61 protein-coding genes (2 of these 61 cut by a window edge) are annotated in these 55,241 nt (G+C 63.7%); 57 read left to right on the forward strand and 4 right to left on the reverse strand.

What is annotated here, in order from left to right:
* From nusG to dsbD, 43 genes are all read left to right on the forward strand, one after another.
* Positions 1-213 carry the final stretch of a transcription termination/antitermination protein NusG gene (nusG, locus tag MYA_RS01280; protein WP_006400672.1) on the forward strand. It extends 345 nt beyond the left edge of the window, so the window shows 213 of its 558 coding nt (coding positions 346-558); its start codon lies beyond the left edge, outside the window; it ends in the stop codon at positions 211-213.
* Positions 214-353: 140 nt separating this feature from the next.
* The gene (gene rplK / locus MYA_RS01285) at positions 354-785 is read left to right on the forward strand and encodes a 50S ribosomal protein L11 (protein ID WP_006753591.1); all 432 of its coding nucleotides are present in this window, start codon (positions 354-356) and stop codon (positions 783-785) included.
* Positions 786-1,484, forward strand: coding sequence for a 50S ribosomal protein L1 (gene rplA, locus MYA_RS01290; protein WP_011882997.1), 699 nt, complete (start codon positions 786-788; stop codon positions 1,482-1,484). It begins immediately after the preceding gene.
* 304 nt (positions 1,485-1,788) lie between these two features.
* A complete protein-coding gene (rplJ, locus tag MYA_RS01295; RefSeq protein ID WP_014722280.1) occupies positions 1,789-2,286 on the forward strand; it encodes a 50S ribosomal protein L10 in 498 nt (165 codons plus the stop codon).
* Between the two features lie 63 nt (positions 2,287-2,349).
* The gene (gene rplL / locus MYA_RS01300; RefSeq protein WP_011882999.1) at positions 2,350-2,721 is read left to right on the forward strand and encodes a 50S ribosomal protein L7/L12; all 372 of its coding nucleotides are present in this window, start codon (positions 2,350-2,352) and stop codon (positions 2,719-2,721) included.
* 376 nt (positions 2,722-3,097) lie between these two features.
* Positions 3,098-7,204, forward strand: coding sequence for a DNA-directed RNA polymerase subunit beta (gene rpoB / locus MYA_RS01305; protein ID WP_011883000.1), 4,107 nt, complete (start codon positions 3,098-3,100; stop codon positions 7,202-7,204).
* Between the two features lie 21 nt (positions 7,205-7,225).
* On the forward strand, positions 7,226-11,467 hold the full coding sequence (gene rpoC, locus MYA_RS01310; RefSeq protein ID WP_011883001.1) for a DNA-directed RNA polymerase subunit beta': 4,242 nt from the start codon (positions 7,226-7,228) through the stop codon (positions 11,465-11,467).
* 241 nt (positions 11,468-11,708) lie between these two features.
* On the forward strand, positions 11,709-13,559 hold the full coding sequence (gene recQ, locus MYA_RS01315; RefSeq protein ID WP_011883002.1) for a DNA helicase RecQ: 1,851 nt from the start codon (positions 11,709-11,711) through the stop codon (positions 13,557-13,559).
* A 271-nt stretch (positions 13,560-13,830) separates the two neighbouring features.
* Positions 13,831-14,211, forward strand: coding sequence for a 30S ribosomal protein S12 (gene rpsL / locus MYA_RS01320; protein ID WP_006400662.1), 381 nt, complete (start codon positions 13,831-13,833; stop codon positions 14,209-14,211).
* A gap of 172 nt (positions 14,212-14,383) precedes the next feature.
* Positions 14,384-14,854: a 30S ribosomal protein S7 gene (gene rpsG, locus MYA_RS01325; protein ID WP_006477195.1), complete on the forward strand. Its 471-nt coding sequence runs from the start codon at positions 14,384-14,386 to the stop codon at positions 14,852-14,854.
* Positions 14,855-14,976: 122 nt separating this feature from the next.
* Positions 14,977-17,079, forward strand: coding sequence for an elongation factor G (fusA, locus tag MYA_RS01330; protein ID WP_011883003.1), 2,103 nt, complete (start codon positions 14,977-14,979; stop codon positions 17,077-17,079).
* Between the two features lie 42 nt (positions 17,080-17,121).
* Positions 17,122-18,312: an elongation factor Tu gene (tuf, locus tag MYA_RS01335; protein ID WP_011882996.1), complete on the forward strand. Its 1,191-nt coding sequence runs from the start codon at positions 17,122-17,124 to the stop codon at positions 18,310-18,312.
* A gap of 281 nt (positions 18,313-18,593) precedes the next feature.
* Positions 18,594-18,905 (forward strand): 30S ribosomal protein S10, encoded by a 312-nt coding sequence (gene rpsJ, locus MYA_RS01340; protein WP_004199280.1) that lies wholly within the window; start codon positions 18,594-18,596, stop codon positions 18,903-18,905.
* Positions 18,906-19,083: 178 nt separating this feature from the next.
* Positions 19,084-19,734, forward strand: a complete 651-nt coding sequence (gene rplC / locus MYA_RS01345) for a 50S ribosomal protein L3 (protein ID WP_006752926.1) — start codon at positions 19,084-19,086, stop codon at positions 19,732-19,734.
* On the forward strand, positions 19,734-20,354 hold the full coding sequence (gene rplD / locus MYA_RS01350) for a 50S ribosomal protein L4 (protein WP_006477192.1): 621 nt from the start codon (positions 19,734-19,736) through the stop codon (positions 20,352-20,354). The genes rplC and rplD overlap by 1 nt, the downstream gene beginning before the upstream one ends.
* The gene (gene rplW, locus MYA_RS01355) at positions 20,351-20,665 is read left to right on the forward strand and encodes a 50S ribosomal protein L23 (protein WP_004199275.1); all 315 of its coding nucleotides are present in this window, start codon (positions 20,351-20,353) and stop codon (positions 20,663-20,665) included. Before rplD ends, rplW begins: the two co-directional genes overlap by 4 nt.
* 2 nt (positions 20,666-20,667) lie before the next feature.
* On the forward strand, positions 20,668-21,495 hold the full coding sequence (rplB, locus tag MYA_RS01360) for a 50S ribosomal protein L2 (RefSeq protein ID WP_011883004.1): 828 nt from the start codon (positions 20,668-20,670) through the stop codon (positions 21,493-21,495).
* Positions 21,496-21,505: 10 nt separating this feature from the next.
* Positions 21,506-21,781, forward strand: a complete 276-nt coding sequence (rpsS, locus tag MYA_RS01365; protein ID WP_004199273.1) for a 30S ribosomal protein S19 — start codon at positions 21,506-21,508, stop codon at positions 21,779-21,781.
* 12 nt (positions 21,782-21,793) lie between these two features.
* Positions 21,794-22,123 carry a 50S ribosomal protein L22 gene (gene rplV, locus MYA_RS01370; RefSeq protein ID WP_004199272.1) on the forward strand — a complete coding sequence of 110 codons (330 nt, stop codon included), beginning with the start codon at positions 21,794-21,796 and terminating at the stop codon, positions 22,121-22,123.
* 11 nt (positions 22,124-22,134) lie between these two features.
* Positions 22,135-22,935 carry a 30S ribosomal protein S3 gene (gene rpsC, locus MYA_RS01375; protein WP_006482899.1) on the forward strand — a complete coding sequence of 267 codons (801 nt, stop codon included), beginning with the start codon at positions 22,135-22,137 and terminating at the stop codon, positions 22,933-22,935.
* 2 nt (positions 22,936-22,937) lie between these two features.
* Positions 22,938-23,354, forward strand: coding sequence for a 50S ribosomal protein L16 (gene rplP, locus MYA_RS01380; protein WP_006482873.1), 417 nt, complete (start codon positions 22,938-22,940; stop codon positions 23,352-23,354).
* Between the two features lie 9 nt (positions 23,355-23,363).
* Entirely contained in the window at positions 23,364-23,558 is a 195-nt protein-coding gene (gene rpmC / locus MYA_RS01385; protein ID WP_006400652.1) for a 50S ribosomal protein L29, read from the forward strand.
* Entirely contained in the window at positions 23,555-23,827 is a 273-nt protein-coding gene (gene rpsQ, locus MYA_RS01390; RefSeq protein WP_006752928.1) for a 30S ribosomal protein S17, read from the forward strand. Before rpmC ends, rpsQ begins: the two co-directional genes overlap by 4 nt.
* Positions 23,828-24,136: 309 nt before the next feature.
* A complete protein-coding gene (gene rplN / locus MYA_RS01395; RefSeq protein ID WP_006752929.1) occupies positions 24,137-24,505 on the forward strand; it encodes a 50S ribosomal protein L14 in 369 nt (122 codons plus the stop codon).
* Between the two features lie 9 nt (positions 24,506-24,514).
* Complete coding sequence (gene rplX / locus MYA_RS01400; protein WP_006477187.1) at positions 24,515-24,823, forward strand: 50S ribosomal protein L24; 309 nt, start codon at positions 24,515-24,517, stop codon at positions 24,821-24,823.
* Between the two features lie 16 nt (positions 24,824-24,839).
* The gene (rplE, locus tag MYA_RS01405) at positions 24,840-25,379 is read left to right on the forward strand and encodes a 50S ribosomal protein L5 (RefSeq protein WP_011883005.1); all 540 of its coding nucleotides are present in this window, start codon (positions 24,840-24,842) and stop codon (positions 25,377-25,379) included.
* A 7-nt stretch (positions 25,380-25,386) separates the two neighbouring features.
* Positions 25,387-25,692: a 30S ribosomal protein S14 gene (gene rpsN, locus MYA_RS01410; protein ID WP_011883006.1), complete on the forward strand. Its 306-nt coding sequence runs from the start codon at positions 25,387-25,389 to the stop codon at positions 25,690-25,692.
* 14 nt (positions 25,693-25,706) lie between these two features.
* Entirely contained in the window at positions 25,707-26,102 is a 396-nt protein-coding gene (gene rpsH, locus MYA_RS01415; RefSeq protein ID WP_006477185.1) for a 30S ribosomal protein S8, read from the forward strand.
* A gap of 18 nt (positions 26,103-26,120) precedes the next feature.
* Positions 26,121-26,651 carry a 50S ribosomal protein L6 gene (gene rplF / locus MYA_RS01420; protein ID WP_011883007.1) on the forward strand — a complete coding sequence of 177 codons (531 nt, stop codon included), beginning with the start codon at positions 26,121-26,123 and terminating at the stop codon, positions 26,649-26,651.
* A gap of 12 nt (positions 26,652-26,663) precedes the next feature.
* The gene (gene rplR / locus MYA_RS01425; RefSeq protein WP_006477183.1) at positions 26,664-27,029 is read left to right on the forward strand and encodes a 50S ribosomal protein L18; all 366 of its coding nucleotides are present in this window, start codon (positions 26,664-26,666) and stop codon (positions 27,027-27,029) included.
* Between the two features lie 15 nt (positions 27,030-27,044).
* Positions 27,045-27,563 carry a 30S ribosomal protein S5 gene (gene rpsE / locus MYA_RS01430; RefSeq protein WP_006752931.1) on the forward strand — a complete coding sequence of 173 codons (519 nt, stop codon included), beginning with the start codon at positions 27,045-27,047 and terminating at the stop codon, positions 27,561-27,563.
* 15 nt (positions 27,564-27,578) lie between these two features.
* Entirely contained in the window at positions 27,579-27,761 is a 183-nt protein-coding gene (gene rpmD / locus MYA_RS01435; protein ID WP_006400644.1) for a 50S ribosomal protein L30, read from the forward strand.
* 26 nt (positions 27,762-27,787) lie between these two features.
* The gene (gene rplO / locus MYA_RS01440; protein ID WP_006482880.1) at positions 27,788-28,222 is read left to right on the forward strand and encodes a 50S ribosomal protein L15; all 435 of its coding nucleotides are present in this window, start codon (positions 27,788-27,790) and stop codon (positions 28,220-28,222) included.
* A gap of 42 nt (positions 28,223-28,264) precedes the next feature.
* Positions 28,265-29,614 (forward strand): preprotein translocase subunit SecY, encoded by a 1,350-nt coding sequence (gene secY, locus MYA_RS01445; RefSeq protein WP_006400642.1) that lies wholly within the window; start codon positions 28,265-28,267, stop codon positions 29,612-29,614.
* A gap of 9 nt (positions 29,615-29,623) precedes the next feature.
* Positions 29,624-29,842, forward strand: coding sequence for a translation initiation factor IF-1 (infA, locus tag MYA_RS01450; RefSeq protein ID WP_004521905.1), 219 nt, complete (start codon positions 29,624-29,626; stop codon positions 29,840-29,842).
* A gap of 20 nt (positions 29,843-29,862) precedes the next feature.
* Entirely contained in the window at positions 29,863-29,979 is a 117-nt protein-coding gene (gene rpmJ, locus MYA_RS01455; RefSeq protein WP_004199844.1) for a 50S ribosomal protein L36, read from the forward strand.
* Positions 29,980-30,017: 38 nt separating this feature from the next.
* Positions 30,018-30,383, forward strand: coding sequence for a 30S ribosomal protein S13 (rpsM, locus tag MYA_RS01460; protein WP_006752933.1), 366 nt, complete (start codon positions 30,018-30,020; stop codon positions 30,381-30,383).
* A 28-nt stretch (positions 30,384-30,411) separates the two neighbouring features.
* A complete protein-coding gene (gene rpsK / locus MYA_RS01465; protein WP_004197937.1) occupies positions 30,412-30,813 on the forward strand; it encodes a 30S ribosomal protein S11 in 402 nt (133 codons plus the stop codon).
* A gap of 155 nt (positions 30,814-30,968) precedes the next feature.
* Positions 30,969-31,592, forward strand: coding sequence for a 30S ribosomal protein S4 (gene rpsD / locus MYA_RS01470; protein WP_014722284.1), 624 nt, complete (start codon positions 30,969-30,971; stop codon positions 31,590-31,592).
* 124 nt (positions 31,593-31,716) lie between these two features.
* Complete coding sequence (locus MYA_RS01475) at positions 31,717-32,694, forward strand: DNA-directed RNA polymerase subunit alpha (RefSeq protein WP_006477176.1); 978 nt, start codon at positions 31,717-31,719, stop codon at positions 32,692-32,694.
* A gap of 148 nt (positions 32,695-32,842) precedes the next feature.
* Positions 32,843-33,238, forward strand: coding sequence for a 50S ribosomal protein L17 (gene rplQ / locus MYA_RS01480; protein ID WP_006477175.1), 396 nt, complete (start codon positions 32,843-32,845; stop codon positions 33,236-33,238).
* Positions 33,239-33,437: 199 nt separating this feature from the next.
* Entirely contained in the window at positions 33,438-33,761 is a 324-nt protein-coding gene (cutA, locus tag MYA_RS01485; protein ID WP_014722285.1) for a divalent-cation tolerance protein CutA, read from the forward strand.
* On the forward strand, positions 33,754-35,598 hold the full coding sequence (dsbD, locus tag MYA_RS01490) for a protein-disulfide reductase DsbD (RefSeq protein WP_041493736.1): 1,845 nt from the start codon (positions 33,754-33,756) through the stop codon (positions 35,596-35,598). The genes cutA and dsbD overlap by 8 nt, the downstream gene beginning before the upstream one ends.
* Positions 35,599-35,698: 100 nt before the next feature.
* On the opposite strand, the gene hemB is transcribed toward dsbD, so the two are convergent.
* Together hemB and yihA are read right to left on the reverse strand one after the other, a co-directional pair.
* Entirely contained in the window at positions 35,699-36,697 is a 999-nt protein-coding gene (hemB, locus tag MYA_RS01495; protein ID WP_011883011.1) for a porphobilinogen synthase, read from the reverse strand.
* Positions 36,698-36,951: 254 nt separating this feature from the next.
* Positions 36,952-37,611, reverse strand: a complete 660-nt coding sequence (yihA, locus tag MYA_RS01500) for a ribosome biogenesis GTP-binding protein YihA/YsxC (protein ID WP_011883012.1) — start codon at positions 37,609-37,611, stop codon at positions 36,952-36,954.
* Between the two features lie 217 nt (positions 37,612-37,828).
* On the opposite strand from yihA, the gene MYA_RS01505 reads away from it, so the two are divergent.
* The 5 genes from MYA_RS01505 to msrQ all read left to right on the forward strand — a co-directional run bounded on the left by MYA_RS01505 (position 37,829) and on the right by msrQ (position 43,887).
* Positions 37,829-38,482, forward strand: coding sequence for a c-type cytochrome (locus tag MYA_RS01505; protein WP_034194011.1), 654 nt, complete (start codon positions 37,829-37,831; stop codon positions 38,480-38,482).
* Between the two features lie 122 nt (positions 38,483-38,604).
* Positions 38,605-40,821 carry a cytochrome c biogenesis protein ResB gene (locus MYA_RS01510; protein WP_014722288.1) on the forward strand — a complete coding sequence of 739 codons (2,217 nt, stop codon included), beginning with the start codon at positions 38,605-38,607 and terminating at the stop codon, positions 40,819-40,821.
* A 4-nt stretch (positions 40,822-40,825) separates the two neighbouring features.
* Positions 40,826-42,016 carry a c-type cytochrome biogenesis protein CcsB gene (gene ccsB / locus MYA_RS01515; protein ID WP_011883015.1) on the forward strand — a complete coding sequence of 397 codons (1,191 nt, stop codon included), beginning with the start codon at positions 40,826-40,828 and terminating at the stop codon, positions 42,014-42,016.
* 159 nt (positions 42,017-42,175) lie between these two features.
* Positions 42,176-43,171 carry a protein-methionine-sulfoxide reductase catalytic subunit MsrP gene (gene msrP / locus MYA_RS01520; protein WP_014722290.1) on the forward strand — a complete coding sequence of 332 codons (996 nt, stop codon included), beginning with the start codon at positions 42,176-42,178 and terminating at the stop codon, positions 43,169-43,171.
* 23 nt (positions 43,172-43,194) lie between these two features.
* Positions 43,195-43,887 carry a protein-methionine-sulfoxide reductase heme-binding subunit MsrQ gene (gene msrQ / locus MYA_RS01525; protein ID WP_011883017.1) on the forward strand — a complete coding sequence of 231 codons (693 nt, stop codon included), beginning with the start codon at positions 43,195-43,197 and terminating at the stop codon, positions 43,885-43,887.
* Positions 43,888-43,985: 98 nt separating this feature from the next.
* Here msrQ and lptM read toward each other — a convergent pair whose 3' ends face one another.
* On the reverse strand, positions 43,986-44,267 hold the full coding sequence (lptM, locus tag MYA_RS01530; protein WP_034194009.1) for an LPS translocon maturation chaperone LptM: 282 nt from the start codon (positions 44,265-44,267) through the stop codon (positions 43,986-43,988).
* Between the two features lie 36 nt (positions 44,268-44,303).
* Here lptM and cyaY point away from each other — a divergent pair, with 36 nt between their 5' ends.
* Positions 44,304-44,630 (forward strand): iron donor protein CyaY, encoded by a 327-nt coding sequence (cyaY, locus tag MYA_RS01535; RefSeq protein WP_011883019.1) that lies wholly within the window; start codon positions 44,304-44,306, stop codon positions 44,628-44,630.
* Positions 44,631-44,703: 73 nt separating this feature from the next.
* Here cyaY and MYA_RS01540 read toward each other — a convergent pair whose 3' ends face one another.
* Entirely contained in the window at positions 44,704-47,091 is a 2,388-nt protein-coding gene (locus MYA_RS01540; RefSeq protein WP_085954458.1) for a penicillin-binding protein 1A, read from the reverse strand.
* A 226-nt stretch (positions 47,092-47,317) separates the two neighbouring features.
* Between MYA_RS01540 and MYA_RS01545 the strand changes: the two genes are divergently transcribed.
* The 8 genes from MYA_RS01545 to ugpB form a co-directional block, all read left to right on the forward strand.
* Positions 47,318-48,241, forward strand: coding sequence for a hypothetical protein (locus tag MYA_RS01545; protein ID WP_041493738.1), 924 nt, complete (start codon positions 47,318-47,320; stop codon positions 48,239-48,241).
* Between the two features lie 8 nt (positions 48,242-48,249).
* A complete protein-coding gene (locus MYA_RS01550) occupies positions 48,250-48,873 on the forward strand; it encodes a hypothetical protein (protein WP_014722295.1) in 624 nt (207 codons plus the stop codon).
* Complete coding sequence (locus tag MYA_RS01555) at positions 48,870-49,739, forward strand: hypothetical protein (RefSeq protein ID WP_014722296.1); 870 nt, start codon at positions 48,870-48,872, stop codon at positions 49,737-49,739. The genes MYA_RS01550 and MYA_RS01555 overlap by 4 nt, the downstream gene beginning before the upstream one ends.
* Positions 49,736-51,409 carry a type IV pilus secretin PilQ gene (locus tag MYA_RS01560; protein WP_014722297.1) on the forward strand — a complete coding sequence of 558 codons (1,674 nt, stop codon included), beginning with the start codon at positions 49,736-49,738 and terminating at the stop codon, positions 51,407-51,409. Before MYA_RS01555 ends, MYA_RS01560 begins: the two co-directional genes overlap by 4 nt.
* A 40-nt stretch (positions 51,410-51,449) precedes the next feature.
* Entirely contained in the window at positions 51,450-52,004 is a 555-nt protein-coding gene (locus tag MYA_RS01565) for a shikimate kinase (protein ID WP_011883025.1), read from the forward strand.
* A complete protein-coding gene (gene aroB, locus MYA_RS01570) occupies positions 52,001-53,080 on the forward strand; it encodes a 3-dehydroquinate synthase (protein WP_014722299.1) in 1,080 nt (359 codons plus the stop codon). Before MYA_RS01565 ends, aroB begins: the two co-directional genes overlap by 4 nt.
* 41 nt (positions 53,081-53,121) lie before the next feature.
* On the forward strand, positions 53,122-54,330 hold the full coding sequence (locus MYA_RS01575; protein ID WP_011883027.1) for a deoxyguanosinetriphosphate triphosphohydrolase: 1,209 nt from the start codon (positions 53,122-53,124) through the stop codon (positions 54,328-54,330).
* A gap of 90 nt (positions 54,331-54,420) precedes the next feature.
* A protein-coding gene (gene ugpB, locus MYA_RS01580; RefSeq protein WP_011883028.1) for a sn-glycerol-3-phosphate ABC transporter substrate-binding protein UgpB crosses the window boundary here: on the forward strand, positions 54,421-55,241 show its 5' portion. The gene runs 514 nt beyond the window's last position; 821 of the gene's 1,335 nt are visible here — the first part of the coding sequence; its start codon is at positions 54,421-54,423; its stop codon lies off the right edge, out of view.

Consider the following 55,241-nt stretch of genomic DNA (forward strand, 5'->3'; position numbering starts at 1 on the left):
ATGTCGCAGATGCAGGAAGGCGTGGAAAAGCCGCGTCCGAAGACCCTGTTCGAAGTTGGCGAGATGGTGCGTGTCAAGGAAGGCCCGTTTACGGACTTCAACGGCACCGTCGAGGAAGTCAACTACGAGAAGTCGCGCGTGCGTGTATCGGTCACGATCTTTGGCCGGTCCACTCCGGTCGAGCTCGAGTTCGGCCAGGTCGAAAAAGTTTGATCCCGATTCGGTGGGCAGCCCAGGCTGCCCACCTTCGCGCTTACGGCCCGCGTCATGGCCGTTGAGGAGCGTCAGTAGCCAGCGGCGAACGCGCGTTATCACTCACCGAACGCCGCCTGGCGTTCCAACGAGGTTTTCAAATGGCAAAGAAGATTGTCGGCTTTATCAAGCTGCAGATCCCTGCAGGTAAAGCCAACCCGTCGCCGCCGGTCGGTCCGGCACTGGGCCAGCGCGGCCTGAACATCATGGAGTTCTGCAAGGCGTTCAACGCGCAGACTCAAGGCATGGAGCCGGGTCTGCCGGTGCCGGTGGTCATCACGGCATTCGCTGACAAGAGCTTCACGTTCGTGATGAAGACGCCGCCGGCGACCGTCCTGATCAAGAAGGCGGCGAAGGTGGACAAGGGCTCGAGCAAGCCGCACACCGACAAGGTCGGTTCGATCACGCGCGCTCAAGCCGAAGAAATCGCGAAGACCAAGATGCCGGACCTTACGGCAGCTGATCTGGACGCAGCCGTTCGCACCATCGCTGGTAGCGCACGCTCGATGGGCATCACCGTGGAGGGCGTGTAAATGGCTAAGATCTCCAAGCGCCGTCAGGCATTCGAAGCGAAGGTCGATCGTCAGAAGCTGTACGCGATCGAAGACGCACTGGCACTCGTGAAGGAATGCGCGAGCGCGAAGTTCAACGAGTCGATCGACGTCGCAGTTCAGCTCGGCATCGATGCGAAGAAGTCGGACCAGGTCGTTCGTGGTTCGGTCGTTCTGCCGGCAGGTACGGGCAAGTCGGTTCGCGTTGCGGTGTTCGCGCAAGGCGAAAAGGCCGAGCAGGCTCGCGCAGCAGGCGCCGAAATCGTCGGTATGGAAGACCTGGCTGAGCAGATCAAGGCTGGCCAGATGGACTTCGACATCGTGATCGCTTCGCCGGACACGATGCGTATCGTCGGTACGCTCGGTCAGATCCTCGGCCCGCGCGGCCTGATGCCGAACCCGAAGGTCGGCACGGTCACGCCGGACGTCGCAACCGCAGTGAAGAACGCAAAGGCAGGTCAGGTGCAGTTCCGCGTCGACAAGGCCGGTATCATCCACGCAACGATCGGCCGTGCGTCGTTCGAAGCGACCGCACTGCGTTCGAACCTGTCGGCACTGATCGAAGCGCTGCAAAAGGCCAAGCCGGCAACGAGCAAGGGCGTCTACCTGCGCAAGATCGCACTGTCGAGCACGATGGGCGTCGGCGTGCGCGTCGACCAGGCTACGCTGGCAGCGCAGTAAGCAAGTATTCGGGCCGCCTCGTTCGCGAAGCGGCCTAAATGGGCTTTGGGCGGTTGTTCGTGCAGCAAGGCGAACAACCGGTTATCAAAGACCGTTGGTGGGACGCAGCAGGCAGGCGAGCCCTTAATTCAAGCCAACGCAGATGGCGAACCCGAAAAAGTTTTGCAGTGGTGAAGCCGCAGGTCGTGAAGCGATTCACGGCATGAGGTGGAAATACTCCTAACGAGGTCGGACGCCGTTGTTGAACGAGGTACGTGAGGTAGCCCTATCGGCAAGCCGAACGTATCGTTTCTGGAGGCTAACCGTGCCGCTTAATAGAGAAGACAAGCAAGCCGTCGTCGCTGAGGTAGCCGCGCAAGTCGCGAAGGCCCAGACCGTTGTGCTGGCTGAGTATCGTGGAATTGCGGTTGGCGATCTGACCAAGCTGCGCGCGAAAGCGCGTGAGCAACAGGTTTACCTGCGCGTGTTGAAGAACACGCTGGCGCGTCGCGCCGTCGAAGGTACGCCGTTTGCTCCGCTGGCAGAGCAGATGACTGGTCCCCTGATCTACGGCATCTCGGAAGATGCCATTGCTGCTGCTAAGGTCGTCAACGACTTCAGCAAGGGCAATGAAAAGTTGGTCATCAAGGCTGGTTCGTTCGATGGCAAGGTGATGGACAAGGCTGGCGTGCAAGCGCTGGCAAGCATCCCGAGCCGCGAAGAACTGCTCTCGAAGCTGCTGTTCGTTATGCAATCGCCTGTTTCGGGCTTCGCGCGCGCTCTCGCCGCGCTGGCCGAGAAGAAGCAAGCGGAAGCTGCGTAAGCGAACGTGCATCAGCGTCATTGATCGCTGGCTGTATCCGAATTCAATTTAGGAGTATTTCAAATGGCAATCGCAAAAGAAGACATCCTGGCAGCAGTCGAAGGGATGACCGTTCTGGAACTGAACGAACTGGTCAAGGCGTTCGAAGAGAAGTTTGGCGTGTCGGCAGCTGCAGTGGCAGTCGCTGGCCCGGCAGGCGGCGCAGCCGCTGCTGTGGAAGAGAAGACCGAATTCACGGTCGTCCTGACTGAAGCAGGCAGCAACAAGGTTGCAGTCATCAAGGCAGTTCGCGAACTGACGGGCCTGGGCCTGAAGGAAGCGAAGGACGTCGTTGACGGCGCACCGAAGGCTGTCAAGGAAGGCGTCGACAAGGCTGCTGCTGAAGAAGCCAAGAAGAAGCTGGAAGAAGCAGGCGCGAAGGTCGAAGTCAAGTAAGTTTCGACGCGCCGTGCGAAGGCTGGCGGTATTTTCACCGCCGGCCTTTTTGTGCTTTGTGGGGACGTTATTCTGGCACTCTTTCGGGAGCCCGAATGATCGGCCCCAGAAGCCAAAGAAAACCGTCAAATCGTTGCCGATGTCGCGACTGGCGTTTCTCTTTGTCTTCTGAAGCGACTGCAGAAGGCAAGTTTGGTCGGGTAGCGGGCAACACAGGCATCCGCTGCCGTCAGCCAGCGGTTGGTAGCGGCCAACCACCAAGCTTCTCGGCTCGTTCAAGCCATCGGGCGGCCATCGGGTCTCAGTCGGTGAACACTCGGGTTTGAAACGTCCAGGTATCCCGCCTCGACAGCACCCGCCGTGATTCGGAGATCGTATGCAATATTCCTTCACCGAGAAGAAGCGCATTCGCAAGAGTTTCGCGAAGCGCCCCATCGTTCACCAAGTTCCGTTCTTGCTGGCCACCCAGCTTGAATCATTCAGCACGTTTCTGCAAGCTGATGTGCCGGCAACGCAACGCAAGCCCGAAGGCTTGCAGGCCGCGTTCACGTCGGTATTTCCCATTGTTTCGCACAACGGTTTCGCGCGCCTCGAGTTCGTGAGCTATGCGCTGTCCTCGCCGGCATTCAACATCAAGGAATGCCAGCAGCGGGGCCTGACGTACTGCTCGGCGCTGCGCGCGAAGGTCCGCCTCGTCATCCTCGACAAGGAATCGCCGAACAAGCCGGTCGTCAAGGAAGTGAAGGAGCAGGAAGTGTACATGGGCGAAATTCCGCTCATGACGCCGACGGGCTCGTTCGTCATCAACGGCACCGAGCGTGTCATCGTCTCGCAGCTGCACCGTTCGCCGGGCGTGTTCTTCGAACACGACAAGGGCAAGACGCACAGCTCGGGCAAGCTGCTGTTCTCGGCACGGATCATTCCGTACCGCGGCTCGTGGCTCGACTTCGAATTCGATCCGAAGGACATCCTGTACTTCCGCGTCGACCGTCGCCGCAAGATGCCGGTCACGATCCTGCTGAAGGCCATCGGCCTCACGCCGGAACAGATCCTCGCGAACTTCTTCGTGTTCGACAACTTCACGCTGATGGACGAAGGCGCGCAACTCGAGTTCGTGCCCGAGCGCCTGCGTGGTGAAGTCGCGCGTTTCGACATCACCGATCGCGACGGCAAGGTCATCGTCCAGAAGGACAAGCGGATCAACGCGAAGCACATTCGCGATCTCGAAGCCGCGAAGACCAAGTTCATCTCGGTGCCGGAAGACTATCTGCTCGGCCGCGTGCTGGCGAAGAACGTCGTTGACGGCGACACCGGCGAAGTGATCGCGAGCGCGAACGACGAAGTCACGGAAAGCGTGCTCGAGAAGCTGCGCGAAGCCGGCATCAAGGACATCCAGACGCTCTACACGAACGATCTGGATCAGGGTCCGTACATTTCGTCGACGCTGCGCGTCGACGAAACGACCGACCGTACGGCCGCGCGCATCGCGATCTACCGCATGATGCGTCCGGGCGAACCGCCGACCGAAGAAGCGGTCGAGGCGCTGTTCAACCGTCTGTTCTACAGCGAAGAAGCGTACGACCTGTCGAAGGTCGGCCGCATGAAGTTCAACCGCCGCGTCGGCCGTGACGAAATCGTCGGCCCGATGACGCTGCAGGACGACGACATCCTCGCGACGATCAAGATCCTCGTCGAGCTGCGCAACGGCAAGGGCGAAGTGGACGACATCGACCACCTCGGCAACCGTCGCGTGCGTTGCGTCGGCGAACTGGCGGAAAACCAGTTCCGCGCCGGTCTCGTGCGTGTCGAGCGCGCGGTGAAGGAACGCCTCGGCCAGGCCGAAAGCGAAAACCTGATGCCGCACGACCTGATCAACTCGAAGCCGATTTCGTCGGCGATCCGCGAGTTCTTCGGTTCGTCGCAGCTGTCGCAGTTCATGGACCAGACCAACCCGCTGTCGGAAATCACGCACAAGCGCCGTGTTTCCGCACTGGGCCCGGGCGGTCTGACGCGCGAGCGCGCAGGCTTCGAAGTCCGCGACGTGCACCCGACCCACTACGGCCGCGTGTGCCCGATCGAAACGCCGGAAGGTCCGAACATCGGCCTGATCAACTCGCTCGCACTGTACGCGCACCTGAACGAGTACGGCTTCCTCGAGACGCCGTACCGCAAGGTCGTGGACAGCAAGGTGACCGACCAGATCGACTACCTGTCGGCGATCGAGGAAGGGCGCTACATGATCGCTCAGGCGAACGCCGCGATCGACGAGAACGGCCAGCTGATCGACGAACTCGTGTCGTCGCGTGAAGCCGGCGAAACGATGATGGTCACGCCGGATCGCATCCAGTACATGGACGTCGCGCCGTCGCAGATCGTGTCGGTGGCAGCTTCGCTGATTCCGTTCCTCGAGCACGACGACGCGAACCGCGCACTGATGGGCTCGAACATGCAGCGTCAGGCCGTGCCGTGCCTGCGTCCGGAGAAGCCGGTCGTCGGTACGGGCATCGAGCGCACCTGTGCGGTCGACTCGGGCACGACGGTTCAGGCGTTCCGCGGCGGTGTGGTCGACTACGTCGACGCAGGCCGTATCGTGATTCGCGTGAACGACGACGAAGCGGTCGCAGGTGAAGTCGGTGTCGACATCTACAACCTGATCAAGTACACGCGTTCGAACCAGAACACGAACATCAACCAGCGTCCGATCGTGAAGATGGGCGACAAGGTCTCGCGCGGCGACGTGCTGGCCGACGGCGCCTCGACGGACCTGGGCGAGCTCGCGCTCGGTCAGAACATGCTGATCGCGTTCATGCCGTGGAACGGCTACAACTTCGAAGACTCGATCCTGATTTCGGAGAAGGTGGTCGCGGACGATCGCTACACGTCGATCCACATCGAAGAGCTGAACGTCGTTGCACGCGACACGAAGCTCGGGCCGGAAGAAATCACGCGCGACATCTCGAACCTGGCGGAAGTCCAGCTCGGCCGTCTCGACGAATCGGGCATCGTGTACATCGGTGCTGAAGTCGAAGCGGGCGACGTGCTGGTCGGCAAGGTCACGCCGAAGGGCGAGACCCAGCTGACGCCGGAAGAGAAGCTGCTGCGCGCGATCTTCGGCGAGAAGGCTTCGGACGTGAAGGACACGTCGCTGCGCGTGCCGTCGGGCATGAGCGGCACGGTGATCGACGTCCAGGTGTTCACGCGCGAAGGCATCCAGCGCGACAAGCGTGCGCAACAGATCATCGACGACGAACTGAAGCGCTACCGTCTCGACCTGAACGACCAGCTGCGCATCGTGGAAGGCGACGCGTTCCAGCGTCTCGCCCGCATGCTGGTGGGCAAGGTCGCGAACGGCGGTCCGAAGAAGCTCGCGAAGGGCACGAAGATCGACCAGGCTTACCTGGAAGATCTCGACCACTACCACTGGTTCGACATCCGCCTCGCGGACGACGAAGCAGCGGCGCAGCTCGAAGCGATCAAGAACTCGATCGAAGAGAAGCGTCACCAGTTCGACCTCGCGTTCGAAGAGAAGCGCAAGAAGCTCACGCAAGGCGACGAACTGCCGCCGGGCGTGCTGAAGATGGTCAAGGTGTACCTCGCGGTGAAGCGCCGCCTGCAGCCTGGCGACAAGATGGCAGGCCGTCACGGTAACAAGGGTGTCGTGTCGAAGATCGTCCCGATCGAAGACATGCCGTACATGGCCGACGGCCGTCCGGCCGACGTCGTGCTGAACCCGCTCGGCGTGCCGTCGCGGATGAACGTGGGTCAGGTGCTCGAAGTTCACCTCGGCTGGGCCGCGAAGGGTCTCGGCTGGCGGATCGGCGAAATGCTGCAGCGTCAGGCGAAGATCGAGGAACTGCGCGTGTTCCTGACGAAGATCTACAACGAGTCGGGCCGCCAGGAAGATCTGGAAAGCTTCACCGACGAAGAGATCCTCGAACTCGCGAAGAACCTGCGCGAAGGCGTGCCGTTCGCGACGCCGGTGTTCGACGGTGCGACCGAGGAAGAAATGGGCAAGATGCTCGACCTCGCGTTCCCGGACGACATCGCGCAACAGCTCGACATGAACCCGTCGAAGAACCAGGTCCGCCTGTACGACGGTCGCACGGGCGAGCAGTTCGAACGTCGCGTGACGCTCGGCTACATGCACTACCTGAAGCTGCACCACCTTGTCGACGACAAGATGCACGCGCGTTCGACGGGCCCGTACTCGCTCGTCACGCAGCAGCCGCTGGGTGGTAAGGCGCAGTTCGGCGGCCAGCGTTTCGGTGAAATGGAAGTGTGGGCACTCGAAGCGTACGGCGCGTCCTACGTGCTGCAGGAAATGCTGACGGTGAAGTCGGACGACGTGACCGGCCGGACGAAGGTCTACGAGAACCTCGTCAAGGGCGATCACGTGATCGATGCAGGCATGCCGGAATCCTTCAACGTGCTGGTGAAGGAAATCCGCTCGCTCGGTATCGACATCGATCTCGACCGCAATTAATCGGACTACGGAGAGAAGGCAATGAAAGCTCTGCTCGATCTATTCAAGCAAGTCCAACAGGAAGAAGTTTTCGACGCGATCAAGATCGGTCTGGCCTCGCCGGACAAGATCCGTTCGTGGTCGTTCGGCGAAGTGAAGAAGCCGGAGACCATCAACTACCGTACGTTCAAGCCGGAACGCGATGGTCTGTTCTGCGCGAAGATCTTCGGGCCGATCAAGGACTACGAGTGCCTGTGCGGCAAGTACAAGCGCCTGAAGCACCGCGGCGTGATCTGCGAGAAGTGCGGCGTCGAAGTGACGCTGGCGAAGGTGCGTCGCGAACGCATGGGCCACATCGAGCTGGCCTCGCCGGTCGCGCACATCTGGTTCCTGAAGTCGCTGCCGTCGCGTCTGGGCATGGTGCTCGACATGACGCTGCGCGACATCGAACGCGTGCTGTACTTCGAAGCGTACGTGGTGATCGAACCGGGCATGACGCCGCTGAAGGCGCGGCAGATCATGACCGAAGAGGATTACTACAACAAGGTCGAGGAATACGGCGACGAATTCCGTGCCGAGATGGGCGCGGAAGGCGTGCGTGAGCTGCTGCGCGCGATCAACATCGACGAGCAGGTCGAGACGCTGCGCACCGAGCTGAAGAACACCGGCTCGGAAGCGAAGATCAAGAAGTACGCGAAGCGCCTGAAGGTCCTCGAGGCATTCCAGCGCTCGGGCATCAAGCCCGAGTGGATGATCCTCGAAGTGCTGCCGGTGCTGCCGCCGGAACTGCGTCCGCTCGTGCCGCTGGACGGCGGCCGTTTCGCGACGTCGGACCTGAACGACCTGTATCGCCGCGTGATCAACCGTAACAACCGGTTGAAGCGTCTGCTCGAGCTGAAGGCGCCTGAAATCATCGTCCGCAACGAAAAGCGGATGCTGCAGGAAGCCGTCGACTCGCTGCTCGACAACGGCCGTCGCGGCAAGGCGATGACGGGCGCGAACAAGCGTCCGCTGAAGTCGCTCGCCGACATGATCAAGGGTAAGGGCGGTCGCTTCCGTCAGAACCTGCTGGGCAAGCGCGTCGACTACTCGGGCCGTTCGGTCATCGTGGTCGGCCCGACGCTGAAGCTGCACCAGTGCGGTCTGCCGAAGCTGATGGCGCTCGAACTGTTCAAGCCGTTCATCTTCAACAAGCTGGAAGTGATGGGCGTCGCGACGACCATCAAGGCTGCGAAGAAGGAAGTCGAGAACCAGACGCCGGTCGTGTGGGACATCCTCGAAGAGGTGATCCGCGAGCATCCGGTGATGCTGAACCGTGCGCCGACGCTGCACCGTCTCGGTATCCAGGCGTTCGAGCCGGTGCTGATCGAAGGCAAGGCGATCCAGCTGCACCCGCTCGTCTGCGCGGCGTTCAACGCCGACTTCGACGGTGACCAGATGGCCGTTCACGTGCCGCTGTCGCTCGAAGCGCAGATGGAAGCGCGCACGCTGATGCTGGCGTCGAACAACGTGCTGTTCCCGGCCAACGGCGATCCGTCGATCGTGCCGTCGCAGGATATCGTGCTGGGTCTGTACTACGCGACCCGCGAAGCGGTCAACGCGAAGGGCGAAGGCCTCTCGTTCACCGGCGTGTCGGAAGTGATCCGCGCGTACGAGAACAAGGAAGTCGAGCTCGCATCGCGCGTGAACGTGCGGATCACCGAAATGGTCCGCAACGAGGACACGTCGGAAGGCGCGCCGCAATTCGTGCCGAAGATCTCGCTGTACGCGACGACCGTCGGCCGCGCGATCCTGTCGGAGATCCTGCCGCACGGCCTGCCGTTCTCGGTGCTGAACAAGCCGCTGAAGAAGAAGGAAATCTCGCGCCTGATCAACACCGCGTTCCGCAAGTGCGGTCTGCGTGCGACGGTCGTGTTCGCCGACCAGCTGATGCAGTCGGGTTTCCGTCTCGCGACGCGCGCCGGTATTTCGATCTGCGTGGACGACATGCTCGTGCCGCCGCAGAAGGAAACGATCGTCGGCGACGCCGCGAAGAAGGTGAAGGAGTACGACCGTCAGTACATGTCGGGTCTCGTCACCGCGCAGGAACGCTACAACAACGTGGTCGACATCTGGTCGGCAACGTCGGAAGCGGTCGGCAAGGCGATGATGGAGCAGCTGTCGACGGAGCCGGTGATCGACCGCGACGGCAACGAGACGCGCCAGGAGTCGTTCAACTCGATCTACATGATGGCCGACTCGGGCGCCCGGGGTTCGGCGGTGCAGATTCGTCAGCTGGCCGGTATGCGTGGCCTGATGGCGAAGCCGGACGGCTCCATTATCGAGACGCCGATTACCGCGAACTTCCGCGAAGGCCTGAACGTGCTGCAGTACTTCATCTCGACCCACGGTGCACGTAAGGGTCTGGCTGATACGGCACTGAAGACCGCGAACTCGGGTTACCTGACGCGTCGTCTCGTCGACGTCACGCAGGATCTGGTGGTGGTCGAGGACGATTGCGGCACGTCGAACGGCGTCGCGATGAAGGCGCTGGTCGAAGGCGGTGAAGTCGTCGAAGCGCTGCGCGACCGTATCCTCGGCCGCGTCGCGGTGGCGGACGTCGTCAATCCGGAAACGCAGGAAACGCTGTACGAATCGGGCACGCTGCTCGACGAAACGGCGGTCGAGGAAATCGAACGCCTCGGCATCGACGAAGTGCGCGTGCGCACGCCGCTGACCTGCGAAACGCGCTACGGTCTGTGCGCGGCCTGCTACGGCCGCGACCTCGGCCGCGGCTCGCTGGTGAACGTCGGCGAAGCAGTCGGCGTGATCGCGGCACAGTCGATCGGCGAACCGGGCACGCAGCTGACGATGCGTACGTTCCACATCGGTGGTGCGGCATCGCGTGCGGCAGTGGCGTCGTCGGTCGAAGCGAAGAGCAACGGTATCGTGCGTTTCACGGCGACGATGCGCTACGTGACGAACGCGAAGGGCGAGCAGATCGTCATTTCGCGCTCGGGCGAGGCGCTGATCACCGACGATATCGGCCGCGAGCGCGAACGTCACAAGATCCCGTACGGCGCGACGCTGCTGCAGCTCGACGGTGCGACGATCAAGGCCGGCACGCAGCTGGCGACGTGGGACCCGATGACGCGTCCGATCATCACCGAGTACGGTGGTACGGTGAAGTTCGAGAACGTCGAGGAAGGCGTGACCGTCGCGAAGCAGATCGACGACGTGACCGGTCTGTCGACGCTGGTCGTGATCGACGTGAAGCGCCGCGGTTCGCAGGCGTCGAAGAGCGTGCGTCCGCAGGTGAAGTTGCTCGACGCGAACGGCGAGGAAGTGAAGATCCCGGGCACGGAGCACGCGGTGCAGATCGGCTTCCAGGTCGGCGCACTGATCACCGTGAAGGATGGTCAGCAAGTGCAGGTGGGTGAAGTGCTCGCACGTATCCCGACCGAAGCGCAGAAGACGCGTGACATTACCGGCGGTCTGCCGCGGGTGGCGGAACTGTTCGAAGCGCGTTCGCCGAAGGATGCGGGCATCCTCGCGGAAGTCACCGGCACGACGTCGTTCGGCAAGGACACGAAGGGCAAGCAGCGTCTCGTCATCACGGACCTCGAAGGCAATCAGCACGAGTTCCTGATCGCGAAGGAAAAGCAGGTGCTGGTCCACGATGCTCAGGTCGTCAACAAGGGCGAAATGATCGTGGACGGCCCGGCCGATCCGCACGACATCCTGCGTCTGCAGGGTATCGAGGCGCTGTCGCGCTACATCGTCGACGAAGTGCAGGACGTGTACCGTCTGCAGGGCGTGAAGATCAACGACAAGCACATCGAGGTGATCGTTCGCCAGATGCTGCGTCGTGTGCAGATCACCGACAACGGCGATACGCGCTTCATCCCGGGCGAACAGGTCGAGCGTTCCGACATGCTGGACGAGAACGATCGCATGATCGCCGAGGGCAAGCGCCCGGCTTCGTACGACAACGTGCTGCTCGGTATCACGAAGGCGTCGCTGTCGACCGACTCGTTCATCTCCGCGGCATCGTTCCAGGAAACGACCCGCGTGCTGACCGAAGCGGCGATCATGGGCAAGCGCGACGATCTGCGCGGCCTGAAGGAAAACGTGATCGTCGGCCGTCTGATTCCGGCCGGTACGGGTCTCGCGTTCCACAAGGCACGCAAGGCGAAGGAGATGTCCGACCGCGAGCGTTTCGACCAGATCGCAGCGGAAGAGGCATTCGACTTCGGCACGCCGAGCGCGCCCGCGGAAGAGCCGCAACACCCGGCAGCCGAATAAGCGCGGGGCGGCGCGAGCCGCTTCCCGTTGCCTTATTCGCTGTCGTCGAAACCGCCCGGTCCGCCGGGCGGTTTTTTTTGTCCGTCGTCCACGCGCATGACGGGCTTGCCGCACGATCGGGCAGGCCCGTCATGCGCGCGCGTGAACCCGTCCGATTGGCCGACGTTGCACGATACGCCGTGCGTTGTGCGGGCGGGTTGTTAAAATTGCGGTCATCCTTCCGCTGTCCTATTTCTCATTCATGTCCCGCGCCCTCGAAATCCTCGACGAAGTCTTCGGTTATTCCGCCTTTCGCGGCCAGCAGGGCGAGATCGTCGAACACGTCGCCGGCGGCGGCGATTGCCTCGTGCTGATGCCGACGGGCGGCGGCAAGTCGCTGTGCTACCAGATTCCTGCGCTGCTGCGCCGCGAGGTCGGGCAGGGCGCCGGCATCGTCGTGTCGCCGCTGATCGCGCTGATGCAGGACCAGGTCGCCGCGCTGCGCGAAGTCGGCGTGCGCGCCGCGTACCTGAACTCGACGCTGTCCGGTGCCGAGGCCGCCGCGACCGAGCGTGCGCTGCGCGAAGGCGAGATCGATCTGCTGTACGTCGCGCCGGAGCGTCTGATGACCGGCCGCTTCCTCGAGCTGCTCGAGCGCGCGAGGATCGGCCTGTTCGCGATCGACGAGGCGCACTGCGTGTCGCAGTGGGGGCACGATTTCCGGCCTGAATACATCCAGCTGTCGGTGCTGCACGAGCGTTTCCCGTCGGTGCCGCGCATCGCGCTGACGGCCACCGCCGACGCGATCACGCGCGACGAGATCATCCATCGTCTCGCGCTCGACGATGCGCGCGTGTTCGTGTCGAGCTTCGACCGCCCGAACATCCGCTACCGGATCGTCGAAAAGGACAACGCGCGCGCGCAGCTGCTCGACTTCATCCGCGCCGAACACACGAACGCGGACGGCACGACCGACGCGGGCGTCGTCTACTGCCTGTCGCGTCGCAAGGTCGAGGAGACGGCCGAATGGCTGAAGGCGCAAGGCGTGCGCGCGCTGCCGTATCACGCGGGGATGGAGTTCGAGGTGCGGCAAAAGCACCAGGAAATGTTCCAGCGCGAAGAAGGCGTCGTGATGTGCGCGACGATCGCGTTCGGCATGGGCATCGACAAGCCCGACGTGCGCTTCGTCGCGCACCTCGATTTGCCGAAGAGCGTCGAGGGCTACTACCAGGAAACCGGCCGCGCCGGGCGCGACGGTTTGCCGGCGAACGCCTGGATGGCGTACGGCCTCGGCGACGTCGTGCAGCAGCGCAAGATGATCGACGAATCCGATGCGGACGACGCGCACAAGCGCGTGCAAACGTCGAAGCTCGACGCGCTGCTCGGGCTGTGCGAGACGATCTCGTGCCGGCGCGTGCGCTTGCTGAATTACTTCGGCGAGGCGAGCGAGCCGTGCGGCAACTGCGATACCTGTCTCGAGCCGCCCGATTCGTGGGATGCGACGCGCGAGGCGCAGATGGCGCTGTCGTGCGTGTTCCGCGCGCAGCGCGCGAGCGGCTTCAATTTCGGCGCGAGCCATCTGATCGAGATCCTGCGCGGCGCGCGCACCGAGAAGGTCCTGCAGCGTGGCCACGATCAATTGAGCACCTTCGGGATCGGCGCGGCGCTGTCCGAGCCCGAGTGGCGCGCGATTTTCCGGCAACTGGTCGCGTACGGCTATCTGGCCGTCGATCACGGGGGCTTCGGCGCGCTCGTGCTGACCGAGGCCGCGAAGCCGGTGCTGAAGAATGAGGAGAAGGTGACGCTGCGCCGCTACGTGAAGCCGCAGCGCTCCTCGCGCCAGTCGTCCAGCCGCAGCGGCACGCGCGTCGACCCGACGGCCGGCATGGGCGCCCGCGAGCGGGCACGCTGGGACGCGCTGCGTGCATGGCGCGCGGAAACCGCGAAGTCCGACGGCGTGCCGGCGTATGTGATCTTCCACGACGCGACGCTCGCCGAAATCGCGCGCAACGCGCCGGAGACGATCGAAGACCTGCGCCATATCCCCGGCATGGGCGTGCGCAAGCTCGAACGCTTCGGCGACGAGATCATCGACGTCGTCGAATCGGCGTGATCGAAGCGTGACGGCGGCGCGCGGGCAGCACGACCGTGTCCGTCCCAACCGTCGACGTAAACCGGCCGCGCGCCCGGCAAATCACGCAAGCCGTTGACTTAGTTGGTATTTCCGGAATATGATGTTGGGTTCCGGTATTCGGTGGGCCGAGTCGCGTCGAGCGCTGTTCGAAGGTTCGTGCCCGTATCGCCGGTTCGGAAGTCAACTGTGCGCCGATTTTCGCTTTGCCCGAAATCGGTGTGCAGATTTTGTTCAATTTCAGGAATAAACAATGCCAACCATCAACCAACTGGTTCGCAAAGGCCGTCAGTCGGAAACGACGAAGAGCAAGAGCCCGGCCCTGCAGGACTGCCCCCAGCGTCGCGGCGTGTGCACCCGTGTGTACACGACGACGCCGAAGAAGCCGAACTCGGCACTCCGTAAGGTTGCCAAGGTTCGTCTGACGAACGGCTTCGAAGTGATTTCGTACATCGGCGGTGAAGGCCACAACCTGCAGGAACACTCGGTTGTGCTGATCCGCGGCGGCCGTGTGAAGGACTTGCCGGGTGTGCGTTACCACATGGTTCGCGGCTCGCTGGATACCCAGGGCGTCAAGGACCGTAAGCAAGCGCGCTCGAAGTACGGCGCGAAGCGTGCAAAGGCTGCCAAGTAAGCAGTTTTTGATCAGGGATCGCCGCAGGGCGGTCAAGGCGGGAGTGCCGGATTGCCGGTGCTGTCGAGTAAGTGGTCACCCGGCCAAGCTGGTTAGTCGTGAAGATGTGATCGGGTTTGTTGGTGGCCGCGGAGCTGGATGCAGCTCCAACTGAACAGGTAAAGGAAGAATCATGCCGCGTCGTCGCGAAGTCCCCAAGCGGGAAGTGTTGCCGGATCCGAAGTTCGGCAACGTTGATGTAGCCAAGTTCATGAACATGCTGATGCTGTCCGGCAAGAAGTCGGTTGCAGAACGCATCGTTTATGGCGCATTCGAACAGATCCAGACCAAGGGTGGCAAGGACCCGCTGGAAGTGTTCACCGTTGCGCTCAACAACGTGAAGCCGGTGGTCGAAGTGAAGAGCCGCCGCGTTGGTGGTGCCAACTATCAAGTTCCGGTCGAAGTGCGCCCGTCGCGTCGTATGGCATTGGCGATGCGCTGGCTGCGTGAGGCTGCGAAGAAGCGCAGCGAGAAGTCGATGGCTCTGCGTCTGGCAGGCGAACTCTCCGAAGCGGCCGAAGGCCGTGGCGGCGCGATGAAGAAGCGCGATGAAGTTCACCGCATGGCAGAAGCCAACCGCGCGTTCTCGCATTTCCGTTTCTAAGCGCCTGGCTGGGCTGTAGCGGAAATAAATTCCGGGCGGGTGCGCTTTTCAGGCGCCTCGCCCGTTTGTGTTGAGGCGTGATGCAGCAGGGCTGCGTCACGTCATCCCAGTAGAGGATCAAAGTGGCTCGCAAGACTCCCATCGAGCGCTACCGCAATATCGGTATTAGCGCTCACATCGACGCCGGCAAGACGACGACGACCGAGCGCATTCTGTTTTACACCGGTGTGAACCACAAGATCGGTGAAGTCCACGACGGCGCAGCAACGATGGACTGGATGGAGCAGGAACAGGAGCGTGGCATCACGATCACGTCCGCTGCAACCACGGCCTTCTGGAAGGGCATGGGCGGCAACTATCCGGAACACCGCATCAACATCATCGACACCCCGGGCCACGTCGACTTCACGATCGAAGTCGAGCGCTCGATGCGCGTGCTCGACGGTGCGTGCATGGTCTACTGCGCAGTGGGCGGCGTGCAGCCGCAGTCGGAAACGGTGTGGCGCCAGGCGAACAAGTACAAGGTGCCCCGTCTCGCGTTCGTCAACAAGATGGACCGTACCGGCGCGAACTTCTTCAAGGTCTACGACCAGCTCCGTCTGCGCCTGAAGGCGAACCCGGTTCCGGTCGTGGTGCCGATCGGCTCGGAAGAAAACTTCAAGGGCGTGGTCGACCTGATCAAGATGAAGGCGATCATTTGGGACGAAGCGTCGCAAGGCACGAAGTTCGACTACGTCGACATCCCGGCCGAGCTCGCGGAAACCTGCAAGGAATGGCGCGAAAAGATGGTCGAAGCGGCTGCTGAAGCCAGCGAAGACCTGATGAACAAGTACCTGGAAGAAGGCGATCTGCCGGAAGCCGACATCATCAAGGCGCTGCGCGACCGTACGATCGCGTGCGAAATCCAGCCGATGCTGTGCGGTACCGCGTTCAAGAACAAGGGCGTGCAGCGCATGCTCGACGCCGTGATCGACTTCCTGCCGTCGCCGGTCGACATTCCGCCGGTCAAGGGCGAACTCGAAAACGGTGAAGCGGCAGAGCGCAAGGCATCGGACGAAGAGAAGTTCTCGTCGCTGGCGTTCAAGATCATGACCGACCCGTTCGTCGGCCAGCTGATCTTCTTCCGTGTGTACTCGGGCGTCGTCAACTCGGGCGACACGCTGCTGAACTCGACCAAGGGCAAGAAGGAACGCCTCGGCCGGATTCTGCAGATGCACGCGAACCAGCGCGAAGAAATCAAGGAAGTTCGCGCCGGCGACATCGCCGCTGCGGTCGGCCTGAAGGAAGCAACCACGGGCGACACGCTGTGCGACCCGGCGAACCCGATCGTTCTCGAACGCATGGTGTTCCCGGAGCCGGTGATTTCGCAGGCCGTCGAGCCGAAGACGAAGGCCGACCAGGAAAAGATGGGCCTCGCGCTGAACCGTCTGGCGCAGGAAGACCCGTCGTTCCGCGTGCAGACCGACGAAGAATCGGGCCAGACCATCATTTCGGGCATGGGCGAGCTCCACCTCGAAATTCTGGTCGACCGGATGAAGCGTGAATTCGGCGTGGAAGCAACCGTCGGCAAGCCGCAGGTTGCATACCGCGAAACGATCCGTTCGACGGCGAAGGACGTCGACGGCAAGTTCGTCAAGCAGTCGGGTGGTCGCGGCCAGTACGGTCACGCGGTCATCACGCTCGAGCCGAACGAGCAGGGCAAGGGCTACGAGTTCTTCGACGAGATCAAGGGTGGTGTGATTCCGCGTGAATACATCCCGGCGGTCGACAAGGGTATCCAGGACACGCTGAAGTCGGGCGTGCTGGCCGGCTTCCCGGTCGTCGACGTGAAGGTTCACCTGACGTTCGGTTCGTACCACGACGTCGACTCGAACGAAAATGCGTTCCGCATGGCCGGTTCGATGGCGTTCAAGGAAGCAATGCGCAAGGCGAACCCGGTCGTCCTCGAGCCGATGATGGCTGTCGAAGTCGAGACGCCGGAAGACTACATGGGCAACGTGATGGGCGACCTGTCGGGCCGTCGCGGTATCGTCCAGGGCATGGAAGACATGGTTGGCGGCGGCAAGATCGTTCGCGCCGAAGTGCCGCTGTCGGAAATGTTCGGTTACTCGACGTCGCTGCGCTCGCTGACGCAAGGTCGCGCAACGTACACGATGGAGTTCAAGCACTACGCCGAAGCTCCGCGCAACGTTGCTGACGCGATCATCAGCGCGAAGTCGAAGTAAATCTGAAGCTACCCAACCGATATTTTTTGAAAGAAGAGAATCATGGCAAAAGAAAAGTTTGAGCGGACCAAGCCGCACGTCAACGTTGGTACGATCGGTCACGTTGACCACGGCAAGACGACGCTGACGGCAGCGATCACGACGGTGCTGACGAAGAAGTTCGGCGGCGAAGCGAAGGCCTACGACCAGATCGACGCGGCACCGGAAGAAAAGGCGCGCGGCATCACGATCAACACGGCACACGTCGAGTACGAAACGGCGAACCGCCACTACGCACACGTCGACTGCCCGGGCCACGCCGACTACGTGAAGAACATGATCACGGGCGCAGCGCAGATGGACGGCGCGATCCTGGTTTGCTCGGCAGCAGACGGCCCGATGCCGCAAACGCGCGAGCACATCCTGCTGGCGCGTCAGGTTGGCGTTCCGTACATCATCGTGTTCCTGAACAAGTGCGACATGGTGGACGACGCTGAACTGCTCGAGCTGGTCGAGATGGAAGTTCGCGAACTCCTGTCGAAGTACGATTTCCCGGGCGACGACACGCCGATCGTGAAGGGTTCGGCCAAGCTGGCGCTGGAAGGCGACACGGGCGAGCTGGGCGAAGTGGCGATCATGAACCTGGCAGACGCACTGGACACGTACATCCCGACGCCGGAGCGTGCGGTTGACGGCGCGTTCCTGATGCCGGTGGAAGACGTGTTCTCGATCTCGGGTCGCGGCACGGTGGTGACGGGTCGCGTCGAGCGCGGCATCGTGAAGGTCGGCGAGGAAATCGAAATCGTCGGTATCAAGCCGACGGTGAAGACGACCTGCACGGGCGTTGAAATGTTCCGCAAGCTGCTGGACCAAGGTCAGGCAGGCGACAACGTCGGTATCCTGCTGCGCGGCACGAAGCGTGAAGACGTGGAGCGCGGCCAGGTTCTGGCGAAGCCGGGTTCGATCACGCCGCACACGCACTTCACGGCTGAAGTGTACGTGCTGAGCAAGGACGAAGGCGGCCGTCATACGCCGTTCTTCAACAACTACCGTCCGCAGTTCTACTTCCGTACGACGGACGTGACGGGCTCGATCGAGCTGCCGAAGGACAAGGAAATGGTGATGCCGGGCGACAACGTGTCGATCACGGTGAAGCTGATTGCGCCGATCGCGATGGAAGAAGGTCTGCGCTTCGCAATCCGCGAAGGCGGCCGTACCGTCGGCGCTGGCGTCGTCGCCAAGATCATCGAGTAACATTGACGATCCGCGGGCCCTTCGCGGGCTCGCGCCTCACGGCAGCTGTCGTGCCGTCGAAACCGGGTGTCCAGTTTGATCTGGCGCCCGTTTTTTTTGTGGTGCACGCAGCGCGGTATTGACATATGCACGCCACCGCTTTGATTTTTCGTGTAGAATCGCGGGCTTAGCAGTGGAAGTACCGTTCGGGACGTGTCGCCTCGCTCCCCGCAGGCAACAGGTCTCGCGTTCTTTTAGTGTCCGGCGATGCAAGATCGCCTCGCTCTTTTCAAGGAATCGTCATGCAGCAACAGAAAATCCGCATTCGCCTGAAGGCTTTCGACTATCGTCTGATCGATCAATCGGCTGCCGAGATCGTCGATACCGCGAAGCGGACTGGCGCAATCGTCCGTGGCCCGGTGCCGCTGCCGACGCGCATTCAGCGTTTTGACATTCTGCGTTCGCCGCACGTCAACAAGACGTCGCGCGATCAGCTCGAAATCCGTACCCACCAGCGCCTGATGGACATCGTCGACCCGACGGACAAGACGGTTGACGCGCTGATGAAGCTCGATCTGCCGGCAGGCGTCGACGTGGAAATCAAGCTGCAGTAAGGCTTCCGGCGCCGCCGGGCTTGCCGGGCGGTGCTAAGTCTTTGTATTGCTTGCGGAAATCGAAGAGTCGGGCTATACTGCTTGGCTTTTCGCGCATTCGCGTAAAAAAGTCGGGCCTTGCGTGCCCGGCATTTTGTAAATCAGCCCCGACCAATCGCAGTCGGGAATGGAGAAAATGATGAGCCTTGGACTCGTAGGTCGCAAGGTTGGCATGACCCGTATCTTCACGGCTGAAGGGGATTCGATTCCCGTCACCGTGCTGGACGTGTCGGACAACCGCGTGACGCAGATCAAGACTGTTGAAACCGACGGCTACACGGCCGTGCAGGTTGCATTCGGCTCCCGCCGCGCATCGCGCGTGACGAAGCCGCTGGCAGGTCATCTCGCCAAAGCCGGTGTCGAAGCCGGTGAAATCCTCAAGGAATTCCGCATTGACGCGGCCAAGGCAGCCGAGCTGTCGAATGGCGCCGTGGTCGGTGCAGATCTTTTCGAAGTGGGCCAAAAGGTCGACGTGCAAGGCGTGTCGATCGGTAAGGGCTACGCCGGTACGATCAAGCGTTACAACTTCTCCTCCGGCCGTGCCACGCACGGTAACTCGCGCTCGCACAACGTGCCGGGCTCGATCGGTATGGCGCAGGATCCGGGTCGCGTTTTCCCGGGTAAGCGCATGACGGGTCACCTCGGTGACGTTACGGTGACGGTGCAGAACCTCGAAATCGCACGTATCGACGCAGAGCGCAAGCTGCTGCTCGTCAAGGGCGCGATTCCGGGCGCGAAGGGCGGCAAGGTTTTCGTGACGCCGGCCGTCAAGACCAAGGGGGCGAAATAATGGAACTCAAGCTCCTGAACGAAAATGGTCAGGAAGGTGCAGTGGTCAACGCGTCGGACGTCGTGTTCGGTCGTGACTACAACGAAGCGCTGATCCACCAGGTCGTCGTCGCGTACCAGGCGAATGCTCGCCAGGGTAACCGCGCACAGAAGGACCGTGAGCAAGTCAAGCACACCACCAAGAAGCCGTGGCGTCAGAAGGGTACGGGCCGCGCTCGTGCCGGTATGTCGTCGAGCCCGTTGTGGCGTGGCGGTGGTCGCATCTTCCCGAACTCGCCGGAAGAGAACTTCTCGCACAAGGTCAACAAGAAGATGCATCGCGCAGGTCTCTGCTCGATCTTCTCGCAGCTGGCCCGTGAAGGCCGTCTGTCGGTCGTCGAGGACATCATCCTCGAAGCGCCGAAGACCAAGCTGCTGGCCGACAAATTCAAGACCATGGGTCTCGACTCCGTCCTGATCATCACGGATACGGTCGACGAGAACCTGTACCTGGCTTCGCGCAACCTGCCGCACGTGGCGATTGTCGAGCCGCGCTACGCTGACCCGCTGTCGCTGATCTACTTCAAGAAAGTGCTGGTCACGAAGGCTGCGGTCGCCCAGATCGAGGAGTTGCTGTCATGAGCGAGATTCGCAAGAACGATCATCGTTTGATGCAGGTCCTGCTCGCACCGGTGATTTCCGAAAAGGCGACGCTGGTTGCCGACAAGAACGAGCAGGTCGTGTTCGAAGTCGCACCGGATGCCACGAAGCAGGAAGTGAAGGCGGCTGTCGAGCTGCTGTTCAAGGTTGAGGTTGATTCGGTCAACGTGCTGGTTCAGAAGGGCAAGCAAAAGCGCTTCGGCCGTTCGATGGGCCGTCGCAAGGACGTGAAGAAGGCGTACGTTTGCCTGAAGCCCGGCCAGGAAATCAACTTTGAAGCGGAGGCCAAGTAATCATGGCAATCGTGAAAGTTAAACCGACTTCGCCGGGTCGCCGCGCGATGGTCAAGGTGGTCAACAAGGATCTGCACCAGGGCAAGCCGCACGCGGCACTGCTCGACACGCAGAGCTCGACCGCCGGCCGTAACAACAACGGCCGCATCACCACCCGCCATAAGGGCGGTGGTCACAAGCATCACTATCGTATCGTCGACTTCCGTCGCACGAAGGATGGCATTCCGGCAAAGGTCGAGCGTCTCGAGTACGACCCGAACCGCAGCGCGAACATTGCGCTGGTGCTCTACGCTGACGGCGAACGTCGCTACATCATCGCCCCGAAGGGCCTGACCGTCGGCCAACAGCTGATGTCGGGTTCGGAAGCGCCGATCCGTGCAGGCAACACGCTGCCGATCCGCAACATTCCGGTCGGTACGACGATCCACTGCATCGAGATGCTGCCGGGCAAGGGCGCGCAAATGGCGCGTTCGGCTGGCACGTCGGCCATGCTGCTGGCGCGTGAAGGCGTCTACGCGCAGGTTCGTCTGCGCTCGGGCGAAATCCGCCGCGTGCACATCGAGTGCCGTGCAACGATCGGTGAAGTCGGCAACGAAGAGCATAGCCTGCGCCAGATCGGCAAGGCTGGCGCGAACCGCTGGCGCGGTATCCGCCCGACGGTGCGTGGCGTTGCGATGAACCCGGTCGATCACCCGCACGGTGGTGGTGAGGGCAAGACGGCTGCAGGTCGCGATCCGGTGAGCCCGTGGGGCACGCCGACCAAGGGTTATCGCACCCGCAGCAACAAGCGCACGACGACGATGATCGTCCAGCGCCGTCACAAGCGTTAAGGAGTAGGCAATGGCACGTTCTGTAAAAAAAGGTCCGTTCTGCGACGCCCATTTGCTGAAGAAAGTTGAGGCGGCTGCAGCTTCGCGCGACAAAAAGCCGATCAAGACCTGGTCGCGTCGCTCGACGATTCTGCCGGATTTCATCGGCCTGACGATCGCTGTTCACAACGGCCGTCAACACGTTCCGGTGTACATCTCGGAAAACATGGTCGGCCACAAGCTTGGCGAGTTCGCACTGACCCGTACGTTCAAGGGTCACGCAGCCGACAAGAAGGCCAAGAAATAAGGGGCAATCAAGATGGAAGTGAAAGCAATTCATCGCGGTGCCCGCATCTCGGCGCAAAAAACGCGCCTTGTGGCTGACCAGATCCGCGGTTTGCCGGTCGACAAGGCGCTGAACGTTCTGACGTTCTCGCCGAAGAAGGCGGCTGGCATCGTGAAGAAGGTTGTGCTGTCGGCAATCGCGAATGCGGAGCACAACGAAGGCGCCGATATCGACGAGCTCAAGATCAAGAGCATCTACGTCGACAAGGCTGCATCGCTCAAGCGTTTCACCGCGCGCGCCAAGGGCCGCGGTAACCGCATCGAGAAGCAATCCTGTCACATCACTGTGACGGTCGGGAATTAAGGAGCCATACGATGGGACAGAAAATTCATCCGACTGGCTTCCGCCTGGCTGTCAGCCGCAATTGGGCTTCGCGTTGGTACGCGAACAACAACAATTTCGCGGCGATGCTGCAGGAAGACATCGGTGTTCGTGAATACCTGAAGAAGAAGCTGAAGAACGCTTCGGTCGGTCGGGTCGTCATCGAGCGTCCGGCAAAGAACGCGCGCATCACGATTTACAGCTCGCGTCCGGGCGTCGTCATCGGCAAGAAGGGCGAGGATATCGAACAGCTGAAGACGGAACTGCAACGCCGCATGGGCGTGCCGGTTCACGTCAACATCGAAGAGATCCGCAAGCCGGAAACCGATGCTCAACTGATCGCTGACTCGATCACGCAACAGCTCGAGCGCCGGATCATGTTCCGTCGCGCGATGAAGCGTGCGATGCAGAACGCGATGCGTCTGGGTGCCCAGGGCATCAAGATCATGAGCGCAGGCCGTCTGAACGGTATCGAAATCGCTCGTACGGAGTGGTATCGCGAAGGTCGCGTGCCCCTTCACACGCTGCGCGCCGATATCGACTACGCAACCTCGGAAGCGAAGACGACCTACGGCATCATCGGTGTCAAGGTTTGGGTTTACAAGGGCGACACGCTCGGCCGCAATGACGCGCCGGTGGTCGAAGAAGTAGCCGAAGACAAGCGTCCGCGTCGCAATGCGCGTCCGGGCGACCGTCGTCCGCGCCGTGACGGCGAAGGCGGCGCTCCGGGTGCTCGTCGTGGCGCACCGCGCCGCGGCGCCGGCAAGCCGGAAGACGGCAAGACTGGAGAATAACGATGCTGCAACCGAAACGCAGGAAGTATCGCAAAGAGCAGAAGGGTCGTAACACCGGCAAGGCGACGCGCGGCAACGCGGTGTCGTTCGGTGAATTCGGCCTGAAGGCGATCGGTCGCGGCCGTTTGACCGCGCGTCAAATTGAAGCAGCGCGTCGTGCAATGACGCGTCACATCAAGCGTGGCGGCCGCATCTGGATCCGGATCTTCCCGGACAAGCCGATCTCGCAAAAGCCGGCCGAAGTGCGTATGGGTAACGGTAAGGGTAACCCGGAGTACTACGTCGCCGAGATCCAGCCGGGCAAGATGCTCTATGAAATGGACGGCGTAACCGAAGAACTGGCACGCGAAGCGTTCCGTCTGGCTGCAGCGAAGCTGCCGCTGAAGACGGCGTTCATCGTGCGCCAGCTCGGCGCCTAAGGAGAAAACATGAAGGCTTCCGAACTTCTCCAGAAAGACCAGGCCGCGCTCAACAAGGAGCTGGCGGACCTGCTGAAGGCGCAATTCGGCCTGCGCATGCAACTCGCGACCCAGCAGCTCACGAACACGAGCCAGCTGAAGAAGGTTCGTCGCGACATCGCACGTGTGCGGACCGTCATGACTCAGAAGGCGAACCAGAAATGAACGATAGCGTGAAAACCTCGCTGAAGCGGACGCTGGTCGGTCGGGTCGTCAGCAACAAGATGGACAAGACCGTCACCGTGCTGATCGAGCACCGCGTCAAGCACCCGATCTACGGCAAGTATGTCGTGCGTTCGAAGAAGTACCACGCGCACGATGAAGCGAACACCTGCAACGAAGGCGATCTCGTCGAAATCCAGGAAACCCGTCCTGTTTCGAAGACGAAGGCCTGGACGGTGTCGCGCCTCGTCGAAGCAGCTCGCGTCATCTAAGCGGGCAGAGCAGTAGGCAGTAACAGGCACTTCGCCATGAAGTGCTTGAAATCGCAAAGTTTTTGCTTGCGTGACCGGGATTATTTGTTATAATCCCGGTCTTCCCTCTTTATGGGAGCCCCGTCGCGGGCGAAGTTGGTGGGGGAAGCGGACTGGCGCCAGCCTGTCCGAAAGATTCACCGAATTGCGATGGCGGGTTTCGTTTGCCGTCGCTGCTGTTCCAACCCAAGCAGCCGATTGGCTGACGGGACCAAGACTGACCGTATGCATCATGGTGGTGCATCCGGATTAAGTTGGGAAAGACAAACCATGATCCAGACCGAATCTCGGCTCGAAGTAGCCGACAACACGGGTGCGCGTGAAGTCATGTGCATCAAGGTGCTCGGCGGCTCGAAGCGTCGTTATGCCGGCATTGGCGACATCATCAAGGTGACCGTCAAAGAAGCAACGCCGCGCGGGCGCGTGAAGAAAGGCGAAATCTACAACGCCGTGGTGGTCCGCACCGCCAAGGGTGTTCGCCGTCAAGACGGCTCGCTGATCAAGTTCGACGGCAACGCCGCTGTGCTTTTGAATAACAAGCTTGAGCCGATCGGCACCCGCATTTTCGGGCCGGTGACGCGTGAGCTGCGTAGCGAACGATTCATGAAGATCGTTTCGCTGGCGCCGGAAGTGCTGTAAGGAGTCGCGATGAACAAGATTCGCAAAGGTGACGAAGTGATCGTCGTCACTGGCAAGGACAAGGGCAAGCGCGGCGTCGTGCTGGCTGTCGGTGCTGAACATGTGACGGTTGAGGGTATCAACCTCGTCAAGAAGCATGTGAAGCCGAACCCGATGAAGGGTACGACGGGCGGCGTGGAAGCGAAGACGATGCCCCTGCATATTTCGAACGTCGCACTGGTCGACGCGAATGGCAAGGCGTCGCGTGTTGGCATCAAGGTCGAGGAAGGCAAGAAGGTTCGCTTCCTGAAGACGACCGGTGCCGTACTGAGCGCCTGACGCAGCGGAGTAAAAAATGGCTCGTTTTCAAGAGTTTTACAAAGAAAAGGTTGTGCCCGGCCTGATCGAGAAGTTCGGTTACAAGTCGGTCATGGAAGTGCCGCGCATCACCAAGATCACGCTGAACATGGGTCTTGGCGAAGCGATCGCTGACAAGAAGGTCATTGAGAACGCCGTTGGCGACCTCACGAAGATCGCCGGTCAGAAGCCGGTCGTCACGAAGGCACGCAAGGCAATCGCAGGCTTCAAGATCCGCCAGGGCTATCCCATCGGCGCGATGGTGACGCTGCGCGGCCGTGCGATGTACGAATTCCTCGACCGTTTCGTGACCGTTGCCCTGCCCCGCGTGCGTGACTTCCGCGGCGTGTCGGGTCGTGCCTTCGATGGCCGCGGCAACTACAACATCGGTGTGAAAGAGCAGATCATTTTCCCCGAAATCGACTACGACAAGATCGACGCACTGCGTGGGCTGAACATCAGCATCACGACGACTGCGAAGACCGACGACGAAGCAAAGGCTCTGCTCGCCAGCTTCAAGTTCCCGTTCAGAAACTGAGGTTACCGTGGCTAAACTGGCACTGATCGAACGTGAAAAGAAGCGCGCCCGCCTGGTCGCGAAGTTCGCAGCAAAGCGCGAAGCGCTGAAGGCGATCGTCGAAGACCAAAGCAAGTCGGAAGAAGAGCGCTACGAAGCACGCCTGGAGCTGCAGCAACTGCCCCGCAACTCGAACCCGACCCGCCAGCGTAACCGCTGCGCGATCACGGGCCGTCCGCGTGGCACGTTCCGTAAATTCGGCCTCGCGCGCAACAAGATTCGTGAAATCGCATTCCGTGGCGAGATTCCTGGCCTGACCAAGGCGAGCTGGTAATAGGAGAAACGTAAATGAGCATGAGTGATCCTATCGCCGATATGCTGACTCGCATCCGCAACGCGCAGATGGTCGAGAAGGTATCGGTCGCGATGCCCTCGTCGAAGGTCAAGGTTGCAATCGCGCAAGTCCTGAAGGACGAAGGTTATATCGACGATTTCGCCGTGAAGGCGGAAGGTGCGAAGTCCGAACTGAATATCGCGCTGAAGTACTACGCAGGTCGCCCGGTCATCGAACGCCTCGAGCGCGTGTCGAAGCCTGGTCTGCGCGTGTACCGCGGTCGTAACGACATTCCGCAGGTCATGAACGGCCTGGGCGTGGCAATCGTTTCGACGCCGAAGGGCGTGATGACCGACCGCAAGGCGCGCGCTACCGGCGTCGGCGGCGAAGTCATCTGCTACGTCGCTTAAAGCCGAGGAGAGAGAAACATGTCTCGAGTAGGTAAGAGCCCGATCGCGCTGCAAGGCGCGGAAGTCAAGCTGGCCGACGGTGCGATCACCGTCAAGGGCCCGCTGGGCACCATCACGCAGCCGGTGAATCCGCTCGTGAACGTGGCGAACAACGACGGCACGCTGAATCTGGCGCCGGTCAACGAAAGCCGCGAAGCAAACGCAATGTCGGGCACGATGCGCGCGATCATCGCGAACGCCGTGCACGGCGTGACCAAGGGTTTCGAGCGCAAGCTGACGCTGGTTGGCGTCGGTTACCGTGCGCAAGCGCAAGGCGACAAGCTGAACCTGTCGCTGGGTTTCTCGCACCCGGTGGTGCACCAGATGCCGGAAGGCGTCAAGGCTGAAACTCCGACGCAAACCGAAATCGTGATCAAGGGGATCAACAAGCAACAAGTCGGTCAAGTAGCTGCGGAAGTTCGCGGTTACCGTCCGCCGGAGCCCTACAAGGGCAAGGGCGTGCGCTATTCCGACGAGGTTGTGATCCTCAAAGAAACGAAGAAGAAGTAAGGGTGCGCAATCATGGATAAGACTCAATCTCGCCTGCGCCGCGCTCGCCAGACGCGTATCAAGATCGCTGAGCTGCAGGTCGCGCGTCTCGCCGTGCATCGCACGAACACGCACATCTACGCTCAAGTGTTCTCGCCCTGCGGCACCAAGGTGCTCGCCAGCGCGTCGACGCTCGAAGCAGAAGTGCGCGCCGAACTCGCCGACAAGTCGGGCAAGGGCGGCAACGTTAATGCCGCGACGCTGATCGGCAAGCGTATTGCCGAAAAGGCAAAGGCTGCCGGCATCGAATCCGTCGCCTTCGACCGCTCGGGCTTCCGCTACCACGGCCGCGTCAAGGCGCTGGCTGAGGCAGCTCGCGAAGCTGGGCTCAAGTTCTAAGGGAAGGAATTCGTCATGGCAAAGATGCAAGCGAAAGTTCAGGCTGACGAACGCGACGACGGCCTTCGCGAAAAGATGATTTCGGTCAATCGCGTGACCAAGGTCGTGAAGGGTGGCCGTATTCTCGGCTTCGCCGCACTGACCGTGGTCGGCGATGGTGATGGCCGCATCGGTATGGGCAAGGGCAAGGCGAAGGAAGTGCCGGTCGCTGTCCAGAAGGCAATGGAACAGGCTCGCCGCAACATGTTCAAGGTGCCGCTCAAGAACGGCACGCTGCAGCACGAAGTGCACGGCAAGCATGGCGCATCCGCAGTCCTCCTCGCTCCGGCGAAGGCAGGTACGGGCGTGATCGCCGGCGGCCCGATGCGCGCAGTGTTCGACGTGATGGGCGTGCAGAACGTCGTGGCGAAGAGCCACGGTTCGACGAACCCGTACAACCTCGTTCGCGCCACGCTGGACGGTCTGCGCAAGCAGTCGACCCCGGCAGACATCGCGGCGAAGCGCGGCAAGTCCGTCGAAGATATTTTGGGCTAAGCCCGGGTGGTCACCATGTCTGAAAAAACTGTCAAGGTTCAGCTCGTGAAGAGCCTGATCGGGACCCGCGAATCGCACCGTGCGACCGTGCGTGGCCTGGGCCTGCGCCGACTCAACTCGGTTAGCGAGCTGCAGGATACGCCGGCGGTCCGCGGCATGATCAACAAGGTCTCGTACCTCGTTAAGGTCATCGCGTAAGCGGCCCTACGGATCAAGGAGTTGATATGGAATTGAATAACCTGAAGCCGGCCGCTGGTGCAAAGCACGCCAAGCGTCGCGTCGGCCGCGGCATCGGTTCGGGCCTCGGCAAGACGGCTGGCCGTGGTCACAAGGGGCAGAAATCGCGTTCGGGCGGCTTCCACAAAGTCGGTTTCGAAGGCGGTCAGATGCCGCTGCAACGTCGTCTGCCGAAGCGCGGCTTCACGTCGCTGACGAAGGAATTCGTCGGTGAAGTGCGCCTGGGCGACCTCGAGAAGCTGCCGGTCGATGAAATCGATCTGCTCGCACTGAAGCAAGCCGGCCTGGTCGGCGAGCTGACGAAGAGCGCAAAGATCATCGCGACGGGCGAACTGAAGCGCAAGATCGTCGTGAAGGGTCTGGGCGCCACCAAGGGTGCGCGCGCTGCGATCGAAGCGGCTGGCGGTTCGTTCGCCGAGTGACACGCGTAGCGCGTCGTTACTTGCATTCATCGGAGAAGGTACTTGGCTAACAGCCCGAGTCTTGCAAAACCCGGTCGAAGCACGGCGAAATTCGGCGATCTGCGTCGGCGAGCGATGTTCCTGCTCCTGGCGCTGATCGTCTATCGCATCGGCGCGCACATCCCCGTGCCGGGCATCGATCCGGATCAACTGGCGAAGCTGTTCCAGAGTCAGGCGGGCGGCATCCTGGGCATGTTCAACATGTTCTCGGGTGGCGCACTGTCCCGCTTCACGATCTTCGCGCTGGGGATCATGCCGTACATCTCGGCATCGATCATCATGCAGTTGCTGGCGATCGTCTCGCCGCAGCTCGAGGCGCTGAAGAAGGAAGGGCAGGCAGGGCAACGGAAGATCACGCAGTACACGCGGTATTTCACCGTGGTGCTCGCGACCTTCCAAGCGTTCGGTATCGCGGCTGCGCTGGAAAACCAGCCTGGCCTCGTGATCGATCCCGGCATGCTGTTCCGGCTGACGACGGTCGTGACGCTGGTTACCGGCACGATGTTCCTGATGTGGCTGGGTGAGCAGATCACCGAGCGTGGTCTCGGCAACGGCATCTCGATCATCATCTTCGGCGGGATCGCAGCAGGGTTCCCGAATGCCGTCGGTGGGCTGTTCGAGCTGGTGCGTACGGGTTCGATGAGCATCATTTCGGCGATCATCATCGTCGTTCTGATCGCCGCGGTGACTTACCTGGTCGTGTTCATCGAACGCGGGCAGCGCAAGATCCTCGTGAACTACGCGAAGCGCCAGGTCGGCAACAAGATCTACGGTGGCCAGTCGTCGCACTTGCCGCTGAAGCTGAACATGTCGGGCGTGATTCCGCCGATCTTCGCATCGTCGATCATCCTGTTCCCGGCCACGATTCTCGGCTGGTTCAGCACGGGTCAACCGTCGGGAAGCTGGATCTCCAACACGTTGCATAACGTCGCGGAGGCGCTGAAGCCGGGCCAGCCGGTCTATGTGCTGCTGTACACGCTGGCGATCGTGTTTTTCTGCTTCTTCTACACCGCACTGGTGTTCAACAGCAGGGAAACCGCGGACAACCTGAAGAAGAGCGGGGCGTTCGTTCCTGGCATCCGTCCGGGCGACCAAACCGCGCGATATATCGACCGCATCCTCACGCGTCTGACGCTGGCCGGTGCGATCTACATCGTCTTCGTTTGTTTGCTGCCGGAATTCCTGGTGCTGCGCTGGAACGTGCCGTTTTATTTTGGTGGAACGTCGCTGCTGATCATTGTCGTCGTCACGATGGACTTCATGGCGCAGGTGCAGTCGTACGTTATGTCGCAACAGTATGAGTCGCTGCTCAAGAAGGCAAACTTCAAGGGCGGCAACATCCCAATGCGTTAATTAAGGACTATGGCCAAAGACGATGTAATCCAGATGCAGGGTGAGGTGATCGAAAACCTCCCGAATGCGACCTTCCGTGTGAAGCTGGAAAACGGCCATGTCGTGTTGGGGCATATCTCCGGGAAGATGCGGATGCACTACATCCGTATCTTGCCGGGCGACAAGGTCACGGTTGAATTGACGCCTTACGATCTGTCTCGTGCGCGGATCGTGTTCCGGGCGAAGTGATTTGAAAAAAGGGTATTATCATGAAAGTGATGGCATCGGTTAAGCGCATTTGCCGCAATTGCAAGATCATCAAGCGCAAAGGCGTCGTTCGCGTGATCTGCAGCTCGGATCCGCGCCACAAGCAGCGCCAAGGCTGACCGCGCGTTTGTTTGCGCTTTTTGTTTGAGGAAAAACAATGGCTCGTATCGCAGGGGTTAACATCCCGAATCACCAGCATACCGAGATCGGCCTGACGGCAATCTTCGGTATCGGCCGCACGCGCTCGCGCAGCATCTGCTCGGCAGCTGGCGTGGAATTCTCGAAGAAGGTCAAGGACCTGACCGACGCAGACCTCGAAAAGCTGCGTGAGGAAGTGGGCAAGTTCATCGTCGAAGGCGACCTGCGCCGTGAAGTGACGATGAACATCAAGCGCCTGATGGACCTCGGTTGCTACCGTGGTGTTCGTCATCGCAAGGGCCTGCCGATGCGTGGTCAGCGTACGCGTACGAACGCACGTACCCGCAAGGGTCCGCGTCGTGCAGCGCAAGCGCTGAAGAAGTAAGCGGAACTGACAGTTACAGGAAAACGTAATGGCTAAGGCTTCGAACACCGCGGCGCAACGCGTTCGCAAGAAGGTCAAGAAGAACGTCGCTGAAGGCGTGGTGCACGTTCACGCGTCGTTCAACAACACGATCATCACGATCACCGATCGTCAGGGCAATGCTCTGGCATGGGCGACGTCGGGCGGCCAGGGCTTCAAGGGCTCGCGCAAGTCGACGCCGTTCGCTGCTCAGGTTGCTGCTGAGTCGGCCGGTCGTGTGGCGATGGAATATGGCGTGAAGAATCTGGAAGTGCGGATCAAGGGCCCGGGCCCGGGTCGTGAGTCGGCAGTGCGCGCACTGCACGGCCTCGGCATCAAGATCACCGCGATTTCGGACGTCACCCCGATTCCGCACAACGGCTGCCGTCCGCCGAAGCGCCGTCGTATCTAAGAATGCTGCTGGCACGTTCGTGCTGGCGCATTGCCTGTCGTCGCATAGCGCCGACGGGCGTTGCTTTTTTGATTGACTAAGCCCACCGTTCGCCCCAAAGGGCGCGAACTAGCGCGGATTTCGATCCGCGTGACCGATTGATAAAGGAATGCAACGTGGCACGTTATATCGGCCCCAAGGCCAAGCTGTCCCGCCGTGAAGGCACCGACCTGTTCCTGAAGAGCGCGCGCCGCTCGCTCGCCGACAAGTGCAAGCTCGACAGCAAGCCGGGTCAGCACGGCCGTACCTCGGGCGCTCGTACGTCCGACTATGGTACGCAGCTGCGCGAAAAGCAAAAGGTCAAGCGTATCTACGGCGTGCTGGAACGTCAGTTCCGCCGCTACTTCGCTGAAGCCGACCGCCGCAAGGGCAACACGGGTGAAAACCTGCTGCAACTGCTCGAGTCGCGTCTCGACAACGTCGTGTATCGCATGGGCTTCGGCTCGACCCGCGCAGAAGCGCGTCAGCTGGTGAGCCACAAGTCGATCACCGTGAACGGCGTCGTCGCGAACGTGCCGTCGCAACAAGTGAAGGCTGGCGACGTGATCGCGATCCGCGAAAAGGCGAAGAAGCAGGCGCGTATCATCGAAGCGCTGTCGCTCGCCGAGCAAGGCGGCATGCCGAGCTGGGTTGCAGTCGATGCGAAGAAGTTCGAAGGCACGTTCAAGCAAATGCCGGAACGCGCTGACATCGCAGGCGACATCAACGAAAGCCTGATCGTCGAATTGTATTCGCGTTAATCCGATTGACGGCCGAGGTACCCCGATTGCGTTTCGCAAGGAGGGGCCTCGGCTGTTTATTTTCTGGTTGTTACCGGTCAGCCTTATCGGTGTAACGAGCCGAGGGTATTGAAAAGGAAAGCCCATGCAAACCAGTTTGCTGAAACCCAAGATCATCGCCGTGGAATCGCTGGGCGAGAACCACGCGAGGGTGGTCATGGAACCGTTCGAACGCGGTTACGGCCACACCTTGGGCAACGCGCTGCGCCGCGTGCTGCTGTCGTCGATGGTCGGCTACGCGCCGACCGAAGTGACGATCGCCGGCGTGGTGCACGAGTATTCGACGCTCGACGGCGTGCAGGAAGACGTGGTCAACCTGCTGCTGAACCTGAAGGGCGTGGTGTTCAAGCTGCACAACCGTGACGAAGTCACGGTCACGCTGCGCAAGGAAGGCGAAGGCGTCGTCACGGCCGGCGATATCGAGCTCGCGCACGATTGCGAAGTCATCAACCCGAATCACGTGATCGCACATCTGTCGAAGGGCGGCAAGCTCGACGTTCAGATCAAGATCGAGAAGGGTCGCGGCTACGTGCCGGGCAACGTTCGTCGCTACGGCGAAGACACGGCCAAGATCATCGGCCGCATCGTCCTCGACGCATCGTTCTCGCCGGTTCGCCGCGTGAGCTATGCAGTCGAAAGCGCACGTGTCGAGCAGCGTACCGACCTCGACAAGCTCGTGATGAACATCGAGACGAGCGGCGTGATCACCCCGGAAGAGGCGATCCGTCAATCGGCCCGCATCCTGGTCGACCAGCTGTCCGTGTTCGCGGCGCTGGAAGGCACGGAAACGGCTGCCGAAGCACCGTCGCGTGCACCGCAGATCGATCCGATCCTGCTGCGTCCGGTGGACGATCTCGAGCTGACGGTTCGTTCCGCGAACTGCCTGAAGGCCGAGAACATCTACTACATCGGCGACCTGATCCAGCGCACGGAAAACGAACTGCTGAAGACGCCGAACCTCGGTCGCAAGTCGCTGAACGAGATCAAGGAAGTGCTGGCTTCGCGCGGCCTCACGCTGGGCATGAAGCTCGAAAACTGGCCGCCGGCTGGTCTCGACAAGTAAGCCCGACTGTAGCTGCGCTGTAGTCGTAGTTGGCAAAGATGCGGATTTTCCTTTAAAATCCGCATCTTGCCTTTTTCGTTACCGGCCCGTGCACCCGTCGAGGTGCGATAGAAGAGCTGGATCAAAACTTTGAATCAAGGAAACTGAAATGCGCCATCGTCATGGTCTGCGGAAACTGAACCGCACGAGCAGCCACCGTCTGGCTATGCTCCGTAACATGTCCAACTCGCTGATCGAGCACGAAGTCATCAAGACGACGCTGCCGAAGGCGAAGGAACTCCGTAAAGTCGTCGAGCCGCTGATCACGCTCGGCAAGAAGCCGTCGCTGGCAAACCGTCGCCTGGCATTCAACCGCCTGCGCGATCGTGACTCGGTCGCGAAGCTGTTCGACGTCCTCGGTCCGCGTTTCGCGAACCGTCCGGGCGGCTACCTGCGCGTGCTGAAGTTCGGCTTCCGCGTCGGCGACAACGCACCGATGGCACTGGTCGAGCTGCTCGATCGTCCGGAAGTCGACGAAACGGAAAACGTGCAAGAAGCTGAATAAGCTTCGGTACGTAGCAGAATCCGAAAGGGCCGAGCAATTGCTTGGCCCTTTTTGCTTTTTGGCGGCGCCGCGTCGCGATCGATTTTCACCGGCCGCTGCCGGCAACGTTGCGCGCGCTGCGCTACGATAAGGGGCTGTCGAGGGCGCGAGGTGCGCGCAGCGGGCGGCCGAAGCGCGGAAATCAGCCAGGAGAGTGCGTATGGTGGTGTTGATGCTGACGACGGTGCCCGATGCAGCAACGGCTGAGGCCCTCGCCACCGGCGCGCTCGACGCGCGGCTTGCCGCCTGCGTATCGGAGCTCGGTACGATCAAGTCGCGCTATCACTGGCAGGGCAAGGTCGAAACGGCCGACGAGATCCAGTTGCTGTTCAAGACGAGCGCGGTGCGCTCGCTGGAACTGGAGCGATTCATCCTCGCGCATCATCCTTACGAGACGCCCGAAATCGTCTCGTGGCAGGCCGCGGCCTCTGCCGCGTACGGCCAGTGGGTGACGAGCGAAACTCAACGTCTATTTCATGTTTAACGGTATGGCGCTTTCCGTGCGCGCGCTGCGCGCATTCGCGGCTCTGTTGTCGTTCGTGCTGGTGCTGGGCGGCCTGTCGGTCGCGCGCGCGGCCGACGATTTTCTCGATCCGTCGGTCGCATTCAAGTTCAGCGCGAGCGAAGCCCCGGGACAGGTCGACGTCCGCTTCAAGATCGCCAACGGCTATTACCTTTACCGCGAGCGGTTCGCGTTCGCGGTGAAGAGCGGCAATGCGACGCTCGGTGCGCCGCAGTTTCCGCCCGGCCACGTGAAGTTCGACCAGACGTTCCAGAAGGAAGTCGAAACCTATCGCGACGACGTCGTGGTCCACGTGCCGGTCAAGCAGGCGGCCGGGCCGTTCGAGCTCACGGTGACGTCGCAAGGGTGCGCCGACGAAGGGATCTGCTACCCGCCCGCCGAACACGTCGTGAAGATCGACGGCGCGGCGCTCGGCGCGGCCGCAGCGGCTGACGGCGCGGCCGCATCGGGCAGCTGGTTCGACAAGGTCACCAGCGCGGATTTCGCGCAATCGCTGCTCGAGGGGCACGGCTTCCTCACGATCGTCGCGCTGTATTTCGTCGCAGGCGTCGTGTTGAGCCTGCTGCCGTGTTCGTACCCGATGATTCCGATCGTCTCCGCGATCATCATCGGCCAGGGCACGCGCGCAACGCATGCGCGCGGCTTTGCGCTGTCGCTGACGTATGTGGTCGGCATGGCGCTCGTCTATACGGCGCTCGGCATCGCCGCCGCGCTGGTCGGCCAGAGCCTCGGCGCGTGGCTGCAGAATCCTTGGGTGCTCGGCGCCTTCGGCTTGCTGCTGACCGCGTTCGCGGTGTCGCTGATCTCCGGCAAGGACCTCATGCTGCCGGCGCGCTGGCAGAACGGCGCGGCGCAGGTGTCCAGCGCGCGCCAGGGCGGCCATTTCGCCGCGGTTGCCGCGATGGGTGCGCTGTCGGCGCTGGTCGTCGGCGCATGCATGACGGCGCCGCTGTTCGCGGTGCTCGCCTTCATCGCGCACACCGGCAACGCGTTCCTCGGCGGCGCGGCGCTGTTCGCCATGGGGCTCGGGCTCGGCGTGCCGCTGCTCGTCGTGGGGCTCGGCGCCGGCACGGTGCTGCCGCGCGCCGGCGCATGGATGGATGGCGTCAAGGTGTTCTTCGGCATCGTGCTGCTCGCCGCCGCGCTCTGGATCGTATGGCCGGTGCTGGCGGGCGGCCTGAAGATGATGCTCGCCGCGTTGTGGTTGCTGATCGCCGCAGCGGCGCTCGGACTGTTCACGCCCCATGCCGGAGCCGCGTCCATCTGGCGTCGGTTCGGCCGCGGCCTCGGCGCGGCGCTCGCGATCTGGGCGGCGACGCTGCTCGTCGGCCTGGCCGCCGGTTCGACCGATCCGGTGAAGCCGCTCGCCGTGCTGGCCGCGCGTACGGTTGCGTCGGGCGCTGCGGCGTCGGCGCCCGGGCAAGCGGCTGGTCAGGCCGCGTCCGCGTTCGCGGCGGTGCGCTCCAGCGGGGAGCTCGATGCGCTGCTGAAGGCGTCGAGCCGGCCCGTGATGCTCGATTTCTATGCGGACTGGTGCGTGAGCTGCAAGGAGATGGAGCATCTGACGTTCACCGATTCCCGCGTGCAGGCGCGGCTCGCGCAGCTGCATCTGGTGCGCGCGGACGTCACCGCGAACAATTCCGACGATCAGGCACTGCTCAAGCGGTTCAACCTGTTCGGCCCGCCGGGCATCATCTTCTTCGATCGCAACGGTAACGAAATCGGCCGGGTGGTCGGCTATCAGGCGGCCGACACGTTCCTGCGCAGCCTCGATCGCGCGGCGGCGCCGACGGTCTGATCCGACCTGGACCGACCTGGCCGCCCAGCGCACAAAAAAACGGCGGGACACCGAAGTGTCCCGCCGTTTTTTCATCTTGCGTGCCGATCGGCAGCGCGGCTCAGCGCTGCGCCTTCAGCAGCCGTGCCGCATCGAGCGCGAAGTACGTGAGCACGCCGTCGGCGCCCGCACGCTTGAATGCGAGCAGCGATTCGAGCACGACCTTGTCGTGGTCGAGCCAGCCGTTCATCGCGGCCGCCTTCAGCATCGCGTATTCGCCGCTCACCTGGTACACGTACGTCGGGAAGCGGAACTCGTCCTTCACGCGGCGCACGATGTCGAGATACGGCATGCCCGGTTTGACCATCACCATGTCGGCGCCTTCGTCGATGTCGAGGCGCACCTCGCGCAACGCTTCGTCGCTGTTCGCCGGGTCCATCTGGTAGGTCATCTTGTTGCCCTTGCCCAGATTCGACGCCGAGCCGACCGCGTCGCGGAACGGACCGTAGAACGCGGACGCGAACTTGGCCGAATAGGCCATGATGCGCGTATGGATATGCCCGTCGCTTTCGAGCATTTCACGCACTGCGCCGATGCGGCCATCCATCATGTCGGACGGCGCGACGATGTCGACGCCGGCTTCCGCCTGCGCGCGCGCCTGTTCGATCAGGATTTCGATCGTGTCGTCGTTGATCACGTAGCCGTTCTCGTCGAGCACGCCGTCCTGGCCGTGGCTCGTGTACGGATCGAGCGCGACGTCGGTCAGCACGCCGAGTTCGGGGAAGCGCTTCTTCAGCTCGCGCACCGCGCGCGGAATCAGCCCTTCCGGGTTGGCCGCCTCGCGGCCGTCAGGCGTTTTCAGCGACGTTTCGATGGCCGGAAACAGCGACAGCACGGGCACGCCGAGTTCGACGCACTGTTCGGCGACGTGCATCAGCAGATCGACCGACACGCGCTCGACGCCCGGCATCGACGGCACCGGCTGACGTTGGTTGGTGCCGTCGACGACGAACACCGGATAGATCAGATCGTCGGTGGTCAGGCGGTTTTCGCGCATCAGGCGCCGGGAGAAGTCGTCGCGGCGCATGCGGCGCGGACGATGAAGAGGATGGAAGCTCATGTGCGATGTGAATGAAATCGGGGCAAGAAGGACCTTACGGATCCCTTAGGTCATTTTCGAGATCGTTGGTATATGATAGCGATCGAGCGGCGCGCGTTGCGTGCTGCTCCCCGCTTCTCCTCCCTGAGCGGGTGCCTGTCGTTTTTCGATTAGGCTGTTTGACCCGCCGTTCGACGGCGGGTTTTTTTATGAGCCGGCCGAATCCGCAGACACCGTCAGGTGCGCCCGGCCGCTGCCGGCCGAGCGCTGCCCGTTCATTGTGCTACAGGTGCGCCTTCTGCGTCGGCGACGGACGGCCGCAGCCAGCTCTCGATCAATTCGTGCGCCTCGTCGAGCCCCGTGCGCTTCAGCGCCGAGAACAGCTGGACGGTCAGCTTGCCCTTCACGCCCTGGTCGCGGTACGCGTCGAGCCCTTTCTGCGTGTTGCGCAGCGCGTTGATGCTCTCTTGTCGCGTCAATTTGTCGCACTTCGTCAGCAGCGTGTGGATCGGCTTGCCGGTCGGGGCGAACCACTCGATCATCCGGCGATCGAGGTCGGTCAGCGGGCGGCGCGAATCCATCATCAGGATCAGGCCGCAGAGCTGCGAGCGCGTCGCGAGATAGGACGACAGCAGCATTTCCCAGTGGGCCTTCGCGGCCCCGGGCACTTCCGCATAGCCGTAGCCGGGCAGGTCGACGAGGTTCGCGACGGGCTCCGCGGCGGGGCCGACCGAGAAGTAGTTGATGTGCTGCGTGCGACCGGGCGTCTTCGACGCGAACGCGAGTCGCTTCTGATTGCACAGCACGTTGATCGCCGTCGATTTGCCGGCATTCGAACGGCCCGCGAATGCGATTTCCGGCTGCACCGTCGGCGGCAGGTCGCGCAGATGGTTGACGGTCGTGTAGAAGCGAGCTTGATGGAGCAAAAAGGCCATGGGGGAAACCGGTGGGACGGGCGGCGCGAGCCGCTTGGTGGAGGCGGGGTAGCCCCGATAGGCGCGGGAGCTTTCAACGCGATATTGTACAATACGGCGGTTTTGCCGAAGGGTTGCGGGCGCCCGCCTCGCGCTTTTATGCAGCTTCTGCGGTAGACTGGTCGACGTCGTTTTTTGCAGAACCTCAAATTCCCACAAGACGAAACAGGGTGTGCGAATGAATCGACTGTGCAAGTCTCTGATGGTGCTTCAGGTTGCAGCAGGATTCGTAGGTTTCGTGGCGGAGGCAAATGCGGCAGGTGCGGCAAAGCCGGATCTGGACCGCGGCAAGGCGATTGCCGGGCAGGTGTGCGCGTCGTGTCACGGCGCCGACGGCAACAGTGCGTCGGGCAGTTTCCCGAAGCTCGCCGGTCAGCATCCCGAATATTTGGTCAAGCAGTTGAACGACTTCAAGACGCAGCCGGGCGCGAAGGGGCCGGCGCGGAACAATTCGGTGATGGTCGGATTTGCGAGCGCATTGAGCGCGGACGACATGCGCAACGTCGCCGCGTATTACGGCTCGCAAACGACCAAGCTCGGCACCGCACGCGATGCGGCGACCGTGCCGATCGGCCAGAAGATCTATCGCGGCGGCATCGCGGAAAAGGGCGTACCGGCCTGTGCGAGCTGCCACGGGCCGACGGGGCAAGGGATACCGGTCCAGTACCCGCGTCTGTCGGGGCAGTGGGCCGATTACACGGTGGCCCAGTTGACCGCGTTCCAGCAAGGTGCCGGCGCGCGCAACAACAACGAGGCGATGCATCAGATCGCCTCGCGTCTGTCGGACACCGAGATCAAGGCCGTCGCGGATTACATCGCGGGCCTGCGTTGAGCGGTCCGTCGCGAATGGAATGACCGGTCGCCGGAACGGCGGCCGGAGTCAGAACAAGAAAAGGGTGGGGCGCCGCATGCTTGCGGCCGCCTTGCCCTTTTTTGTTGTCAGTCGGAGTTTGAATGAGCGTTACCACGTCGGGGTTGCAGTCGAAGTCGGGTCAAAGTGCGTCCAGGCGCGCGATCGAGCTGATCAGCTCGATGCGCTTCGCGATCGCACTGTTGGTGGTGCTGTCGATCGCGAGCATCATCGGCACGGTGCTGACCCAGGACGACCCCTATCCGAACTACGTGAACCAGTTCGGGCCGTTCTGGGCGGACATCTTCCGCTCGCTCGGCCTGTACAACGTGTACAGCGCGTGGTGGTTCATGCTGATCCTGATCTTCCTGGTCGCGTCGATCTCGCTGTGCGTGATCCGCAACGCGCCGAAGATGCTCGCCGACGCGAAGAGCTGGAAGGACAAGGTCCGCGAAGGCAGCCTGCGCGCGTTCCATCACAAGGCCGAATACACCGTTGCCGGCACGCGCGCGAGCGTCGCGGCGACGCTCGCCGCATTCGTCGCGAAGGGCGGCTACAAGCACGTCGTGCGCGAAACCGACGGCGCGACGCTGATCTCCGCGAAACGCGGCGCGCTGACGAAGTGGGGCTACATTTCCGCGCACCTGGCGATCGTCGTGATCTGTATCGGCGGCCTGCTCGACAGCAACCTGCCGATCAAATTCCAGATGTGGATGTTCGGCAAGAGCCCGGTCAATACGAGCGCGACGATCAGCGAGATCTCGCCCGATCACCGGCTGTCCGCGTCGAACCCGACGTTCCGCGGCTACGCGTGGGTGCCCGAAGGCCAGTTCGTGTCCACCGCGATCCTCAACCAGCCGAACGGCTCGTTGATCCAGGACCTGCCGTTCTCGATCCAGCTGAACAAGTTCATCGTCGATTACTACACGACCGGGATGCCGAAGCTGTTTGCGAGCGACATCGTCGTGATCGATCGCGAGACGGGCCGGAAGATTCCGGCGCGCGTCGAAGTGAACAAGCCGTTCACCTACAAGGGCGTGTCGATCTATCAGTCGAGCTTCCAGGACGGCGGCTCGCAGATGCAGATGACGGCCTATCCGATGACGGGCGACACCGCGAAGACGTTCGCCGTGAAGGGCACGATCGGCAGCACGGCGCCGCTGCAGATGCCGGGCAGCGACGGCGACACGATCGAGTTCTCGGACTTCCGCGCGATCAACGTCGAGAACATGGCCGACGCGAACGGCAAGCCGGACGTGCGCGGCGTGGCGAAGACGGAGTCGCTGAAGCAGGCGTTCGACGAACGGCTCGGCTCGGGCGCGAAGACGTCGAAGCCGATGCAGCTTCATAACATCGGGCCGTCCGTGCAGTACAAGATCCGCGGCAAGGACGGCCAGGCGCGCGAGTTCAACAACTACATGCTGCCGGTCGACATGGGCGGCGCGCGCGTGTTCCTCGCGGGCGTGCGCGCGAGCCCGAACGACGCGTTCCGCTACATGCGGATTCCGGCCGACAGCGAGGATTCGATCGGCGAATGGATGCGCCTGCGCGCCGCGCTCGAGGATCCGGCGGTGCGCGCGGACGCCGCCGCCCGTTTCGCCCAGCGTTCGCTGCCGACCACCGACGCGTCGCTGCGCGGCCGGTTGCAGGACAGCGCGTTCAAGGTGTTGACCCTCTTTGCGGCGAGCGACGACAGCGTCGGTCGCGGTGCGGACGGGCAGCCGGTCGGCGGCTTCCAGGCGGTGGCCACCTTCATCGACCGGTCGGTGCCGAAGGCCGAGCAGGAAAAGGCGGCGAGCCTGCTGCTGCGCATGCTCGAGGGCTCGATGTGGGAGGTCTGGCAGATCGCGCGCGAGCGGGCCGGCGAGCCGGCCGTCCAGCAGGGCGCCGACACGGTCCGCTTCGTGCAGAACGCGATCAATGCGCTATCCGACAGCTTCCTGTACGGATCGCCGGTCTATTTGCAGCTCGATTCCTTCAAGCAGGTGCAAGCCTCGGTATTTCAGCTGACGCGCGCGCCCGGCAAGAATCTGGTGTATCTTGGCAGCCTGTTGTTGGTCGCCGGCATCTTCTCGATGTTCTACGTGCGCGAGCGGCGCCTGTGGTTCTGGCTCAAGGATGCCGGTGCGGGCGTCGAAGTGGTGATGGCGATGTCCACGGCGCGCAAGACGTTCGATTTCGAGAAAGAATTCGTGCAGACGCGCGATGCGGCCGGCGCCGCCCTGGGCGCCGCACCCCGCGACGCCGCGCCCGCCGGCGCGGCTGCAACTGCCCGCCCGCCCGTCGGCGGCGATTCCGATTCCGAGAATTCCACCCGGTAACATCATGGATCTCACTCAAGCCTCCTCTTCCCGTCCGGGGACCGTCAAGGCCCCGAATCCGGCGCCGTTGTTCGACGGCCGTCCGTTCCTCTCGCGCCTGTCCGTGCTCGACTGGCTGTTCGCGCTGGCGCTCGTGGTCGGCGCGGGCTATGCGTTCGTGCACTACAACGAGCACATGAATTACTACGACAAGGCAGTGATGATCGGCACGGTGCCGGCGCTGGTCGTGCTCGGCTGGCGCTGGAAACCCGCGCGGCTGCTGATGGCGGCGATCGCCGTGCTGTCCTTGCTGTCGATCCAGATCTACCAGGGCGACCTCGCGCGCGCCGATTCGGCGTTCTTCCTGAAGTACTTCCTGTCGAGCCAGTCGGCGATCCTCTGGATGAGCGCCTTGTTCGTGCTCGCGACGATCTTCTACTGGATCGGCCTGCTCGCGCGCGCCGCGACGGGCTCCGCGATCGGCCAGAAGCTCACGTGGGCCGCCGTGCTGATGGGCTTCGTCGGCCTGATGGTGCGTTGGTACGAGTCCTATCTGATCGGCGCCGACGTCGGGCATATCCCCGTGTCGAACCTGTATGAAGTGTTCGTGCTGTTCAGCCTGATCACCGCGCTGCTCTACCTGTATTACGAAGGCCATTACGGCACGCGTGCGCTCGGTGCGTTCGTGCTGCTCGTGATCAGCGCGGCCGTCGGCTTCCTGATGTGGTACTCGGTCGCGCGCGACGCGCAGCAGATCCAGCCGCTCGTGCCGGCGCTGCAGAGCTGGTGGATGAAGATCCACGTGCCGGCGAACTTCATCGGCTACGGCAGCTTCGCGCTGTCGGCGATGGTGGCGGTCGCGTATCTGATGAAGGAACGCGGCATGCTGGCCGATCGGCTGCCGACGCTCGACGTGCTCGACGACGTGATGTACAAGTCGATCGCCGTCGGCTTCGCGTTCTTCACGATCGCGACGATTCTCGGCGCGCTGTGGGCGGCGGAAGCGTGGGGCGGCTACTGGAGCTGGGATCCGAAGGAAACCTGGGCGCTGATCGTGTGGCTCAATTACGCGGCGTGGCTGCACATGCGCCTGATGAAGGGGCTGCGCGGCACGGTCGCCGCATGGTGGGCGCTCACGGGCCTGCTCGTGACGACGTTCGCGTTCCTCGGCGTCAACATGTTCCTGTCCGGGCTGCACAGCTACGGCAAGCTGTAAGATTTCCGATGCGGGTCCGACAAAAGACCGCCGGCGCACTGCGTGCCCCGGCGGTTTTCTTTTGTTACCGACGGGCGCGCCGCGCGTCGAACGGCGCATGACGGGCCGGGTCGAACGCAGATGAAGCGTGCGCGCCGCGCATGCATGAGGAGCAGCACCATGTGGATCAGGGATTCCCTGCGCAACCTGTTGACCGGCGCCGACATTGCGCCGAGCGAGATCACCGCGCGCGCTGTGTTCGAGAACCGGCGCCGCGTATTGCAGGCGGCTGGCCTTGCGGCGGCGGGCGGATTGCTCGGCGGCAGCGGCGCGGCCTTCGGCGCGTATGCGTCGCCCGACGCGCGGGCCGCGAAGCTCGCGGCGAAGACCAATCCGAAATTCGTCGCGGCCGACAAGGTCACGCCGTTCAAGGACATCACGTCCTACAACAACTTCTACGAATTCGGCACCGACAAGGGCGACCCGGCGCAGAACGCCGGCACGCTGCGGCCGCGCCCGTGGCGGGTGAGCGTCGAAGGCGAGGTGCTGCATCCGAAGGTGTTCGATCTCGACGAACTGCTGAAGCTGGCGCCGCTCGAGGAACGCGTGTACCGGCTGCGCTGCGTCGAGGGCTGGTCGATGGTGATTCCGTGGATCGGCGTGCCGTTCTCCGAACTGGTCAAGCGCGTGCAGCCGACTGGCAACGCGAAATACGTGCAGTTCATCACGCTGGCCGATCCGTCGCAGATGCCGGGGCTGTCGACGCCGGTACTCGACTGGCCTTACTCCGAAGGGCTGCGCATGGACGAGGCGATGAACCCGCTCACGCTGCTGACGATGGGCGTCTACGGCCAGGTGCTGCCGAAACAGAACGGCGCGCCGGTGCGTATCGTTGTGCCGTGGAAGTACGGCTTCAAGAGCGCGAAGTCGCTGGTGAAGATCCGCTTCGTCGACAAGCAGCCGAAGACGAGCTGGAACACCTACGCATCGAACGAATACGGCTTTTATTCGAACGTGAATCCGAATGTCGATCACCCGCGCTGGAGCCAGGCGACCGAGCGGCGGATCGGCGACGACGGGTTCTTCACGCCGAAGCGCAAGACGCTGATGTTCAACGGCTACGGCGATCTGGTCGCATCGATGTATCAGGGCATGGACCTGAAGAAGAACTTCTGAGTGCGACGACCGTGAGAAACGACATGCATCCGTCGACGCTGGAGCCGCGGCGGGCGTCCAGCCCGCCCGCGGCGGCCGCCGGTGTTGCGCGGGCGGGCACCGCGGCGCGGGCTGCGCCGCAGCGCTGGCTTGTGCCGGCCAGGCTGCTGGTGTTTGCGGTCGGCCTTTATCCGCTCGCGCGTCTGGTGCTGTTCGGGCTGACCGACCGGCTCGGCGCGAACCCGATCGAATTCATCACGCGCTCCACCGGCCGGTGGACGCTCGTGATCCTCTGCGCCACGCTCGCTGTCACGCCGCTGCGGCGCATGACGGGCGTGGCCGCGTTGCTGCGCTTTCGCCGGATGATCGGGTTGTTCGCGTTCTTTTACGCGACGCTGCACTTCGCAACGTACGTGTGGTTCGACAAGTGGTTCGACGTGCTGGCGATCCTGAAGGACGTCGGCAAGCGTCCGTTCATCACCGTCGGTTTCGCCGCGTTCGTGCTGTTGATTCCGCTGGCCGCGACGTCGCCGCGTGCGATGGCGCGTCGGCTCGGCCGTCATTGGGCGACGTTGCACCGGGCGATCTATGCGATCGCGCTGTTCGGCGTGCTGCATTTCTGGTGGATGCGGGCCGGCAAGCACGATCTCGCGCAGCCGAAGCTGTACGCGGCGATCGTCGCCGTGCTGCTCGGCTGGCGGCTGTTCGAATGGAGCCGACGTCGCATTCGCGCGTGACGATGAACGACGCACGCGCGGAAAAACAAAAGGCGATGACGGGGAGTCATCGCCTTTTGTCGTGTCGACAGGTGAACCGCGAGCGGCGCAGCGCTCGATTACTTCGCGGCCGCCGGGCTCGATGCTGCCGTTGCCGCCTTCGACGTGCTGCTCGAGAGCTCCGGCGACAGTGTCAGCGGCGTGCCGGAAGAGTCGGGGATGCTGTCGTACGACGCGTTTTCATCGGTCGGCGTGACGTCCGACGGCGGCGTGTCCTGCTGCTGAATGGGCTTGGCCGGCAACGGGGGCACGGTGGGCAGATAGAGCGGACCGCGTTGACCGCAGCCGGCAAGAATCGCCAAAGCCGCTACAATCGCGCTCATCCGGAAAACGACTCGCATGATCGTCCCTGAACAATTTAACCGATAGAGTTTAGCATGTCCGATACTGAATACCTGGCTCGCGCAGAGGCCGTGCTGGCGGCCGTGGAACGTACCGTCGACGCCGCGAACGACGGCGATCACGACATCGATCTGGAGCGCAACGGCAGCGTGCTGACGCTGACGTTCGAGAACGGCTCGAAGATCATCGTCAATCTGCAGCCGCCGATGAAGGAGCTGTGGATCGCCGCGAAGGCCGGTGGATTCCACTACCGGTTCGTGGACGGCGAATGGCGCGATACGCGCACCGGCACCGAGTTCTTCTCCGCACTGACCGACTACGCGACGCAACAGGCCGGCCTGCCGATCACGTTCCGCGCGTGACGCCGGCGCTCGGCGCAGCGGCATGAAAAAAAGCGCCCGCGGGCGCTTTTTTCATTTCCGGGCCGCCGGAGCGTCAGTGGCCGCGGAACAGGTTCATGATGTCCTGCTTTTCCTGCTCGTCGACATGCGGCGCTTCTTCGTCGACGTTCTGCGGAGTCGCCGCCTGCGGTACGCCGACCGTCGACACGAAGCCGTGCCCCGGCGTGAACTCGGTGAAGTACAGCTCGCCGCCGAGCGACTGGACGTCGTCGGGCATGGTCGGCTTGAACTCGGGCACGTCCTTCAGCGCCGCGCCCATGTAGTCGATCCAGACCGGCAGCGACAGCCCGCCGCCCGTTTCGCGATCGCCGAGGCTGCGCGGGTTGTCGTAGCCGATCCACGCGATCGCCGCGAGCGTGTGCTGATAGCCGGCGAACCACGCGTCGTGCGAATCGTTCGTCGTGCCCGTCTTGCCGGCGAGGTCGGTGCGCTTGAGCACGTTGGTGCGCGCGCCGGTGCCGCGCTGCGCGACGCTCTGCAGCAGGCTGTTCATCACGTATGCGTTGCGTGCGTCGATCGCGCGCGGCGCGTTCTGCTCGGCGATGAGCGGTTGCGCGCGCGCGACGATCGCGCCGCTCGGATCGGTCACTTCGGCGATCAGATACGGATTCACGCGGAAGCCGCCGTTCGCGAACACCGAGTACGCGCCGGCCATCTGCAGCGGCGTGACCTGGCCCGCGCCCAGCGCCATCGGCAGGTAGGCCGGATGGCGCTCGGCGTCGAAGCCGAAGCGCGTGATGTACTGCTGCGCGTACTTCGTGCCGATGTGGTTCAGGATCCGGATCGAGACGAGGTTGCGCGAGCGCTGCAGCGCGGTGCGCATCGACATCGGGCCTTCGAAGCCGCCGCCGTAGTTCTTCGGCTCCCACGGCTGGCCGCCGGTTTCGGCCGCGCTGAAATACAGCGGGCCGTCGTTGATCACGGTGGCCGGCCCGAGCCCCTTGTCGAGCGACGCCGAATAGATGAACGGCTTGAACGACGAGCCGGGCTGCCGCCACGCCTGCGTGACGTGATTGAACTTGTTCTTGTTGTAATCGAAGCCGCCGACGAGCGAGCGGATCGCGCCGTCCTGCGGGACGATCGAGATGAACGCGCCTTCGACCTGCGGCAACTGCGTGATCGACCATTTGCCGGTGTCGCTCTTCACGACGCGCACGATCGCGCCCGGCCGGATCCGGCGGTTCGGCTGCGCGTTGGCCGACAGCGCGCTCGACGCGAAGCGCAGATTGTCGCCGTCGATCGTCGCGCTGCTGCCGTCGATGAACGCCACGGTGATCTGGCGCGGGCTCGTCGCGGTGACGACCGCCGCGATCAGCTCGCCGTTGTCGGGATGCTCGAGCAGCGCGTCGTCGATCGCCTGCTCGCGATCGTCCGCGCCGGCCGGCAGCTCGATGAAGCCCTCCGGCCCACGATAGCCGTGACGGCGCTCGTAATCCATGATGCCCTTGCGCAACGCGGTGTACGCGACCTGCTGATCGGCGGAGTCGATCGTCGTGACCACGTTGAAGCCGCGCGTGTAGGTTTCTTCCCGGTACTGCGCGTACATCATCTGCCGGACCATCTCCGCGACGTACTCGGCGTGCACGCTGAACTCGCGCCCCGCGCCCTTGACGACGAGCGGCTGCGCGACGGCTTCGTCGTACTGCTCGCGCGTGATGAAGTTCAGCTCGAGCATCCGTTGCAGGATGTACTCCTGACGCACCTTCGCGCGCTTCGGATTGACGACCGGGTTATACGCCGACGGCGCCTTCGGCAACCCCGCGAGCATCGCCGCCTCGGCGAGCGTGATGTCCTTCAGGTCCTTGCCGAAGTAGACCCGCGCTGCGCTCGCGAAGCCGTATGCACGCTGGCCGAGGTAGATCTGATTCATATAGACCTCGAGAATCTGATCTTTCGTCAGCGCGCGCTCGATCCGGTACGCGAGCAGCATCTCGTAGATCTTGCGGGTGTAGGTCTTTTCGCTCGACAGGAAGAAGTTGCGCGCGACCTGCATCGTGATCGTGCTCGCGCCCTGCGACGCATGGCCGTTCGTCAACGCGACGAAGCCCGCGCGGGCGATGCCGGTGAGGTCGACGCCGCCATGATCGTAGAACCGTGCGTCCTCGATCGCGAGGATCGCCTTCTTCAGCGAATCCGGCACGTCCTTGAAATGGACGATGTCGCGCCGTTCCTCGCCGAATTCGCCGATCAGCACGTGATCGGACGTGTAGATGCGCAGCGGCACCTTCGGGCGGTAGTCGGTCAGCGCGTCGAGCGACGGCATGTTCGGCCATGCGACGACGAGCGCATAGCCGAGCACGAGGCCGCCGGCCACGACGATGGCCACGCACATCGCGGCGAGCCCGATCAGGGCCTTCAGCCACCAGGGGCGCTTCTTCGGCTCGGGCGCGGGAGGCGGGGACGTAGGAGACGTGGATTGCATAGGCATACCGGAAAACAGTCCCGCGATTATAGCTGCCCGGTACGACCGGTCCTGACACGGCGCGCGCCCGCGGCGAAGCGGCCAATCGCGGTGTCGCCGACACAGTGTCCACGCGCTCGGCTCGCGCCACAACTGGCCGTTCGGCCGACTGTCGGCCGCGCCCGCCGCTCAGCAGAATCAGTGCTCGGAAACGCGGCGTGGGCCGCAACGATCGCGGGAGGCTGGGATGGCTGGACGATGGGCGGCGCGCTTCGCGCCGGGCAGGCACCGTTCGACGGGGATCGACGTCGCGGCTGACGAGGTGAGAGTGGCCGTGCTGAGCCGGCGCGGCCGAGCTGCGGAGGTGCGTGTCGACGGCCTCGAACGGGAGTCGGTGGGCCTCGCGGGCGGGCCCGACGATGCGCGCTGGGCCTCGGTGGCGCGCGCATTGGCGGCGGCCGTGGCGCGGCTGTCCGCGGCTGGCGTGCGCTGCGACACGCGCGGCGTGATGGCGCTGCGCGATGACGAGATGCGCACGGCGACGCTCGATCTGGCCGGACGCGCCGACGTCGCTGATGCCGCCCGTCAGGCCGCCGAGCGCATCTCGGGGCTGGCGCCCGACAGTCTCGCGTACGACTGGCGGCAGGACGACGGCGCATGCGTGGGCGAGATTGCGGTCGCCGTGGCGCCGCAGGCGTTGCTCGAGCGGCGGATCGACGTCGCCGCGCAGGCCGGCATCGACCTGACGGCGGTCGACGCAGAGTCGGCGGCCGCGCTGCGCGCGCTGCGCTATGCCGCGCAGTTCGAGCACGATGCGCACGGGCCGTACGCAGCGTTCTGGTTCGGCGATTCGGGCGTGTACGGTTGGCGGGTCGACGGATCGGTCGCCGCCTCGGTGCTCGCGGTGTCGGGCAACGAGCGGTCGGGGTTGCCGGACGCGTTGCGGCGCTGCGCTCTCGAGCCCGTGCGCTGCGCGCTGGTGGCCGGCGACGAGCGCTGCATGGCCCGCTGCGGCACGTCGGTCGCCGACATCGGCGATGCGCTCGGCGTAGCGGCGGTGCCGTTCGACTGCACCGGATGGGACGGGCTGCCCAGCGGGCCCGTAGGCTGCGCGGGCGAGCCGGCATTTGCGCTCGCGATCGGGCTGGCGTTGCGCGGGGTGTGGGAATGATGGCCGGCATGGGAGCCGGGCCGGCTATCGCGAGCCGAGCCGCGCTCGGCGGCTTCAATCTGCTGCCGTACCGAGAGCGGCTCGCCCAGGCGTTGCGCCGTCGGCGCGCGACGCATCTGGGCGCGGCCATCGTGCTCGGCGTGCTCGCGGCCGGTCTTTGGACGGGAGCCGCGACCGTGTGGCGATGGAACCTCGACGCCGAGCGCGCGCGGCTGGACGCGCAGTTGCGCCAGTGGCAGCCGCAGCTGGATGTCGCCCGGCGCGCCGCCAGCGCGGCCGCGGATGCCACGCAACGCGACGCGCGGGCGGCCGAGCTGGCTGCACCGTCCCGGCGCGTCGTCGCGTTGATCGCGATACTGGCGAATGCGCCCGACGACTCGGTGCGACTCGACGCGCTGCGGACGACTTCGTCAGGAGCCGTGCTCGACGCGCGCGCGTCGACCTACGCTGCGGCCGCACGGTGGCTTGCCCGGATCGCGGCCGGGCAGCCCGGCTGGCAATTCGACCTTGGCGCGCTGACGCCTGCTTCGGGTGCGCCGGACGCGGGCGCCGCCGCGCCGTTCCGGTTCTCCGTGCAGGTGCGCTGGCACGATGCGTCGCCACGGCCGAACGTGAAGGGAGGCGGCGCATGACGGCGCTCGCATATCGCTCCATGCCCGGCGTTGCGCAGCGCCTCGGCCGCGTGACGCGGATGTCGCCGGCCGCCGCCCACGCGATAGGCTGCGTGCTGGCATTTACCGCCGTCGCGTGCGGCGTCATATATCTGATGGACGCCGCCGACGCGAGCGGGTTCCACCGCAGCCGTGCACTGCTGGCGACCGCGCACGCGCGCGTCGCTGCTGCACGGCGGATGCTTCCCACGGCAGCCGCGCAGCAGCGCGACCGCGGCTCCGCCGCGCTGCGCGACCGCGGCACGCCAGCCACACCGGCGTGGCCCGCGCTGCTGCTGGAACTGGCGGACCTGGCCGGCGCGAGCGGCTTGCGGATCGTGTCGATCGAGCCGGGCAGCACCGACCAGACGGCGCCGGATGGCCGGCGAACCGTGCGAATGGTCGCGGAAGGCGGTTTCGCGGCGCTGCTGCGGCTGATGGACGGCCTGGCGCGCTTGCGAGCGCTCGTGGTGCCCACGCTCCTGCAGATCGAGCGGAAGGCGTCCGCCGCCCGGATGGACGTGACGCTCGACGTGTTCCCGGGGTTGCGGCCCGCTTCGATGCCCGGCGATGCCGCTGCGCCGCCTGCCGTAACGGCGGCCGGCGATCCGTTCGGCGGCGCGGGGGAGCCGATGTCCGATAATTCCGCACCGCGCCTCGCCGGCACGATTCGCGACGCTCGTGCGGCGCTCGCATTGTTCGAATCCGGCAACGGCAAGTTCTCGACGGTCGCGCCCGGCGACGCTCTCGGCGCGGCGCGCGTGACGCGTGTCGAGGCTGGCGCGGTGACGCTCGCGACGGCCGACGGCGCACGCCGGTTCGTCGTGGACGACGGAGGCCACCCATGAGCCGGCATGCGTGGTGGGCGATCGTACTCTGCGCGGGGTTGGACGCGTCGGCGGCACACGCGACGCTGCCGCCGCTGCCTCCTTTGCCGCCGTCAGGATGGCCGATCGCGTCGATACCGCTGCACGGCGCCGACGTGCCGTTGCCGCAAGGCGCGCCCGACGGCCCGACCGTTGCCGCCGATGCGCCGGCCCGCGCGCCGGCCGAGCCAGCGCCGTTCGACGCGGCGGCGCGCACGGTGCACGACGCAGGCGCGAGCGCGTCGTCGGCGTTGCCGCCGCAGCAGCCGGTGCTGGAAGGTCCGCCGATTCCATTGCCGCCGCCCACGCGGATGAACGACCCCGCGGCGCGGCATGCGGGCGACGCGGACGATGCACGGCGAATCTCGCTGAATCTGCAAGGCGCCGCGCTGGCCGCTGCGTTCGACGCGCTCGCGCGCTTCACCGGCCTGAACATCATCGTCGGCGAGCAGGTGCGCGGCACCGTTACGTTGCGTCTGAACAATGTCCGTTGGCGCGATGCATTCGATACGCTGCTCGACACGCACGGGCTCGCGATGTCCCGGCGCGGCAACGTGATCTGGGTCACGCCGGCGGCCGAACTGGCTGCCCGGGAGCGCGAGCGCTTCGAAACCCATGCGCGTGCGGCCGAGCTGGAGCCGCTCGCGAGCCGCACCTTCGCGCTGCGTTACCCGCGTGCGGCGGACGTGCAGCGGCTGCTGTCCGGCGCGACCGGCCAGCGCCTGCTGTCCAGACGCGGCGCCGCGGCAGCCGATCCGCGGATGAACCTGCTGTTCGTCACCGATCTTGCGCCGCGCATCGCCCAGATTGCGGAGCTGATCGACGCGATCGACCGAGCTTCGCGGCAGGTCCGGATCGAGGCACGGATCGTCGAAGGCGAACAGGGCTTTTCGCGCAACCTCGGCGCGCGCGTCGCGCTGCGCGCCCACGGGCGTGCCCCGGCGGCCGACGGCGCGGCGGCCGCAACCGACACGCGCAATGCGCTCGATCTGACGGCCCGCGCCATCGGCGGCTTCGACGCGGCCACGGCCGGTTTCACGCTGTTCGCCGCGCCGCTCAGTCGCGTCCTCGACATCGAGCTGAGCGCGCTGGAGGCGCAAGGGCGCGGCCAGATCGTTTCCAGGCCGCGCGTGGTGACGGCCGATCGCGTGAAGGCGATCGTCGAACAGGGTTCCGAGGTGCCGTACCAGGCAAAGGTCGGCAACGGCGTGAGCGGCGTGCAGTTCCGTCGCGCGACGCTGAAGCTCGAGGTCGAGCCGCAGATCACGCCCGACGGGCGCGTCGTGCTCGACCTCGACGTGACGAAGGACAGCATCGGCGAGCCGACCGCGGCCGGTCCGGCGATTCATACGAAGCACGTTCAGACGCGCGTGGAGGTGGAGGACGGCGGTACGGTCGCGATCGGCGGGATCTACGAGCAACTGAGGCGGGACGATGTGACGCGCGTGCCGCTGTTGGGCAGAATACCGGTTCTGGGCGCGCTGTTCCGGCACCGCGCGCGCAGCGACCAGCGCAGCGAACTGGTCGTCTTCATCACGCCGACGGTCGTCGGCGCACGTTGCGACCCCGCCGTGACGAGCGACGCCGATCCGGCACAAACGGGGCCGGAAGCCGACGGCGCAGGCTCGACAAGGCGGCCGCTTTGCCAGTAAGCTGCGCCACACACCAGCAAGATTCAAGCAGAGGAAGCCGTTGCAAGCGCGGGACCCACACGCAAACGTATTTTTCGTCGGCCTTATGGGAGCGGGTAAGACCACCGTGGGCCGTGCGGTCGCGCGCCGGCTCGACAGGACGTTCTTCGACTCCGACCACGAAATCGAGGCCCGCACGGGCGCCCGCATCCCGGTGATCTTCGAGATGGAGGGCGAGGCCGGCTTTCGCGACCGCGAATCGCAGGTGATCGCCGAGCTGACGCAGCGCGAGAACATCGTGCTGGCGACCGGCGGCGGCGCGGTGCTGCGCGCCGAAAATCGCGAATGCCTCAAAAACCACGGCATCGTCATCTATCTGCGCGCCAATCCGCACGATCTGTGGCTGCGCACGCGCAAGGACAAGAACCGCCCGCTGTTGCAGACCGACGATCCGAAAGCCCGCCTCGAAGCGCTGTACGAAGCGCGCGACCCGCTGTACCGCGAATGCGCGGATTTCATCATCGAGACGGGCCGCCCGTCGGTCAACGGCCTCGTCAACATGGTGCTGATGCAACTCGAACTCGCAGGCGTCATCGCCAAGCCGCTACAAGCATGATTACCGTCAACGTCGATCTGGGCGACCGCGCCTACCCGATTCACATTGGTGCCGGCCTGATTGGCCGCACCGAGCTGTTCGCTCCTCACATCAACGGTTCGTCGGTGACGATCGTCACGAACACGACCGTCGATCCGCTGTACGGCGATGCGCTGCGCGCCGCGCTCGCGCCGCTCGGCAAGCGCGTGTCCACCGTCGTCCTGCCGGACGGCGAGGCCTACAAGAACTGGGAAACGCTCAACCTGATCTTCGACGGGCTGCTCACCGAGCGTGCCGATCGCAAGACGACGCTGATCGCACTCGGCGGCGGCGTGATCGGTGACATGACCGGTTTCGCGGCTGCCTGCTACATGCGCGGCGTGCCGTTCATCCAGGTGCCCACGACGCTGCTGTCGCAGGTCGATTCGTCGGTCGGCGGCAAGACGGGCATCAATCATCCGCTCGGCAAGAACATGATCGGCGCGTTCTACCAGCCGCAGGCGGTCGTCGCCGATATCGGCGCGCTGGCGACGCTGCCCGATCGCGAGCTGGCGGCCGGCATCGCCGAGGTCATCAAGACCGGCGCGATCGCCGATGCCGAATTCTTCGACTGGATCGAGGCCAACGTGGACGCGCTGAACCGCCGCGAGCCGGCCGCGCTCGTGCATGCGGTGAAGCGCTCGTGCGAGATCAAGGCGAGCGTGGTCGCCGCCGACGAGCGCGAAGGCGGCCTGCGCGCGATCCTGAACTTCGGCCATACGTTCGGTCATGCGATCGAGGCCGGGCTCGGCTACGGCGAATGGCTGCACGGCGAGGCGGTCGGCTGCGGGATGGTGATGGCGGGCGATCTGTCCGTGCGGCTCGGCCTGCTCGACGAAGCATCGCGGCAGCGGCTCGATGCGGTGATCGCCGCGGCCCGTCTGCCGGTGAGCGGGCCGGCGCTCGGCGAGGCGCGCTATATGGACCTGATGCGCGTCGACAAGAAGGCCGAGGCCGGCGCGATCAAGTTCATCCTGCTGAAGCGATTCGGCGATACGCTGATCGCGCCGGCACCCGACGAAGCCGTGTTCGCCACGCTGGCGAAGACCACCCGGTAACGGCGCTCCGGATGGCCCGGCGCCCCTGACATGGAGCACACGTGAGCGAGACATCCAGCAGCAAACCGATCGAAGCCGGCCGCGCATCCGTCGCGGCGCCGGCCGAGCCGCCGACGCTGGCGGCGCTGGAAGCCCATCTCGCTCCGTATGCCGCTCATGCGTCGCAGTCGCGCGGGCGCCGTCATGCCGAACAGCCGCCGGCGGCCCGCACCGAGTTCCAGCGCGACCGCGACCGCATCGTTCACTCGACCGCGTTCCGCCGGCTCGAATACAAGACCCAGGTGTTCGTCAATCACGAAGGCGACCTGTTCCGCACCCGTCTCACGCACAGCCTGGAAGTCGCGCAGATCGCGCGTTCGGTGGCGCGCAACCTGCGCCTGAACGAGGATCTCGTCGAAGCGATTTCGCTCGCGCACGATCTCGGCCATACGCCGTTCGGCCATGCCGGGCAGGACGCATTGAACGCGTGCATGCGCGAGCACGGCGGCTTCGAGCACAATCTGCAGAGCCTGGCTGTCGTCGACGAGCTCGAGGAACACTATGGCGCGTTCAACGGCCTGAACCTGTGCTTCGAGACGCGCGAAGGCATCCTCAAGCACTGCTCGCGCGAGAACGCGCGCAAACTCGGCGCGCTTGGCGAGCGCTTCCTGCAAGGCCGCCAGCCGTCGCTCGAAGCGCAGCTCGCGAACATCGCCGACGAAATCGCGTACAACAATCACGACGTCGACGACGGCCTGCGCTCCGGGCTGATCACGATCGAGCAGCTCGCCGAAGTCGAGCTGTGGCAGCGCCACTACGACGCCGCGCTCGCCGAGTTCCCGCATCTCGAAGGCCGCCGCCTCGTGCACGAGACGGTGCGCCGCATCATCAACACGCTGATCGTCGACCTGATCGACGAGACCACGCGCAATCTCGCCCGCGTCGCACCGGCCTCGCTCGACGACGTGCGCGCGGCGCCGCAGCTCGTCGCGCACAGCGAGCCCGTCGCCGCGCAGGCCGCCGCGCTCAAGCGCTTCCTGTTCAAGAACCTGTACCGCCACTACAAGGTGATGCGCATGGCCAACAAGGCGCAGCGCGTCGTCACCGGGCTGTTCGACGCGTTCATCGACGATCCGCGCCTGCTGCCGCCGCCGTACCAGTCGGACGATCCCGCGCAGCAGCCGCGGCTCGTCGCACACTACATCGCCGGCATGACCGACCGCTTCGCGCTGAAGGAATATCAGCGCCTGTTCGTCGTCAACGACAACTGACTGTCACAAACGATCACTAGACTTCGCCGGTTCAATGGCGATGGGAATGTTGCACACGCTGTTGGTAACGTTTTCATAGGAGAGAGGTCGATGAATAAGAAGCCTGCGGGGACCCTGGTTCGCTCGATCGCGCTCGGCGGCGCGTTGATGTTCGGGATGCAGCACGCGGCATGGGCCGCGACGGAAATCCAGTTCTGGCATGCGATGGAGTCGGCGCTCGGCGAGCGCGTGAACGAGCTCGCCGCGCAGTTCAACGCATCGCAGAGCGACTACAAGATCGTGCCGGTCTTCAAGGGCACCTACGACCAGGCGCTCGCGGCCGGCATCGCGGCGTATCGCAGCGGCAACGCGCCGGCGATCCTCCAGGTCTATGAAGTCGGCACCGCGACGATGATGCAGGCGAAGAAGGCCGTCGTGCCCGTCTACGACGTGTTCAAGCAGGCCGGCGTGCCGCTCGACGAAAAGGCGTTCGTGCCGACCATCGCCAGCTACTACAGCGACGCGAAGACGGGCCATCTGGTGTCGATGCCGTTCAACAGCTCGACGCCGGTGCTGTACTACAACAAGGACGCGTTCAAGAAGGCCGGGCTCGATCCGAACCAGCCGCCGAAGACCTGGGCCGACGTGCAGGCCGACGCGGAGAAGCTGCGCAAGTCCGGGATGTCCTGCGGCTTCACGACCGGCTGGCAGGGCTGGATCCAGCTCGAGAACTACAGCGCGTGGCATGCGCTGCCGTACGCGAGCCGCAACAACGGCTTCGACGGCGCCGACGCGGTGCTCGAATTCAACAAGCCGCAGCAGATCGCTCACATCGCGTTCCTGCAGCAGATGGTGAAGGACGGCACGTTCACGTATGCGGGCCGCAAGGACGAAGCGTCCGCGAAGTTCTACAGCGGCGACTGCGGGATCCT

The sequence above is a fragment of the Burkholderia sp. KJ006 genome (assembly GCF_000262695.1).
Classification (GTDB): Bacteria; Pseudomonadota; Gammaproteobacteria; order Burkholderiales; family Burkholderiaceae; genus Burkholderia; species Burkholderia vietnamiensis.

What these genes read in the sequence shown, in the direction of transcription:
- rplK (WP_006753591.1), top strand. Translation starts at nt 354, where the DNA reads ATGGCAAAGAAGATTGTCGGCTTTATCAAGCTGCAGATCCCTGCAGGT.
- rplA (WP_011882997.1), top strand. Translation starts at nt 786, where the DNA reads ATGGCTAAGATCTCCAAGCGCCGTCAGGCATTCGAAGCGAAGGTCGAT.
- rplL (WP_011882999.1), top strand. Translation starts at nt 2,350, where the DNA reads ATGGCAATCGCAAAAGAAGACATCCTGGCAGCAGTCGAAGGGATGACC.
- rpoB (WP_011883000.1), top strand. Translation starts at nt 3,098, where the DNA reads ATGCAATATTCCTTCACCGAGAAGAAGCGCATTCGCAAGAGTTTCGCG.
- rpoC (WP_011883001.1), top strand. Translation starts at nt 7,226, where the DNA reads ATGAAAGCTCTGCTCGATCTATTCAAGCAAGTCCAACAGGAAGAAGTT.
- recQ (WP_011883002.1), top strand. Translation starts at nt 11,709, where the DNA reads ATGTCCCGCGCCCTCGAAATCCTCGACGAAGTCTTCGGTTATTCCGCC.
- rpsL (WP_006400662.1), top strand. Translation starts at nt 13,831, where the DNA reads ATGCCAACCATCAACCAACTGGTTCGCAAAGGCCGTCAGTCGGAAACG.
- rpsG (WP_006477195.1), top strand. Translation starts at nt 14,384, where the DNA reads ATGCCGCGTCGTCGCGAAGTCCCCAAGCGGGAAGTGTTGCCGGATCCG.
- tuf (WP_011882996.1), top strand. Translation starts at nt 17,122, where the DNA reads ATGGCAAAAGAAAAGTTTGAGCGGACCAAGCCGCACGTCAACGTTGGT.
- rpsJ (WP_004199280.1), top strand. Translation starts at nt 18,594, where the DNA reads ATGCAGCAACAGAAAATCCGCATTCGCCTGAAGGCTTTCGACTATCGT.
- rplC (WP_006752926.1), top strand. Translation starts at nt 19,084, where the DNA reads ATGAGCCTTGGACTCGTAGGTCGCAAGGTTGGCATGACCCGTATCTTC.
- rplD (WP_006477192.1), top strand. Translation starts at nt 19,734, where the DNA reads ATGGAACTCAAGCTCCTGAACGAAAATGGTCAGGAAGGTGCAGTGGTC.
- rplW (WP_004199275.1), top strand. Translation starts at nt 20,351, where the DNA reads ATGAGCGAGATTCGCAAGAACGATCATCGTTTGATGCAGGTCCTGCTC.
- rplB (WP_011883004.1), top strand. Translation starts at nt 20,668, where the DNA reads ATGGCAATCGTGAAAGTTAAACCGACTTCGCCGGGTCGCCGCGCGATG.
- rpsS (WP_004199273.1), top strand. Translation starts at nt 21,506, where the DNA reads ATGGCACGTTCTGTAAAAAAAGGTCCGTTCTGCGACGCCCATTTGCTG.
- rplV (WP_004199272.1), top strand. Translation starts at nt 21,794, where the DNA reads ATGGAAGTGAAAGCAATTCATCGCGGTGCCCGCATCTCGGCGCAAAAA.
- rpsC (WP_006482899.1), top strand. Translation starts at nt 22,135, where the DNA reads ATGGGACAGAAAATTCATCCGACTGGCTTCCGCCTGGCTGTCAGCCGC.
- rplP (WP_006482873.1), top strand. Translation starts at nt 22,938, where the DNA reads ATGCTGCAACCGAAACGCAGGAAGTATCGCAAAGAGCAGAAGGGTCGT.
- rpmC (WP_006400652.1), top strand. Translation starts at nt 23,364, where the DNA reads ATGAAGGCTTCCGAACTTCTCCAGAAAGACCAGGCCGCGCTCAACAAG.
- rpsQ (WP_006752928.1), top strand. Translation starts at nt 23,555, where the DNA reads ATGAACGATAGCGTGAAAACCTCGCTGAAGCGGACGCTGGTCGGTCGG.
- rplN (WP_006752929.1), top strand. Translation starts at nt 24,137, where the DNA reads ATGATCCAGACCGAATCTCGGCTCGAAGTAGCCGACAACACGGGTGCG.
- rplX (WP_006477187.1), top strand. Translation starts at nt 24,515, where the DNA reads ATGAACAAGATTCGCAAAGGTGACGAAGTGATCGTCGTCACTGGCAAG.
- rplE (WP_011883005.1), top strand. Translation starts at nt 24,840, where the DNA reads ATGGCTCGTTTTCAAGAGTTTTACAAAGAAAAGGTTGTGCCCGGCCTG.
- rpsH (WP_006477185.1), top strand. Translation starts at nt 25,707, where the DNA reads ATGAGCATGAGTGATCCTATCGCCGATATGCTGACTCGCATCCGCAAC.
- rplF (WP_011883007.1), top strand. Translation starts at nt 26,121, where the DNA reads ATGTCTCGAGTAGGTAAGAGCCCGATCGCGCTGCAAGGCGCGGAAGTC.
- rplR (WP_006477183.1), top strand. Translation starts at nt 26,664, where the DNA reads ATGGATAAGACTCAATCTCGCCTGCGCCGCGCTCGCCAGACGCGTATC.
- rpsE (WP_006752931.1), top strand. Translation starts at nt 27,045, where the DNA reads ATGGCAAAGATGCAAGCGAAAGTTCAGGCTGACGAACGCGACGACGGC.
- rpmD (WP_006400644.1), top strand. Translation starts at nt 27,579, where the DNA reads ATGTCTGAAAAAACTGTCAAGGTTCAGCTCGTGAAGAGCCTGATCGGG.
- rplO (WP_006482880.1), top strand. Translation starts at nt 27,788, where the DNA reads ATGGAATTGAATAACCTGAAGCCGGCCGCTGGTGCAAAGCACGCCAAG.
- infA (WP_004521905.1), top strand. Translation starts at nt 29,624, where the DNA reads ATGGCCAAAGACGATGTAATCCAGATGCAGGGTGAGGTGATCGAAAAC.
- rpmJ (WP_004199844.1), top strand. Translation starts at nt 29,863, where the DNA reads ATGAAAGTGATGGCATCGGTTAAGCGCATTTGCCGCAATTGCAAGATC.
- rpsM (WP_006752933.1), top strand. Translation starts at nt 30,018, where the DNA reads ATGGCTCGTATCGCAGGGGTTAACATCCCGAATCACCAGCATACCGAG.
- rpsK (WP_004197937.1), top strand. Translation starts at nt 30,412, where the DNA reads ATGGCTAAGGCTTCGAACACCGCGGCGCAACGCGTTCGCAAGAAGGTC.
- MYA_RS01475 (WP_006477176.1), top strand. Translation starts at nt 31,717, where the DNA reads ATGCAAACCAGTTTGCTGAAACCCAAGATCATCGCCGTGGAATCGCTG.
- rplQ (WP_006477175.1), top strand. Translation starts at nt 32,843, where the DNA reads ATGCGCCATCGTCATGGTCTGCGGAAACTGAACCGCACGAGCAGCCAC.
- cutA (WP_014722285.1), top strand. Translation starts at nt 33,438, where the DNA reads ATGGTGGTGTTGATGCTGACGACGGTGCCCGATGCAGCAACGGCTGAG.
- dsbD (WP_041493736.1), top strand. Translation starts at nt 33,754, where the DNA reads ATGTTTAACGGTATGGCGCTTTCCGTGCGCGCGCTGCGCGCATTCGCG.
- hemB (WP_011883011.1), bottom strand. Translation starts at nt 36,697, where the DNA reads ATGAGCTTCCATCCTCTTCATCGTCCGCGCCGCATGCGCCGCGACGAC.
- yihA (WP_011883012.1), bottom strand. Translation starts at nt 37,611, where the DNA reads ATGGCCTTTTTGCTCCATCAAGCTCGCTTCTACACGACCGTCAACCAT.
- MYA_RS01505 (WP_034194011.1), top strand. Translation starts at nt 37,829, where the DNA reads ATGAATCGACTGTGCAAGTCTCTGATGGTGCTTCAGGTTGCAGCAGGA.
- MYA_RS01510 (WP_014722288.1), top strand. Translation starts at nt 38,605, where the DNA reads ATGAGCGTTACCACGTCGGGGTTGCAGTCGAAGTCGGGTCAAAGTGCG.
- ccsB (WP_011883015.1), top strand. Translation starts at nt 40,826, where the DNA reads ATGGATCTCACTCAAGCCTCCTCTTCCCGTCCGGGGACCGTCAAGGCC.
- msrP (WP_014722290.1), top strand. Translation starts at nt 42,176, where the DNA reads ATGTGGATCAGGGATTCCCTGCGCAACCTGTTGACCGGCGCCGACATT.
- msrQ (WP_011883017.1), top strand. Translation starts at nt 43,195, where the DNA reads ATGCATCCGTCGACGCTGGAGCCGCGGCGGGCGTCCAGCCCGCCCGCG.
- lptM (WP_034194009.1), bottom strand. Translation starts at nt 44,267, where the DNA reads ATGCGAGTCGTTTTCCGGATGAGCGCGATTGTAGCGGCTTTGGCGATT.
- cyaY (WP_011883019.1), top strand. Translation starts at nt 44,304, where the DNA reads ATGTCCGATACTGAATACCTGGCTCGCGCAGAGGCCGTGCTGGCGGCC.
- MYA_RS01540 (WP_085954458.1), bottom strand. Translation starts at nt 47,091, where the DNA reads ATGCAATCCACGTCTCCTACGTCCCCGCCTCCCGCGCCCGAGCCGAAG.
- MYA_RS01545 (WP_041493738.1), top strand. Translation starts at nt 47,318, where the DNA reads ATGGCTGGACGATGGGCGGCGCGCTTCGCGCCGGGCAGGCACCGTTCG.
- MYA_RS01550 (WP_014722295.1), top strand. Translation starts at nt 48,250, where the DNA reads ATGGGAGCCGGGCCGGCTATCGCGAGCCGAGCCGCGCTCGGCGGCTTC.
- MYA_RS01555 (WP_014722296.1), top strand. Translation starts at nt 48,870, where the DNA reads ATGACGGCGCTCGCATATCGCTCCATGCCCGGCGTTGCGCAGCGCCTC.
- MYA_RS01560 (WP_014722297.1), top strand. Translation starts at nt 49,736, where the DNA reads ATGAGCCGGCATGCGTGGTGGGCGATCGTACTCTGCGCGGGGTTGGAC.
- aroB (WP_014722299.1), top strand. Translation starts at nt 52,001, where the DNA reads ATGATTACCGTCAACGTCGATCTGGGCGACCGCGCCTACCCGATTCAC.